Here is a 56,104-nt window from a genome sequence, read left to right as displayed (position 1 = left end):
ACCAGCGTACCGAGCATGATCAATCCGGCGCCGAGCAGCACATCAGGGTTATCCCAGGTCAGGGATAGCGGGTTGAGTATGACCATCAGCCCGGCCATACCCAGGCCCACGCCGATGGCTCGGGGCAAGGTAAAGCGCTCGCCCAGAAACAGCGCCGCTGCCGGTACTACCCAGATGGGTGTTGTGTAAGCCAGAATCGCAGCGCGGCCTGCCGGCAGATACTGCAATCCCATGGTCACCAGCGAGATAAATGCCATGTTCTGCAGCACGCCGACCGAGAACAGCACCGGCCAATCGCCCCGCGCTGGCCAGCGCAATATGCCCATGGCCGCGGCGACAATAAACATCGTCAGCGTGCCCAGTGCCATGCGCAGACTGGTGAACAGCAGCGGCGGGCTGTTTTCCAGACCCAGCTTGAGGATCGGAAAGTTCAGCCCCCAGCCCAGCGCAGTAGCTGCCAGCAGCAGATAGCCAAGACCCCAGGCGTACTGCGAGTTAGCTGGCCCAGGACCGGCCTTGCGCATGCTCAATGCTCCACTTTCAGTGCGCTTTCGTGCCAGTTGCGTAGGGCCCGGTCTGATAGCCAGACCATCAGCGCGAACAGCGCGATGCCGGTCAGGGTGATCAGTGCCAGTGCGGCAAACATGCGTGGAATCTGCAGGTTATAGCCCGACTGCAGGATCATGTAGGCCAGCCCGGCCTTGGCCCCGCCGGTACCGGCGACAAACTCCGCGACCACCGCGCCAATCAGCGCCAGGCCGCTGCTGATGCGCAGCCCGCCGAAGAAATACGGCAGTGCGCCGGGGATGCGCAGGCGAATCAGCTCCTGCCAGCGGCTGCTGCGGTACATGCGAAACATGCTCAGCAGATTCGGATCCACGCTGCGCAGGCCCAGAGTGGTGTTGGAGATGATCGGGAAGATGGCGATGATCACCGCGCACACGGTCAGCGCCCAGGTGGTGTCGTCAATCCAGATAATGATCAGCGGCGCGATGGCCACCACCGGTGTTACCTGCATCAGTACTGCGTACGGGAACAGGCTCAACTCGATCCATTTGCTCTGCACGAACAGCAGCGATGCGGCCACGCCGAGTATCACGGAGATGGCAAAGGCCATGAAGGTGACTTTCAGCGTGATCATCAGTGCCGCCAGCAGTACACGCCAATCGGTAACCAGCGAATCGAAGATGGCCGAAGGGCCTGGGAGAATATAGCGCGGCACTTCCATGGCGACCACGGCCGCTTCCCAGAGCAGCAGAAAGAGCAGGCCCACGGCCAGAGGCGCGGCGATCTTGACGAAGTTCTCGTTCTGAATCAGTGGCGTGCTCATCAGTGAGCCTCCTGTGACGCTGAAGCGCCCATGGCGCTAGCACGCTCGAGTGCCTTGGAAACCTGGCGGCAATAGCCGGCGAATTCGGACGACACGCGAAAATCAGCACTGCGCGGATAGGGTTCGTCGATACGGATATCCTCGACAATGCGCCCGGGTCGAGCTGCCATCACTACTACGCGGCTGGACAGGTACACGGCCTCGTACACGCTGTGGGTGACAAAGACGATGGTCCAGCCGTTCTTTTGCCAGAGCTTGAGAACGTCGTCGTTGAGCTTGTTGCGGGTCATCTCGTCGAGTGCGCCGAAGGGCTCGTCCATCAGCAGCAGGTTGGGCTCGGTGATCATCGCGCGGGCGATGGAGGCACGCATCTGCATGCCGCCAGACAGCTCGCGCGGGAAGGCATTGTCAAAACCGGTGAGGCCGACCATTTCGAGAGCGCGGTCGATGCGGCCTTCAATGTCGGTACTGGCGTCACCCTCCAGGTCCAGTGGCAGGCGCACATTCTTGCGCACCCGTGCCCAGGGCATCAGCGTGGCGTTCTGGAACACGAATGCCAGCTTGCGACCCTTGTCGCCGATCACGTTGTAGTCATGCTCCCACCAGTTCACCGTGCCGCTGGTTACATCGCCGAGCCCGGCCATGATCCGCAGCAAAGTGCTTTTGCCGCAGCCAGAAGGCCCAAGCAGGCTGACAAACTCGCCCTGCCGCACGGTCAGGTCAGCGCCCTTGAGCGCCACGGTGCCGTTGGCGTAAATCTTGTTGACGTCGCTGACCTGCAGTACCGGGCGGCTCGTCTGGGTAGCATCGGCTGGCGTGCTGGAGGCCGGGTCCGGCGTCGTAGCGGAGTTACCCGGTGTGATGGGTGAAACATTCATGCTGTGGCTCCTGGGGTGACCTGCTGGCGCAGGCTCACCCACTCGATAGATAGACTCAGGCTGAAGACAGGAAGGATTGAGCGTGGCCGTTACTGGAGCACCGGCTCTTCAGGCAGGAATTCCAGGGTGTAAGCATCATGGATATCCAGGTCGGAAGAGATCAGCTCAGCTTTGAGCATGAAATCGTGCAGAGCCTTCCAGCGTTCATCAGTCATCACGCCAATACCGCCGGTCTCGGCATCACCACCGGTGACCAGGCCGTGCTCCTTCATCTTCTCGATGCCGTAGGCGATCTGCTCATCGGTCATCTGCGGATTTTCTTTCTTGATCAGTTCATTACCCGGTGCCGGATCAGCAAGGTAGCTGGCCCAGCCTTCCATGCTCGCCTGCACAAAGCGGCGCACCAGATCGGGGTTTTCCTCGATCATCTTGTCAGTGGTTTCGATCGTGGTGGCGTAGGCCGGATAGCCGTAATCAGCCAGCAGGAACACCGAGGGCTCGATACCGCCCTGCTTGATGGCGTAGGGCTCGGATGACAGGTAACCCTGCTGGACGATCTTGGGGTCGGCCATGAACGGCGCAACACTGAAGGTGTACGGGCGGGTCATATCGTCAGTAAAGCCGTATTCGGCCTTCAGCCAGGGCCAGAAAGTGGTATGGGCAAAGGACGCAATATAAACCGGCAGGTTCTCTTCCTTGATCTGCTCGATGGAGGTGACGTTCGGGTGAGCGATCAGCGCTTGCGGGTCGCCCTGAAACGAAGCAGCGACGGTCTTGACCGGCAGGCCTTCTTCGCGCGCCTTGATGTTGCCGATGGGGTAGCCCATGGAGAAATCACGACGCCCGGCCACCAGCAACTGCATGCCGTTAACCTGCGGGCCGCCCATCTGGATGGATACGTTCAGACCGTACTTTTCATAAATCCCGGTGGCCTGAGCCTGGTAAAAACCGCCATGTTCGGCCTGGGCATACCAGTTGGTGCCAAAGGTGACGCGATCAAGTTCCTGGGCACTTGCCGAAGGGGCGGCAGCGATGCCGGCCAGCAGCAGGCCAGCGACGGCCGAGAGGGTACTCTTGTTGGCGGCAGCCGCCGGCTTTTTTCTATAACGCATGAGGCTTACTCCAGATGGTTGTAATTTTCTGACCAGTTAATCAATATTTCGTATAGAGCAAGCACCGTGCCATATGGCCAAGAGCGCCTGTTTTCTATTTCCTGATCATTTGGTCAGTAAATTCCTGCACCGGATTGCAGCGGTTTGTTGCCGTCATGCACTTTGATTGAACATGGGAAGCCCATCTTGAGTCGGGGCCTGAGCGACATTCACTTCAGGCGCTCATCTCCCGGTGTATTGCGTAAGGCCCCCAGGCCTGGCATACCGGCACCACTTCCATGCGATTGATATTCATGTGTGCAGGCAATGCAGCGATATACGCGACCTGCTCGGCGACGTCGTCAGCAGTGAGCGGGGTGGTATTGCGGTAGACCGCCTCCGCCGCGCCCTCGTTGCCGGCGTTGCGTACCAGGCTGAACTCGGTTTCAGCAATGCCGGGAGACAGGTCGGTCACCCGCACACCGGTGCCCTGCAGATCACAGCGCAGATTGAAGGAAAACTGCTGGACGAAAGCCTTGCTGGCGCCGTAGACGTGACTGCCAGGATAGGGATTGCCAGACGCGGTCGAGCCAATGTTGATGATGCTCGCCCCCGCTCCCCAGGCTATCAAACGCGGTAGCAGCGCGTGGGTGACGTTGACCAGCCCAGTGATATTGGTATCGATCATGGTATGCCAGTCACTCAGCGCCACCGTTTGTGCGGGACCTGGGGCCAGTGCCAGCCCGGCGTTGTTGACCAGCAGCTGAATGCCGACAAACTGCGCGGGCAACTCGTCGATAGCGCGCTTGACCGCCGCGGCGTCGCGGACATCCAGCTCCAACGCCAGTACCGGGGTTAGGGGCGCCAGTTCGGTGGCCAGCGCGTCGAGACGTTCCCGGCGGCGGCCGCAGATAATCAAAGGCCAGCCGTGCGCGGCCAAATGGCGCGCGCTGGCGGCGCCAAAACCGGAGCTCGCTCCGGTAATCAAAGCTACACCTTGCATGCAAATATCCTGTTGTCGGTAATCAGAGCGAAGAGCACCGGTTAGCGGCGCTCCTCGCGAATGAAGGGTTCGCCCAGTGCACCCGGTTGGCTGCTATTGTCGCGGCTGACAATGGCCACCCAGATCATGACGCCGAGAGTGACGGCATAGGGCGTCATGAAAACAAAGTACTGTGGAAGGCGGATACCCGAGGCGGCCATCTGCGGAATCAACGCCTCAATGCAGCCGAACAGCAGCGCGCCGGCCAGCGCTTTCCATGGCGACCAGCGAGCGAAGATGACCAGCGCTACCGCGATCCAGCCGCGCCCACCCGCCATATCGGCAATCCACATCTTGGTGCTCAGTACCGAAATGTAGGCCCCCGCCAGACCGATCAGCGCCGAGCCTGCGGCAATAGCCATGCAGCGGTAAGCCAGGACCGGAATCCCGGCAGCATCGGCGGCTTGGGGGTTCTCGCCGACGGCGCGCAGACGCAGGCCCAGTACCGTGCGAGTGAGTATCCAGACCACCAGCAGGAAGATGATCGGCGTCAGGTACACTATCGGATTCTGGATAAAGAATTTGCCCACCACGGGCAGTTCCGACAGCGGCCACAGCGCGTACGAACTCAAGCCCGACACCGGCCTGTTGGTCCAATCCATCAGAGTACCGAGCAGCCCGGTCAGGCCTTGACAGAAAAACACCAGCGCCAGCCCCGCGATCACCTGGTTGATGCGCATGACCAGTACCATCAGCGCGAACAGTTGCGATACCAGTGCGGCAGCGCCCATGGCGATGATCAGCGCCCAGATGGTGGCGCCGCCGGTCACCAGGGATGCCCCTACGCCTGCGAGAGCGCCGACCAGAAGCAGGCCCTCTGCACCTAGCGCCAGTACGCCGCTGCGTTCCATCAGAATCAGGCCCAACGCAGCCAGCGCGAAGGGCACGGCGAAATCGGGGATATTGCCGATCCAGCTTGCGATCATGCTCATCAGCCCAGCCCTCCCTGAATGCGGCGAATACGGTGTCGAATGAAAAATTCCGAGGATGCCACGCAGATCACCAGAATCGCCTGGATCAGTTGCACCATGGAAAAGGGGATCTGGTAGAACACTTGCAGACTGCGGCCGGCGACAAACAGCGTGGCTACCAGCAACGCCACCACGCTGGCCGCAATCGGCTGATTGCGCGCCAGAAAGGCGATCAGAATGCCGGAGAAGCCGTAGCCGACGTAAAAGGAGTTGGTCAATCGACCCTCCTGGCCTGCCGTAACCATGAAACCGGCCAGGCCCGCCAGCGCTCCAGACAAGAGCACGGTCCCGAGGATCACCCGTTTCACCGGCACCCCCACCGCCCGTGCCACGCCGGGACTGTTGTCCACGAAGCGCAGGTACAGCCCGGCACGGGAAACACCGGTGAACCAGAGCACAAACAGCGCCACCAGCATGGCCAGCAATACTGCCACGCTGAAGCCGTCAAACAGCTCTGGCAGACGCTCGAATGCTCGGTATTGCGGCGAGTAGGGAAAGGAGTCGCGGGGGTCTTTCCAACTGCCATAGACCAGATGCAGCAGAAAGTTGAGGGCGATGTAGTTGAGCATCAAAGTCGAGATGATTTCGTTGACCTTCAGATGCAATTTCAGCAACGCCGGTGCCAGCGCCCAGAGCAGACCGCAAAGTACGGCGCAGAGCATCATCAGCGGCAGGCGCAGCGACGGCGGCCCGACCTCGAACAGCGAGATAGCGGTGGCACCGATGGCGCCCCAGATCATCTGTCCTTCCAGTCCCAGATTCCAGAAACGGGCGCGGAAAGCCAGGCAACCCGCGAGCCCGACCATGATCAGCGGCGCCGCCTGAAACAGCACGGCACGCAGACTCTGACTGTCAAACAGGGTCAGAATGACAAACTCGTTGAGCAGCTCGCCCGCCGGCACGCCGGCGGCGACCAGAATGGCTGCGGAAATCAGCAGACCGACCAGCAGCGCCAGGGCGATGGTCAGCGCCTGCCAGTACCAGGCCATCTGCTGACGTACTTCGAGGGTGTACCTGCGTGCCAGCAGGGGTTGAAAATTCGTCGCGTCAAACATGGTTCACCATGGCCTGGCCTATTGCCTGGCGGTCTGCCGGTTGGGCAAACTCACCGATAATACGTCCCGCTGACATCACGCCTATGCGATCTGCCAGCGCCATCACTTCATCCAGATCTTCACTGATCAGCAGCACTGCTGCACCAGCATCGCGAGCACTGCGCAGCCGTTCGTGCACCGCCAAAGTGGCACGCACGTCCAGGCCGCGGCTGGGGCTATGGACGATGACCAGTTGTGGCTGGCGATTGAATTCGCGCGCGATGACCAGCTTCTGTGCGTTGCCGCCGGACAGCAGCGCCGCCTTCTGCTGCAACGAGCGCACGCCCTGCACGTCAAATTCGCGAACCGCAGCAGCGGTGTCGGCGTCGATACGGCCGCGGCGCAAAAACCAGAAAGGCCCGTAGCGGCCACTGTGAATTTCGCCGAGGGCAAAGTTGTCACTGATCGACAGGGGTGCAGCCAGGGCTGCGGAGTAGCGATCTGCCGGAATGCAGGCAATTCCCAGCTGGCGGCGGCGGGCGGGTGACAGCATGCGAATATCGCCTTCGCCGGTCAGCCGTATTTCGCCGGTGACCGGCTCTGGCAGACTCATGAGCGCGTTGGCCAGCTCACTTTGACCGTTGCCGCCAACCCCGGCGATACCATAGATTTCTCCCGCCCGCAGACTCAGGTTCACGCCCCGCAAAGCCGTTGAGCTCGAGCCGCTGGAGTGCAGGTCCTGGACCTGCAGCTTGACCTCGCCAGCGGCGCGGCTGGCGGGAACTTGCGGTGGTGTTGGCGCATCACCCACCGTGAGTTTGACCAGCTCGCCAACCGTGACCGATTGAGGCTTGAGGCTGGCTACTGTGCGCCCACCGCGCATGACCGTTACCTGGTCGGCGTAGCGCATTACATCATTCATCTTGTGCGTCACCAGGATGACGGCTGCGCCTTCCTGATGAGCGAAATTCTTTACCGTGGTCAGCAGCTTTTCCGCTTCCGCATCGGTGAGTACTGCTGTTGGTTCGTCCAGAATAAGAATGCGTGCGCCGGCGAGCAGGACCTTGAGAATCTCGACGCGTTGCTGTTCGGCTACCGACAACTGATCGACCCGCGCAAATGGATCGATACTGAAGCCCAGCTTGGCCGCGGTGGCCTTGATCTGCTCGGCGGTTTGCTGCAGACGTTTGCGGTAACTGAGGGCCTGGTCGGTGCGCAGGCCCAGCAGTATGTTTTCCGCAACCCTGAAGGGTTTAACCAGTTTGAAGTGCTGATGCACCATGCCAATCCCTTGGCTCGATGCGTCCAGTGGCCCCTTCAAACGTACCAGATTGTCATTGATGAGCAGCGATCCGGTCTCCGGTGCATACAGCCCTGCGGCAATGTTCATCAATGATGACTTGCCAGCGCCATTCTCACCCAGCAGGGCATGCACCTCACCCCAGCAGGCAACAAAGGATGCCTCGGAAAGCGCTTTGAAGCCGTCAAACGACTTGCTGACGGCGTCAAGTTGGATCGCATTGGTATGGCTCATTGCTGGGTAATCACTCCCTTGATGAACCAGTCCATTGACCACAGATCGGCGTCAGAGAGAGTCTCTCCGGCCGCGGCTTTTTCTTCGCCGTTGCGGTCAGAGAGCGGGCCGGCGTATATCAGCTTCTCTCCTTTGAGCAATTCCTCGCGGGCGGCCATGATCTTGCTTTCATCCTCTTCGCTTACGGCGTCGCCACAGCAGGCTACATCAGTGCCGCCCTGCTCCATGGACAGCAGCGCGCCGTTCTCAGCGGGCTTCCAGTTGCCAGCCATTACGCGCTTCAGTTCGTCGGCGAGAAAGCGATCCCAGACCCAGACCGAGGAACACACGCTGGCTTCGGAGGCGAACTCGCTCATGTCGCGGTGGTGCCCTGTGCCATACACGCCGCGCTCCTGCGCAACAATCTGCGGTGTGGGGCTGTCAACGTGCTGGCCGATGACGTCAGCGCCCTGGTCAATCAATGCAGTAGCGGCGGCGCGCTCTTTCATCGGATCATTCCAGGCGCCGGTGTAGATCACGGTGACGGTGGCGTCCGGATTGATTTCCTGGGCGCCCATGGCGAAGGCGTTGACGGTCCAGTTGACCTGGCCGAAGGGGTTGGCCGCGACAAAACCCAACTTGCCGGTTTTGGAGGCCGCACCGGCTGCCATGCCGCACAGATACTGGCTTTCGTAGGTGCGACCGTAGAAGGACTGAAGATTGTCGGAATTGGTGGTGCCCGATCCGTTCATGAACGCGACGTCGGGGTACTTGTCGGCCAGTTCCTTGAAGGTGTCGGAATAGCCAAAGGCGGTGCCGATAATGATGTTGGCTCCGCGCTGAATCAGCCGCTCGACCGTGGGACGAATAGCCGAAGCGGTTTCCGGTACGCTCTCCACATACTGGATTTTCTGGTCCAGTTCGGATTCCAGACGAATACGCGCTTCATCAAAAGCCTGAGTCCAGCCGCCATCATTGCGCGGACTGATGTAGAGCATGGCGATTTTTGCCGGGTCCTTGAGCGTGAAACCCGCGTCTTCTTGCGCAGATGCTGAGGCCATCAGGCCGCACGCGGCCATGGCACACAAGGTGCCGGTGAGCAGTTTCTTCATTGCCAAAATCCTTCTTGCGGTAGGTCGTAGGGGAATAGCGATGGTTAAAGCATGTGATTGATCCGAAACACGTTGCCTTCCGGATCCAGCAGAACCGCCTGATACCAGTTGTAGTAAGTGGTATAGGGCGCCTTGATCAGGCTCGCGCCAGCCTCACAGGCAATTGGCACCATGCGGTCGACCTCCTGCGGGCTGTCTACATCAATATTCAGTAGAAACTTGCAGCCGCTGGTCTCTGCATGCTCTGAAAGATACAGCAGTTCATAGGCATCCGGCGCGTTAAAGCCGATGCAACAGGTACCCGCATCCAGACCGCGAAAAATTGGCGAGCGAATGGCTTCCACTTCCGGGAAGCCGAATACCCGCTGGTAGAATCCGCTCAAGGCTTCGATGTCCGCGGCGAAAATGTTTACGTAGGAAAGTTTGCTCATCTCATGCCACCTTGCTGCCGCCGAAGGTGGTCTGGCGGACGAACTTCGATTTCAGATGATCGCCCGACGTGACTGGTGCATAACGTGGTGTCTGGTCGTCTCCCAGGCAACTTGGCAAGCACTCGACCATGACGTCGTAATTGGGCTGGTGAAAGAACACCAGTGATTGGCGCTGATGGTCGCCGGCAATATCTTCCGGTGGATTGATCACGCGGTGCAGTGTCGAGATCCACTGGTCGTTGGTCCACTGCATCATTAGATCGCCGATGTTGACCACGAAACCGTCTTCGACGTAGGGCACGTCGACCCACTCTCCGCTACGGTTGCGTACCTGCAAGCCGCCCAGCGCTCCGTCGGGTTTGACGATGGTCAGACTGCCGTAATCGGTGTGCGCGCCAGCGCGCAGCTGGCCGTCTTCAATGCCGTCCTTGAGGTGTGGGTAACGCAGGCTGCGGAACATGCTGATGTGCTTGTCGATCTTGTCGTCAAAGAACTGCTCGGGCAGATCCAGCGCCAGCGCAAAGATGCGCATCAGGCTGCGTGACAGATCGCCCATGGCGTCGAAATACTCGGCGTAGGCCGCCTCGAAGCCGGGCAGTGCCGTGGGCCATACATTGGGGGCGAAATGCGGCCCGGCCATGGCTTCGCTATAGTAGTCTTCATCAGGCACGTCATGCGGGCCGATGGAAAAGGATTCCTTCAGATCACCCGGCGCGGCCTCTTCCATGGAATAGGAAAGGCTTTCCTCCGCGACGGCGCTGTAACCGCGCACCATGTCCGGGCGCGGCCTGTTGGCCTTGCGCTTTTCTTCCATCGGCAGATCAAAAAACTGGCTGGTCAGCTGGCTGACGCGCTCGACCAGCTCGGCCGGGATCTGATGTTGAGTGATGACCAGGAAGCCGATATCGCGGCATGCCTGGTTGACTGCCTTGGCCACAGCGGCCTTGCCCTCGGCGGTGCCGCCGAAATAGGGACCAAGATCGATGATGGGAACATATTGAAGCGTCATACGATTGTATCCTCCGACTGAATCCTGGGAGTCGACTCAGCGGCTCACCTTGATTGAAGAATGAGTGGGCGACTTGTGATCGCCCACGCCTTCTCGAACGGAGAAAACAATTGCAGCAACTATGCCAATAACACTTTTTTATTGAATTACAGCGGGTTGAGGATTTGCGATCGCTTAAATTTGATCAAATGGTCTGATTCAGAGCACCTGGTTTGTGCGTGCGGCCCAAAAACAGGGCGTACTCGGAGCCGCTGTCAGGAGCGCGGACAGATACCCTGCAATACCAATAGCTTGAGATTGGCCAGGGTTTCGGCGAAGAATTCCGGATCATCCAGCGTGCGCCCGGATACCGCCTCTACCTGCACACGGAAATCAGCATAATGCTGGGTGGTAGCCCAGAGCGAAAAGATCAGGTGGTGCGGCTCAATGGGAGCCAGCTTGCCTTCCGCGACCCAGGCATTGATCACCGATACCTTGGACTCAACGATGTCGCGCAGCGATGAGCGCAACTCATTGAGCAGCAATGGGGCGCCCTGGATGACTTCGAGACAGAACAGCCGCGACTCGGCTGGGTGGTCGCGCGATAACTCCAGTTTGACCTGGAGATAGTCGCCGATGGCTTCGACCGGATCCTGCTCGACGCTGAACGCCTGGAGAGGTCGCAGCCACACCTCCATTAACTGTCGCAGTACATTGATGTACAGCTCCTCTTTGGAGGTGAAGTAATAGAGCAGGTTGGTTTTGGATACATCCGCCTGGCTGGCGACCTGATCCAGGCTTGTGCCATGCAAACCATAACGCGAGAAAATATCCAGGGCGGCTTCCATGATCGCGCTGCGTTTGGTTTCCATCTGCCGCTGGCGCCGTTTCAACGTCGCTTCGCTGGGCACCCGGCTGAGGGCCTTGGGCTTCTTGGCGGGTACGCCGGGACGCTGTATCTGTTTGCTCACTGGGTTGTCGGCCTCATTCCTTGGTGTGCGCATTCTACCCCCTGACCTGCCCTGCAACTCAATAATTGAAATATGCCCTGATTCGGACCAGCGTGCACAAACCAAGTGCTCTAATTCGGACTATTTGGTCTGATCTAAAGCATAAAAATATAGCAAGTCATTGATTAAAAACAATAAAGAAAACATGGCCTGCTTTGTGCTTTTGCTCCTGTAGCGGGCGGCCAGGTCGACGCCGCCGATCTTTTCCGACTATGAGGGCAAGGCAATGAACGTAGGTATCTTTATTCCCATAGGCAACAACGGCTGGCTGATCTCCAAGAACGCGCCGCAGTACATGCCGACTTTCGATCTGAACAAGACCATCGTCCAGCGGGCCGAGCATTATGGTTTCGAATTCGCCCTGTCGATGATCAAGTTGCGAGGCTTCGGCGGTGAGACGGAATTCTGGGAGCACAATCTTGAGTCCTTCACGCTCATGGCTGGCCTGGCTGCCGTTACCGAGCGTATTCAGTTGTTCGCTACTGCCGCCACGTTGACCATCCCGCCGGCCATCGTCGCGCGCATGGCGTCGACCATAGACTCCATTTCCCATGGTCGCTTTGGCGTCAACCTGGTCACCGGCTGGCAGAAGCCGGAGTACTCGCAGATGGGACTCTGGCCGGGCGACGAATTCTTCGCCAACCGTTACGACTACCTCAGCGAATACGCCACCGTGTTGCGCGACCTGTGGAACACCGGCACCAGTGATTTCAAGGGCGAGCACTTCCAGATGGAGGATTGCCGCGTAAGCCCCAAACCGCAGGCAGACATGAAGATCATCTGCGCCGGGCAGAGTGAAGCGGGCATGGCCTTTACCGCTAAATTTGCCGATTACAACTTCTGCTTCGGCAAGGGTGTGAATACCCCGAAAGCCTTCGCGCCAACCGTGGAGCGTCTGGAAAAAGCCACCGCCGATAGCGGCCGTGATGTGTCCTCGGTGGCGCTTTTCATGATCATTGCCGATGACACCGATGAGGCTGCGCGGGCCCGTTGGGAATCCTATAAAGACGGCGTGGACGAAGAGGCCGTTGCCTGGCTGGGCCAGCAAGGCGCAGCCGATACCAAGTCCAAGGGCGACACCAACATTCGTCAGATGGCTGATCCTACGTCTGCGGTCAATATCAATATGGGCACTCTGGTCGGCTCCTACGAGTCGGTCGCCAGCATGCTCGACGAAATCGCTGAAGTGCCGGCCACCAGTGGTGTGATGCTGACGTTTGACGACTTTGTGCAAGGGATCGAAGACTTTGGTCAGAAAATCCAACCCTTGATGAAGAGCCGCAAACACGTGGTAGACATGCTGGAGAGTGCGTGATGAACAGCCTCGCTACCGCAGTTGTAGGCTACGCACCCGACCGGCAGGATGATTACGGTTTGGTTCTGCCGGCGCGCCCGGAGTCGCTAGCGATCAACGTCAAGGATACTGCGCTGATCGTGGTCGACATGCAGAACGCCTATTCGACCAAGGGCGGGTATCTCGACCTGGCGGGCTTCGATATTTCCAGTACCGGCCCGGTGATCGAATCCATCGCCAAAGCCATCAAGGCGGCTCGCGCGGCGGGTGTGCAAGTGATCTTTTTCCAGAACGGCTGGGATCCGGAGTACGCCGAAGCGGGCGGCCCCGGTTCACCCAATTGGCACAAGTCCAATGCGCTCAAGACCATGCGCAAGAACCCCGAGTTAATGGGCACACTGCTGGCCAAGGGCACCTGGGATTACGCTCTGGTCGATGAGCTCAAGCCGCAGGCCGGCGACCTGGTAGTGCCTAAACCGCGTTACAGCGGGTTCTTCAACACCGCCTTTGACAGCCTGTTGCGCAGCCGCGGCATCCGTAATCTGGTGTTTACCGGCATTGCCACCAACGTCTGTGTTGAATCCACCCTGCGCGACGGATTTTTCCTCGAATACTTTGGCGTGGTGCTGGCTGATGCGACCCACCAAGCCGGGCCGGAGTATGTGCAGCAAGCCTCGCTTTACAACATTGAAACCTTTTTCGGCTGGGTCAGTAGCGTAGATGACTTCTGCACCACCCTGGCCGCCGCGACCAAGACCCAAGGAGCAAACTCATGAGCAAAAAGACCATTCTTCCCGCCGGCACCGGCAAGCCCCTTGCCCCCTACGTTCCTGGCTCCATGGCTGACGGGATTGTTTACGTATCCGGTACTTTGCCATTCGACAAGGACAACAACGTCGTTCATGTCGGTGATGCTAGCGCCCAAACTCGCCACGTACTGGAGACGATCAAGGGTGTGGTTGAAGAGGCAGGCGGCAGTATGGACGACGTCACTTTCAACATGATCATGCTGCGCGATTGGAGCGATTACGCCGCCATCAACACCGTGTATGCCGAGTATTTTCCGGGTGAGAAGCCTGCCCGCTACTGCATTCAGTGCGGTCTGGTAAAGCCGGACGCGCTGATCGAAATCGCCAGCATTGCGCATGTTGGTTGATGGGGTGAGCACGCCCATTCACATTGAATTTCATGGCAGGCAGGATGCGACTGCGCCAACGCTGGTTTTCAGCTCGGGGTTGGGTGGTGCCGCGCATTTCTGGAGCCCGCAGTTGGCGACGCTGGGCGACCACTATCGGCTGGTGCTGTATGACCAGTCGGGTACCGGCAGAAGTCCAGCGACATTGCCTGAAGGCTATGGCATCGATTGCATGGCCGACGAACTCTGTGAGCTACTGGCGGAGCATGGCGTCGATGATTATCACTTTGTCGGCCATGCCCTGGGTGGGCTGGTGGGTCTGGCTATGGCCATGCGCCGCGCTCCGGGGCTGCGCAGCCTGACGCTGATGAATGCCTGGGCCAGTGCCAGCCCGCACACCGCTCGTTGCTTTTCGGTGCGCAAGCAACTGCTGGCCGGTGCCGGTCCAGCCGCCTATGTGGAGGCCCAGGCGCTGTTTCTCTATCCGCCGACCTGGATTGCCGACCACATACAGCAACTGCAGGCAGAAGACCTCAAGCATGTGGCAGGTTTTCCGCCAGTCGAAAACCTGCTGCGGCGCATCAATGCGCTACTGACGTTCGACCCTGGCGAGGCGCTACGCGGTATAGCACAACCGACCCTGCTGATTGCCAACCGCGATGACATGCTGGTGCCCTGGACGTGTTCCGAGGAGCTGAAGCAACTGCTGCCAGATGCCCGACTGAAAACCTTCGATTATGGGGGGCACGCCTCTAGCGTGACCTGTGCCGAGATCATTAACCAGACGGTGTGCGATTTTATCGCCGACGTTACGCAAACTGCTCAGGCGAAAGCCTGAGAGGGGGCCCTATGCATCAACCACTCGACCAAGGCGCCATGGCGCAATTGTTTCTCGACGCCCGCAGCCACAATGGCTGGCAGGATTTACCTGTGCCGGATCGCTTGCTGGAACAGCTGTACGATCTCACCAAAATGGGTCCAACTTCTGCGAATTGCAGTCCTGCGCGTTTCGTATTTGTGCGCACGCGGCAGGGTAAGGAATTGCTCAAGCCTTGCCTCTCCTCCGGCAATCTGGAGAAAACCATGAGTGCGCCGGTTACGGTCATTGTCGCTTACGACAGCCGCTTCTATGACCGCTTGCCTGAACTCTTCCCGCATGCCGATGCCCGCAGCTGGTTTACCGGCAGCCCGGAGATCAGCCATGAAACCGCTTTTCGCAACAGTTCCATGCAGGCGGCTTACATGCTCATGGCGGCGCGCAGTCTGGGTCTGGATACCGGCCCGATGTCGGGATTTGACGCCAAGGCAGTGGATCTGGCTTTTTTCAGTGACACCCATTGGCGCTCGAACATGCTGATCAATCTGGGCTATGGCGACAGCAGCAAGCTGTTCGACCGATTGCCTCGTTTGAGTTATTCCAAAACTTGCATTCTTACCTGAAGGAGCCAGCCATGTTGGCCGTCAAAACCCTTGATTCAATCCCGGTTGAAGTAAGCCGCGAGGCTTTTCGCAATGCCATGTCGGTCCTCGCTGCGGCAGTCAACGTGGTCACTACCGATGGGCCTGCTGGCCGCGCAGGCTTCACTGCGACTGCCGTATGCAGTGTCTCGGACGAGCCGCCAAGTCTGCTGGTGTGCCTTAACCGCAGTGCATCGGTATACGATACCTTCTGCACCAACGGGCACCTCTGCGTGAATACCCTGACCTCCGACCAGCACGCGCTATCGAATCTGTTTGGCGGCAAGACCTCGATGGCGGAGCGCTTTGCCACCGCCGACTGGAGTACCGAGTTTACTGGAGCGCCCTTGCTGAATGATGCTCTGATCAACTTCGACTGCCGGATTGGCAACCGGGTATCGGTTGGCAGTCACGACATCCTTATTTGCGAGATTGTCGGCATTCGTCAGCGTGAAAGCGGTGATAGCCTGATCTATTTCCAACGCAATTATTGCAACGCTCAACAGCTCATGTGATTGCTGAGGATGGTTAAAGATCACCTGAGTCAGATGCAATTGTAGTGCGGACAGAATATTGGATTCAGAAAATGCTGACTCAATGATCAGCATTTTAGATGCTGCTTATGCGCATAAATTTGGCACCATTTGACAGGATAATGAAGGCACAAACATTTTTCCTGAACAAATAGTCAGTAAATTTATGCACTGCCTTGCAGCGTTTTTGCAACTGGTGCACTGCAAAGGCACAGACGCGGAGCATTTCGAACTGGCGGCTTGCTAGGGAGCATCGGTCTAGCGAACCTGCGCTGCTGCCAACTCTACCGACGCCGGCTCGGGAATTACCTGGGCAGCTATGCGTGCGACCCGAGCACCCAGGGCATAACCTATCGCCAGTTCTCCTGCATCCACCCCCAGACGCCCATCAAAGCCGGTGACCACTGAAGCGCCATAGGGCGAACCGCCGCTGCGGGTGTGCACCAGTTCCGGCACGCTGTGCGGCACTCCAACTAGGATCATGCCGTGCTGCATGAACGGCATCAGCAGCGACATCAGGGTCATTTCATTGCCTGAGTGCATGCCGCCGGTGGAGGTGAAAGCGGCGCCGACCTTGCTGATCAGCGCGCCCTGGCGCCAGAGTGGCGCTATCTCGTCGATAAAGGCGCGCAATGGCGTGCTCATCAAGCCATAGCGGGTTGGCGAGCCCCAGATGATGCCGGTAGCCCATTCCAGATCTTCCATGCTGGCTTGCGGCAGGGCCCGGAATTCTGCCTGGGCAGCTATAAAGTCGACGCGTGACGGGTCCACGCTGAACTCCGGCTCGCTCAACGCCACGCGGCACAGGCGTACTTCGGCGCCTTCACCCATAGCGCCTTCGGCAATGGTTTTTGCCAGGCTCAGCGTGCTGCCGTAGCGTGAATCGACTATCACTGTTATGCGTGAGGTCATCAGCTGCTCCAATTGATCAGGTCAATGTGTTCGACAAGGTTTTGCAACCCGCATGCCATGAACTGGCATACATCGTGAATAGCTGACCGTTCGGACATGAATTTATTGGAGGCACGAAATCATGCTGGTAACTGATGCGCCCTCGGCGCTGCCGGTGATTGATCTGTCAGCGCTGCGCGGCGACGTGCAGGCAGACAAGCTGGAGACCGGGCGGCAACTGCGCGAGGCTTGTCTGCACACCGGGTTTTTCTATATTGCCGGGCACGGCATTCCTGAGGCGCTTGTCGACCAGGTGTTTGCTGAGTCGCGGGCGTTTTTTGATAAGCCCGTGGCGGAAAAGCAGAAGATCGACAAGGCCACCTCGGTGGCTAACCGCGGCTATGAAATGCTGGGTGGGCAAACCCTGGAACCTGGCGCGCCGCCGGACCTGAAGGAAGGTTTCTATATTGGCGAAGAGTTGCCGGAAGACGATCCTCGGGTGCTGGCCGGCGGCTTCAATCTGGGGCCCAATCAGTGGCCACCCGCGTTGCCCGGCTTTCGCCCGGTGATGGATAGCTACTTCGAGGCCATGCTGGCGCTGAGCGAGCGGATCATGGCGGGTCTTGCCCTGTCACTGGATCTGTCGGAGGACTTTTTCGCCGATTTCTGCGAACAGCCGCTGGCCACCCTGCGGCTACTGCACTATCCGCCGCAGCCGGCCAAACCGCTGCCCGGTGAAAAGGGCTGTGGCGCGCATACCGATTTTGGCGGCATCACCATCCTGCTGCTGGATGACAAGCCCGGGCTGCAGGTCTGGGACGCGGCAGGTGATCGCTGGCTGGACGCCGCGCCGATTCCCGGCACCTTCGTGGTCAATCTGGGCGACATGATCGCGCGCTGGACCAATGACCGCTACCGCTCCACCCTGCATCGGGTGGTCAATACGTCGGGTACCGAGCGCTATTCGGTGCCGTTCTTCTACAGTGGCGCGCTGAATCATGAGGTGCGCTGCCTCCCGGTCTGTCTGGCCCCTGGCGAATGGGCAAAATATCCGCCGACCACAGTGGGCGAGCATCTGAAAGAGATGTACCGGAGGACCTATGTCTGAAGGCAGACTGACGCTGGTATTGATCCACGGGGCCTGGGCAGGCAGCTGGGTGTGGGCGCAACTGACGCCGTTGCTGCAGGCACAAGGGTATGCGGTGCTGACGCCAGATATGCCGGGCTCGCCTCAGCACCCAACGGAACCAGAAAAGGTGTCGCTTCAGGGTTGCGTTGAGCATGTGGCGGACTGCTGCGCCGGGATCGACGGGCCAATCATGCTGGTCGGGCATTCCGGTGGTGGCGCCATCGTTACCCAGGCGGCGGAACTGATGGCGGAGCGGCTGGCTGGGGTGATCTATATTGCCGGCATGATGCTGCCCTCCGGCAGCGGCTTTGCCGAACTGATCACTGATCTGGTCAAGATTGAACCGGCCGCTTCCGGCATAGGGCCTTATCTGCAATGGTCCGCTGACCGCAGCTACTCCTGGGTGCCGGTTGAGGCGATACGCGAGATATTTCTGCAGGATTTGCCGGATGATCCGGCCCTGGCGGCGGCCGAGCGCTTTTCCTTGCAGCCCGAAGGAACGCGCACGCTGGTGCCGGTGTGGACGCTGGAGCGTTTCGGGCGCTTGCCGCGCTTGTATGTTGAAGCCTTGCAGGATCGCTCGGTGGTCCTGGCGGCGCAGCGCCGCATGCAGGCGTTGGTGCCGGGTGCCGAAGTGGTGAGTCTGGATACCGGCCACGTACCTCAGGCGTCAGCGCCCGATGTGCTGGCCGAGGTGATAGCGGCGTTCGCCTCGCGGCATGCCCTGGTAGATTGAACAACAACCACCGCGCCTGGCGGCGCGGTGGGTTGCCCATCTGACAGCCGTTATTCCTCTGTGTACAGCGCGTCAACAAAGCGCAGATCAAAGGCTTTTTCCCAGTCCAGATCTTCCGGCAAGGTGCCAGCCTTTACCATGTCCTTGAAGAACTGCTCCCAGCGCTCAGCGGTCATGATGCCGTACTGACCATCGGCGGCGTCACCCGAGAGCAGCATGCCTTCTTCCTGCATCTTGTCCTTGCTGTAGGCCAGCAGATCATCTGCCATCTCCGGGTTGTCCTCCTTGATCAGCGCGTTGGCCGGTGCCGGATCCTCAAAGTAGGCGGCCCAACCCTTGGCCGTGGCGGCGACCATGTTTTGTACCAGTTCGGGATCCTCGTCAATCAGCTTTTGCGTGGTGTCCAGCGTAGCTGAATAGGCATTCCAGCCATAGTCGGCCAGCAGCAGGCTTTGGGCTTCAACACCTTCCTTGGCGAGGAAGTAGCCATCATTGGTGACATAGCCCTGTTGCACGGCTTGTTCGTCGGCGATGAAGGGGCCAAAGCTGTAGTCGTAGGGGCGCAGTTGATCGTCGGTAAAGCCGTACTCGGCTTTCAGCCACGGCCAATAGGCGACGCGGCCAGCAGTTGGAATACGCAGGCCCTTGCCCTTCAGATCTTCCAGCGAATCGTTGCCGACGCCGCTATGCGCGACCAAGGATTGTGGATCCTTCTGGAAGAACGCGGCAACGGTGACCAACGGAATATTCTGCTGGACCGCATTCAGCGATTGCAGCGCGTAACCCATGCTGAAATCACTCTTGCCGCCCATCAGCAACTGCACGTTATTGACCTGCGGGCCGCCCATGCGAATGGTTACGTCCAGGCCGTGTTCTTCGTAGATGCCCATGGCCTTGGCGGCATAGAGTCCGCCGTGTTCAGCCTGGGCGTACCAGGTGGTGATAACGGTCACGGGGGTCAGTTCGTCGGCACTGGCGGTCAGGCTGGTAAGGCCCAATCCGAGTGCCAGGGCAAGGGCGAGTCGGCTCTTGTTGTGCATGGTTGAAACTCCTGGGTTGATGTTTTCAGTAGGTGGCATTCAGGCGTTGCAGCAGGTGTTCGCCTGCGGAAATCGGTGGGTAGCGCACCGGGTTGCTGGCGTCGGTGCAGCTGTCGATACATTCGATATTGGCGTTCTTGTTCGGGTGGCAGAAAAACGCGATCGAGTAGCGGTGGCGGTGCATCGCGGCCTTGGGGACGTTGACCCGATGCGGTGTTGAACAGAACACGTGGTTGGTCCAGCGGTGCATCAGGTCACCGGTGTTGATCACCACAGTGCCCGGAATCGGCGTGGCCTGAACCCATTCACCCTGCCGGGTGCAGACCTCGAGGCCGCCGGCGTCGTCCTGGAACAGCAAGGTGATGCTGCCGTAATCGGTATGCGCACCGGCGCGACTTTCCCCCTGCTCGGCGACAAAGCCTTCTGGCAATGGTGGGTAGTGCAGAAGCCGCAGAGTGTGATGGTGCAGATCATGTGCGTTGACGAAAAAATTGTCCGGTTGGTCAAGCGCAACGGCAAAGGTCTCCAGAATGCGGTCTGCCGTGGTAATGCAATCTGTCAGAAACGTCTCGACGTGCTCGCGGAATTCGGGCTGATCCGCAGGCCAGAGATTCCTCGCCGCGCTGGCGTCGCGATCTTCCGGGGCGGCGTTGAAGGCCTCTTTCAGATCACCCGGCTTGCTCGGGTCCAGGCGCTCGCGGCGCACACCTACATAGCCTCTGTTGCTCTGGGCGTTTTGCCAAGCAACCGATTGTTTGATCTCATCCGGCAGGGCAAAGAAGTCCTTTGATGCCTGAAAAGCCTCACTGACACTGCCTTGCGGCATACCGCAGTTGGCCAGATAGAAAAACCCCCACTGGCTGCTGGCTTCGCGCATCTGCGCAGCGACCTGTTGCCTGGCAGTCGGGTCGCCCTGGATAAAGGGGCCAAAGTCGATAATCGGAATGGATAGTGCTTGCTCGCTCATGGGTGTATCTCCGGGATGCTGTGATGGGTCATGTGCCCTCGCGAATATTGCTGCGAAAACGGTCCCTGGTTTAGCCCCGGTTGTGCTACAAAAGCGGGTGGCTCATAACCTGACCAGATAATCAGGAATTTAAAAGCAAGGGGTGTGCCATGCCCGAAAGCAGGCTGTTTATGGGCATTTTTGCGTCATGCACAGGCGCATCTGCACCGACCTGGACCGCTAATCCATCAACGGCACCAAATAATGGCTGTTTCTGCTGGCCGGAGGGCGGCCCCGGTCTTGCATTCGGAGTGGCGCAGAACGAATTCTGCAAAGTGATTGAATACGTTGAATTGGCCAAGGAAATACACAATGAGCAAGACCCTGTTACTCAAGAATGCCCGCCTGATCGCCACCATGGATGATCAACAGCGCGAGATTGCCGAAGGCTCCATACTGATCCGCGGCAATCGTATCAAGGCGGTGGGCCCGGCCGCGGAACTGCCCGACACGGCTGATCAGGTGATCGATATGCGTGGGCATATTCTGTTGCCTGGCCTGATCAACACCCATCATCACATGTTCCAGTCACTGACCCGCGCCCTGCCGGCCGCACAGGATGCCGAGCTGTTTGACTGGCTGACAGCGCTGTTTCCGGTCTGGCAAAACATCACCCCGGCGATGCAGCGCGCCGCCACGCGCACTGCCATGGCCGAACTGATGCTGTCTGGCTGCACCACGGCGGCCGACCATGCCTACCTTTACGTCAATGGCACGCGGCTGGATGACAGTGTTCAGGCGGCGCAGGAAATGGGCATGCGCTTTCATGCAGCCCGCGGAGCGATGAGCCTGGGTCAGAGCCAAGGCGGATTGCCGCCGGACGCACTGGTAGAGCAGGATGAGCAGGCGATCCTGCGCGAGATGCAGCGGGTGATCGAAGAGCTGCATGACGCCAGCCCGGATGCGATGATCCGCGTCGCGCTGGCGCCCTGCTCGCCCTTTACCGTGACCACCGATCTGATGCGCGAAGCGGCGAGCCTGGCGCGCTCTTATGGCGTGGGTCTGCATACGCACACCGCCGAGAACAGCAAGGACCTGGCGTTCAGCAAGGAGCGCTACGGCATGACACCAACCGAGTACACCGAGTCGGTGGGCTGGGTCGGCCCGGATGTCTGGCATGCCCACTGCGTGCATCTGGATGAACCGGGTATAGCGCTGTTCGCGCGAACCGGTACCGGGGTCGCCCACTGCCCATGCTCGAATATGCGCCTGGCCTCGGGCATAGCGCCGATCCGCAAGATGCGTGACGCCGGGGTCAAGGTTGGACTGGGTGTGGACGGCAGCGCGTCGAATGACAGTAATCACCTGCTGGATGAAGCGCGCCTGGCGATGCTCTCGGCGCGGGTAAGAGATCAGAATCCTGGTGCCATGACCGCGCGCGAAGCGCTGTACATCGCGACCCGTGGCGGTGCCGAGGTGCTCGGGCGGGATGATGTGATTGGCCGCATTGCACCGGGCTATTGCGCCGACATCATCGCCTTTCGTACCGATGACATCAGCATGGCCGGTGCCCAGAGTGATCCGCTGGCGGCACTGGTGTTCTGCACGCCGCCACGGGTAGCGCACAGCTTTATCAACGGCCGGCAGGTGATTGAAGACGGTCAACTGCTGACCCGTGAAGTGCCCTTGATTATCGAAGAGCATAACCGCCTGGCGATGGAGCTGTTGCAAGGGCGCTGAAGCAACGACGGTGCGCGGTTAGCGCACCGTTGAATGCGTGAAAGGTCGAACCGTTTATTGCTTTTGCGTTCGGTACTCGTAAGTGGCGTTAAGCCGGTAAGCCAGGTAGTCCGAACAGATGATGGGTGGGTACTTGGGTTGCTCGGCAGGCAGAATATCGCGCGGGTCGACTATCGAATCCGGGTTCACTTCGAGAAAGAACGCAATGGAATAACGCTCCTGTTCCGGCGGACGCACGCGGTGCGGTGTCGAGACATAGGTATCGTTACTCCAACGCATCAGGCAGTCGCCGATATTGCAGACAAATGCACCGGGTACGTGTGGCGCTTCGATCCATTCTCCCTGGCGGTTGGCAACTTGCAGCCCCGCCACCTTGTCGGTCGCCAGCAGGGTCAGATTGCCGTAATCAGTGTGTGCCCCGGCGGCGCCATCCTCGCGGTCTGATTGGCCGGCGCTGGCCGGATAGCGCAGCATGCGCAGCGTTGCGATGGGCGCTGTCAGATGCGGGTCGAAGAAGTCTTCCGCCAGCCCCAGGTCAATGCTGAACCCGCGGTGAATCAGCCGGCCCAGGTTCAGGCAGGCGTCAAAATAACCAAGCATATCTTCACGCCAGCCAGGCACCTCAGGCCAGAAATTCACGCCCCGGAACGGCTTGCCGGCGACCACGTCGGGGTGGTCCGCCGGAAAATCAGTGCCAATATTGAAGGCTTCTTTCATATCGGCGCCGGAAGCGGGGTTGAGCTTTTCATCGGCCATGGCGACGTAGCCACGGTTATGCGGTGACAGCTTAATCGAAAGCGGCTGCTTGTCAGCCAATGGCAGCGCGAAAAAGCGTTGGGCATTGTCAAACGCCGCCCGGATACTTTCGGCGTCAATGCCGTGATCGATTACATAGAAAAAGCCCACTTCGCGGCAGGCAATACCCAGTTGGCGTGCCACCTGGGCACGCTCCTCGGGATTCTGGCTGCGCAGGCCGGCGACGGAAATGATGGGTAGGGTCTTCATGCTGAACTCCTCTGCCTAGAGCATGCGGGTACGTAAGTGGGCGATATCGCGGCATTGCTGAAACAACTGCAGACCTTGCGCCTGTGCCTGGCTCAGCACCTCGGCTTCACTGACCTGGGTAGCACGGCCATTGGCGATCAGTTGCCGGCCATCGACCCAGACACTGGCGACATTCTGGCTACCGGCAGCGAACACCAGGTTCCATAACACGTTGCCGCCCTGGGGATTGATCTCGGCCGGGGTCATGTTCGGCATCTTCAGATCCAGTAACAACAGGTCGGCGCGCTTGCCCACTTCCAGCGAGCCGATGTCGCGGTCCAGACCCAATGCGCGGGCGCCGTTGATGGTTGCCATGCGCAGCATCTGCTCGGCCGGCAGCACGGTGGCGTCCAGGCGGGTGGCTTTCTGAATCAACGAGGAGAATTTCATCTCCTCGAACAGGCTCAGGCTGTTGTTGCACACCGGGCCATCGGTGCCCAGCCCGACAGTCAGGCCGGCCGCGAGCATCTCCGGTACCCGTGCTACGCCGCTGGCCAGTTTGGCGTTGCTGATCGGACAGTGGGCAATGGCAGTGCCAGCGTCGGCCAGGCGTTTGATTTCATCGTCATTCAACCAGACGCAATGCGCCAGCAGGGTGCGCTCACCGAGAATGCCGTAGTGGTCCAGTTGGGCGATCGAGCGTCGGCCAAAATGCTGTTCGACGGCCTGGTCTTCCTCGCGCTGCTCGCAGGCGTGGGTATGGATGCCCACGCCGTAATCGCGCTGGCACTGCAAGGCTTCGGCGTAGGCATCGGCGGTGCAGTAAAACAGGTGCTCCAGGCCCATCCAGACCTGAATGCGTCCGTTCTGGCTGCCGTGATGGCTATGAATCAGCGCGCGATTCTCGGCACGGGTGGCGAAGAAGTCCTTGCCCGGCGCATCGGCCACATAAGGCGCGAGATTCACGCGCAGGCCGATCTCGCCGGCGGCGTCGGCGCAACGATGCATGAAGCGATACATGTCCATGACGCAGGTGGTGCCGCTTTTCAGTGCTTCCAGGTAACACAGCCGTGCGGAGTGGTAAGCATATTCTTCGGTGAGTGCGCGGTGCTCAAGCTGGTAGTACGGCAGCCAGTCCATCAGCTGCATATTTTCGGTGACGCCACGCATCAGGCTGGAGTGCGAGTGGCAGTCAATCAGGCCGGGCAGCAAAGCGTGCCCCTCGGCATCGATAATCGGGTAACCGTCCGGTATGGTTATTTCACCGGCCTCGCCCAATGCACTGATGCGCCCGTCTTCGACGATAAGGGTGCCATTGGCGATGACCCGGTTATGCGGGTCCACGGTAAAGAGTGCGGCATTGCGAATGGCGAAGCTGTTCAACAGGCTTACCTCTGGGCCATGACCGCGCCGATGAGTGCAAGTCTTTCGCGGCTCAGCGGTTCGATGATCAGGCGTGTGTTGTCATGTGGGAACGTCCAGACCGCAACCACGCAGAATCACCCCGGTAAGAAACTCGGCCGCATGATCGAAGTCCTGCTTTTCATATTCGGCCTTGTTTTCCACCATCAGAATCTGCACCTGGAAGTCGGCGTAATGCTGGGTTGATGACCAGATCAGAAAGATCAACTGCACCGGATCCACCTTGGCCATGCGCCCCTCGTCTATCCATTGCTGGATGACCATCGCTCGGCCCCTGACCCAGTCACGCATGGTGCCGCGCAAATGGTCCATCAGAAAGGGCGCGCCCTGGATGATCTCCATGGCGAACAGCCGTGAAGCCAGCGGGTGAGTCCGGGACAGCTCGACCTTGGTGCGAATGAATGCCGTCAGTGCCGTGGCCGGATCATCCTCCGGCGAGACGGTGGTAAACACCGCATTCCAGCGCGACAGAATGTCGTCAAACATCGCACCGTAGATTTCCTTCTTGTTGCTGAAGTAATACAGCACATTGGATTTCGGCAGCTCTGCGCGTTCGGCAATATCCTGGATCGTGGCGCCGCGAAAACCGTGCTGAGCGAATTCCTGCTCCGCCGCAGCCAGAATGATTTCCCGGTTGCGCTCGCGAATGCGACCGGGACGGTAGGTCTTTGCTCGGGTGTTGGTGGTCATGCGGTTGTCGTCACTTCTACGCGGTAGGGAGTTCGACATTAGCCGAACTCCCTGACTTGATCAAAAGTGAAATTTAACCAGGGCGCTTACAGCGCTCTCGGTGTCCATGACGGTATCGTTCAGGCCGTACTTGTTGTTCCAGTAGGAGTACTCGATACCGGCATACAACACGCTCGGGCTGCCGAAGTAGTTACCGATATCCAGTTTCAACTGTGGGTTGAAGTGGAAGTCGGACTTGTGGTCGTCAGCGGCGGAAGACCAGTCGATGTAACCGTCGAACAGAACACGGTTAGGACCGAATTCCATAGGCGCGCCCCAGACCACAGTCAGCTGGTAGTCGTTGTCGGTTTCGCTGTTGTTGACGTGGTAAACGCGGGTGCCAAAGTATTGCAGGCCGGGGATATTCCAATCCAGACCCATACCCAGCATCAGGTTGTTGACGTTAGTGCCGCCGCCCATTTCGTACTGGCCGGACAGGGTGACGTCCTTGATCAGGCCGTAGCTCAGGTCATTGCCGGTCAGCCAGCCGAGGCTGACATTCGGCGCAAACTCACCGTACAGGTCGTCGGAGTCAGCATCTTTACCGTGGCCCTGGTTACGGTCGAAGAAGAAGAAGGTGCTGCCCCAGTTGTGTCCAGTGGCGTTCTCGAAGGTAAAGAATGTATCAGTGCGCTTCTGTGGGCCGAAAGCCTGGTAATCATCGCTGTAGAGCACAGAGATGCTTGAATCAGAGAAGAACTTCTCGGCATGGGCTGCAGGAGCGAAGGAGGCTGCAATGCAGACTGCCATAAGGGTTTTGCGCATAGTTGTCATGGTCATTTTCCTAGATGTGATTTAGTTTTCGGTTGGCATATGGGTGTTCAAGTCACTTGCTCGGCCTATAAGGTTGGCCGATTGATAAAGGGGTATTCAGTTGCGTCCGGGTGGGATTCCAGGACAGCAACACCAGCACGACGATGGTCACCAGGTAAGGCAGCATCGCCAGCAACTCGGTCGAGCTGCGCCAGCCAAGACCCTGGAGAACCAGATGCAGGATGCTCGCGGCACCGAACAGATAGGCGCCGAGCAGCACGCGCTCGGGTTTCCAGGTAGCAAAGACCACCAGCGCCAGGGCAATCCAGCCGCGCCCGGAGGTCATGTTTTCGGTCCACATGGGCGTATACACCAGTGACAGGTAGGCACCGGCAAGGCCGGCCATGCCGCCGCCGAAGGCCACCGCCATGTAGCGCACTGCCAGCACCCGCATGCCATTGGCATTGGCTGCCTCTGGCGATTCGCCTACGGCCCGTACGATCAGCCCTCCCCGGCTGTAGCGCAGGAAGACGAACACCAGGACGAACAGCAGCAGCGACAGGTAGACCAGCAAGTCCTGGCGGAACAGCACGGTGCCGATCACCGGAATGTCGGACAGGTAGGGAATGGCAATTTTGGGGAAGCCGGAGATTGAGCTGCCGACATGACCGCTACCGATAAAGGCGCTCAAACCGGTACCGAAGATGGTCAGTGCCAGACCGGCCGCGTATTGATTGGCCGCCAGGGTGACGGCCATCAGTGCGAACAGCATCGACATCAGGATGCCGGCAGTAATGGCCGCGAGTACTCCGACGGCGAGGCTGCCGCTGGTCACCGCGGCGATAAAGCCCATGACCGCGCCCATCAGCATCATGCCTTCCTGACCCAGGTTGAGCACGCCGGAGCGCTCGCAGACCAGTTCACCCAGCGCCACCAGCAGTAGCGGTGTGCCGGCGATAACGGTGGCGGCGAGTATGTTGGTGATCAGCAACGTATCCATATCAGGCCTCCTGCCCGGTCGTAACAGCAGTCAGCGGCCGACGCAGCCGCAGGCGGTAATGGATAAAGGCGTCACAGGTGAGCAGGTAGAACAGCAGCAGGCCCTGGAACAAACCGGTGATGGCCCTGGGCAGGTTCATCGCAATCTGCAGCATCTCGCCGCCCATGAAGGTCAGCGCCAGCAGCGCACTGGCCAGCACAATACCCAGCGCCTGCATGCGCCCGAGGAACACGACGATGATTGCGGTGTAGCCATAGCCGGGAGAGACCTGGGGTACCAACTGGCCGATTGGCCCGCTGACTTCCGAGGCGCCGGCCAGGCCGGCCATCGCCCCGGCCAGCAAAAAGGCCAGCCAGGTCAGGCGCCGCGCACCGAAGCCGGCAAAGGCGGCCGCGCGGTTATCCTGGCCCAACACCTTGAGTTGAAAGCCGACGAAGGTGCGGGTGAAGAGCACGCCGACGGCTACGGCCGCCAGCAGCGCGAACAGCAGACCGATATGCAAGCGCGTGTCGGGAATCAGTTTGGGCAGCAGGGCTGCGGCGGCGAACATTTCCGACTGCGGAAAGCCGAAGCCCATCGGATCCTTTAGGGGGCCATGCACGGTGTAGAGCAGCAGATTCAGCGCGATGTAGTTGAGCATGATGGTGGTGAGAATTTCATTGCAGTGAAAATGCGTTTTCAGCACCGCCGCAATCCACGCCCATAGTGCTCCGGCCAGTGCCCCGGCCAGCAGCACCGCAGGCAATACCCAGAAGCCGCTGTGTTCGGTCAGTTGCAGCGCCACTACCGAGGCCCAGAGCGCGCCCATGAGAAAGTGGCCTTCAGCACCGATATTCCACAGCTTTGCGCGATAGCAGATGGTCAGGCCTGCGGCGCAGAGCAGCAGCGGCGCCATTTTCAGGCCCAGCTCGGCCCAGCCATGGGCATCGCTCAGGGGGATCAGAAAGAAAAACGTCAGGCCTTCAATGGGGTCTTTGCCCAGCGCGATAAACAGACCCAGCGCGGTAATCACGGTCAGCACCAGGGCCAGCAGTGGTGAAGTCCACTGCATCAGCCGCGAGTCGGTAGCTCGGCGTTCAAGCGACAGCATGGGTTGGCCCTTTGTCATCAAACTGGGCTGCGCCCGCTGGAAAGTCACCGGCCATCCACTGGCCGAGTTTTTCGATACTCAGTTCTGCGGTCGGCACCAAAGGCGACAGGCGGCCGCTGCAGATCGCACCCATGCGGCTGCATAGTTGGTAGAGCTCATCGAGGTCTTCGGAGATCAACAAGATGGCGGCGCCCTGGTCACGCAGGGCCACCAGCGCCTCGTGAATCGCCACGGCCGAGCCCACATCCACACCCCAGGTCGGATGCGAGGCGACCAGCAGGCGTGGTTGCTGCAAGGCTTCGCGGCCGATGATGAATTTCTGCAGGTTACCCCCGGAGAGGCTGGACGCCGGGCTGTCGATGCTGCTGCAGCGCACTCCGAACTGCTCGCGTATGCGGGTGGCGTACTCGCGGATCTTGCCGCCCTTGAGCAAGCCGCCCTTGACCAACCCGCGGTCATAGGCGGTCAGCAGAGTATTTTCGGTCAGCGACATCGCCGGCACCGCGCCACGCCCCAGGCGCTCCTCGGGCACCACGGCGACGCCCAGGCGGCGGCGCTGGGCCGCACCCCGGCGGCCTATCGACATGCCGTCGAGTTGCAAGCTGTCGGCGGCGACCAGCACTTCACCGGAGAGCGCGCGCAGCAGTTCGTCCTGACCGTTCCCCGCCACCCCGGCAATGCCGACAATTTCGCCGGCGCGCAGCTGCAGGTTGATGTTGCCCAGGCTGGTGCCAAAGGGGTCGCGGCTGGCGTAGCTGAGATCTTTCAGCGTCAGCAGAGTCTCACCCGGTTCTGCCGGAGCAACCTGAGTGGACAGTGGCGTATCATTGCCCACCATCATGCGCGCGATATCGTCGGTAGAGACCTCGGCGGGCCGGCACTCGCCGGTGACCCGGCCCTGGCGCAAGACCGTGGCGCGGTGGCACAGATCGCGTACTTCCTGCAATTTATGGCTGATAAACAGAATGCTGCAGCCCTCGCTGGACAGCTGCCGCAGTGTGCGGAACAGCACTTCGACTTCCTGCGGGGTAAGCACGGAAGTGGGTTCATCAAGAATCAGCAGCGAGCTTTCCTGAATCAGGCAGCGCACGATCTCGACCCGCTGGCGCTCGCCAATGGACAGGGTATTGACGTAGCGGCGCGGGTCGAGGCTCATGCCGTAATGGGCCGAGACTTCGCGAATGCGGGTATCCAGACGGCTGCGGTTGCGCGCTTCGGCGGCGGGCAGGCTAAGCGCGATGTTCTCGGCTACAGTCAGGGTTTCAAATAGCGAAAAATGCTGGAATACCATGCCGATACCCAGCTCACGCGCATGCGCCGGACCCTGCAATAGCAGTGGCTGTCCGTTCCAGGTAAGAGAGCCCTCGTCCGGCTGGATCACGCCATAGATGATCTTCATCAGAGTGCTTTTGCCAGCGCCATTTTCACCCAGCAACGCATGTATTTCGCCGGCGTTGACCGTCAGTTGGACACCGTCATTCGCCCGGCAGCCGGGGTATTGCTTGACGATGTTCTGCAGTTTCAGGCGTTCAGCCGCTAGCATTGCGATCCCCGGCGTGTAATAACGTAGGTGTAATAAACTGACCAAATAATCAACATTTAACCAATGAGCAATTTGCTTGCCACATAAGCTGAAACGTTAAATATTTTTTAAATGGACTAAGTGGTCAGCTTTTTGCAGTTGTTTGCATTCACTACCTCGAACCCCGCGCCAGCGCTTGCTGGGCCTGAATCGGCCAACGCCGGGGAATACGGTTAACAGTAGAGAGCGCGGAGAACACTGTGATTGAGTTTCATCTAAACGGTCAGCCCCAGACGCTGGAAAGTGCTGACCCAAACCTGAGCATTCTCGAATGGCTGCGCACCAAAATGCGGCTTACCGGCACCAAGGAAGGCTGTGCGTCTGGCGACTGCGGCGCTTGTACCGTCATGCTGGGTACGCCGTCGGAACAGGATGGCTTGAGCTATCAGAGCGTTAATAGCTGTATAGCCCTGATCGGCAGCCTGCACGGCAAGCATCTGGTGACTATTGACGCATTGCAGAACGAGCCGGCGCATCCGGTGCAGACGGCCATGGTCGAGTGCCATGGCTCGCAATGCGGCTTCTGTACGCCAGGCATCATTATGTCGCTGGTGGCGCTGCATCATGAGGCAGCCAAGCAACCGGACTGTGATCGCCATCGCGTGCTTGAAGCGTTGTCGGGCAATCTGTGCCGCTGCACCGGTTACCGGCCGATCATGGATGCGGCGACGCGATCCATCGTCAACGGCGTGCAGGAATGGGATGGCGGCGGCTTGCTGGAGACGGCCGTTCCCTCAGTCAAGGACACCCCCGCAGCCAGCCTGCAGGATGCCCAGGGCAAACGCTTCGACGCCCCGGTTACCCTGGAGCAACTGCGTGATCTGCTTGCCGGGTCGCCTGACGCACGGCTGGTGGCTGGCAGTACCGATCTGGCCCTGGAAATCACCCAGCAACTGAAAACATTGCCGCATCTGGTGTCCACCGAGCAGGTGCCGGAACTGCAGCGCATCGACGTCACGGACGAAGGGGTGTGTATTGGCGCCGCCGTCAGCTATCGCCGCGCCGGTAGTGTGCTGAACGACCGATGGCCTGCCTTCGGCCCCATGCTCGAGCGCCTGGGCTCGCTGCAGATTCGCAATCGCGGCACCCTGGGGGGCAATATTGGCAACGCCTCCCCGATCGCCGACATCCCACCGCCGCTGATTGCGCTGGGCGCGCAGATTCAGCTCGACAGCGTTGAAGGGACGCGCTGGTTGCCGCTGGAGGACTTCTTCCTGGATTACCGCAAGACCGCCCTGCGCGCGGGTGAATTCATTCGTACCGTGCGGGTGCCGGAGCCGCGGTTAGACGCCTCGACATCAGCCGAGCGGCTGTTTATCTACAAGGTCTCCAAGCGGCTGGATGACGATATTTCTGCGGTGCTGGGCGCTTTCTGGTTTCAGTTTGACGGCGAGCAGATCCTCGATTGCCGTCTGGCTTATGGCGGCATGGCTGCCACGCCCAAGCGTGCCCGCGCGGCGGAAGCCACTCTGCGCGGAGCGACCTTTGATGATGCCAGTATCGCCAAGGCCATCGCTGCCCTGGCCAGCGATTTTTCCCCGATGTCGGACGTGCGTGCCTCCGCCGCGTACCGCGCACAGGTAGCCGGCAATCTGCTGCGCCGCGCCCTGCTGGAATACAGTGCCGGCGCCGACAGCGATAACAGACTGATGGTGACCGATTATGCGTAAGCTTCCCGAAGCCCTGACCAATCACCCCGGGCAGCCCGTCGGGCTCGCCGGACATAACGCCCATCACGACAGTGCCTGGAAGCACGTACGCGGGCAGGCGCGTTATATTGATGATCTGCCCGAGCCGGAAGGCCTGCTGCATGCCGCCGTTGGGCACAGCGAGCAGGCGCATGCGCGGGTGCTGAGCATGGACCTGAGCGCGGTGCGCAGCTACCCCGGTGTGATAGCCGTGGTCACCGTGGCCGATGTACCCGGGCATACGGATATCGGCCCGGTATTTCCGGGTGACCCGGTGCTGGCTGGGGAAATCGTTGAACATATCGGCCAGCCGATCTTCGCCGTCGCGGCCACCAGTCACGAGGCCGCGCGCAAGGCGGCGCGTCTGGCCAAGGTCGAGTACCAACCGCTGCCACCGGTGTTGACCACCGCCGAAGCGCTGGAAAAGGCCTTTTATGTACGGCCCAGTCATACCCAGCAGCGCGGCGAGCCGGACCAGGCGCTGGCCAATGCACCGCATCGCTTGCGCGGCCAGCAGAATGTCGGCGGGCAGGAGCATTTCTATCTGGAGGGCCAGGCCTGTCTGGTCGAGCCGACAGAGGATGGCGGCATGTTCGTGCACACCTCCAGTCAGCATCCCTCTGAAGTGCAGAAGCTGGTGGCCGAGGTGCTTGGCGTGCCGATTCATGAAGTCCAGGCGGAAGTCCGGCGCATGGGCGGTGGCTTTGGCGGCAAGGAAACCCAGGCTGCGGCACTGGCCTGTGTCGCAGCCTTGCTCGCTCATGTTACCGGCAAGCCGGTGAAATACCGGTTGTCACGCGCCGATGACATGGTGCAGACCGGCAAACGCCATGACTTTTTCAATACCTATGATGTCGGCTTTGATCAGGACGGCATGCTGCATGGCGCAGATCTGATGGTCGCCGGGCGCTGCGGCTTTTCACCGGATCTGTCCGATGCGATTGTCGATCGCGCGATGTTCCATGCTGACAACGCCTATTTTCTCGATCAGGCGCGGGTAACCGGGCACCGCTGCAAAACCCACACGGTGTCCAATACCGCCTTCCGCGGTTTTGGCGGCCCGCAGGGCATGATGATCATCGAGCAGGCCATGGACGACATCGCCCGTCACCTGCAGCTTGATCCGCTGACTGTGCGCAAGCGCAATCTATACCGTGAAGGGCGAGATACTACCCATTACGGCCAGACCATCGAGCAGCATCTGCTGCCGCGACTGGTCGATGAGCTGGAGGTCAGCTCCGACTATCAGGCACGACGTGAGCAGATCACTGCGTTCAACCGCAAGAGCCCGATACTCAAACGCGGCCTGGCGCTGACGCCGATCAAGTTCGGCATCTCCTTTACTGCCAAGCACCTGAACCAGGCTGGCGCATTGGTGTTGATCTACACCGACGGCAGTATTCACCTGAACCATGGCGGCACCGAGATGGGACAGGGGCTCTACGTGAAAATTGCCCAAGTCGTGGCTTCGGCCTTTCAGGTCGATCTGGCGCGAGTCAAGGTCTCGGCCACACGGACTGACAAGGTACCCAACACCTCGCCTACGGCGGCGTCCTCGGGATCAGATCTGAACGGTATGGCGGCGCTGGATGCCTGCGAAAAGATCAAGGCCGGGCTGGTGGCGTTTGCTGCCGAGCACTTTGCTTGCGAGCCGGGCGAGGTACGCTTCGAGAACAACCAGGTCGTCGCCGGCGACCAGCGGGTCGATTGGGTTAAGTTCGTACAGACCGCCTATATGCACCGGGTGTCGCTGTCTTCCACCGGCTTCTACGCCACGCCTAAGATCTATTACGACCACGAGAAAGGTCAGGGCCACCCGTTCCTGTACTACGCCAATGGCGCGGCCTGTTCCGAAGTGGTGGTGGATACGCTGACCGGCGAGTACCGCGTGCTGCGCACCGATATTCTGCATGATGCCGGGCAGTCGCTGAATCCGGAGATCGATATCGGTCAGATCGAAGGTGGCTTTATTCAGGGCATGGGTTGGCTGACCACCGAGGAACTGGTCTACAGCGATACCGGCCAGTTGCTGACCACTGGCCCGGCGACCTACAAGATCCCTGCGGTGTCGGATACGCCGCCGGACATGCGCGTGACGCTGCTGGCCTCCAGCCCGAATCCAGAAGCCACGGTATTCCGCTCCAAGGCGGTCGGTGAGCCGCCGTTGATTCTGGGTATTTCGGTCTGGAGCGCACTGCGCGATGCGGTCGCCAGCCTGGTGGATTATCGCTACAGCCCACCCCTGGATACGCCAGCCACACCCGAGCGCATGCTCACCGCGATGAACGTCACGCGCGCCTGGGCCGCACAACAGCGGGAGGAACAGCCATGCAGCATCGCATGACCTGGTACCAGGCGGTCGCCGAGTGCGAGCGTCAGGGCGAACCCTATGTTTTGGTCACCATTCTTGGCGTAGCAGGCTCGGTACCGCGTGAGCCGTCGAGCAAGATGGTCGTCACCGGCGAGCACAGTTACGACACCATCGGGGGCGGGCATCTTGAGTACCAAGTGATCGCCTGCGCCCGCGAGCAGCTGGCTGCCGGGCGCTTCGAGTCGCATATGGAGCACTTTCCGCTTGGCGCCAGTCTCGGGCAGTGTTGCGGCGGCAGCGTCAGCGTGCTGCTGGAAGGTCAGCGTGGCAGTGATGCCCGGCTGGTGGTGTTCGGCGCCGGGCATGTCGCCCGGGCGTTGATGACCATCATGGGCCAGCTGCCCTGGCGGGTAACCTGGGTCGACTCGCGCGAAGACGGCTTCCCGCAGGAGATACCGGATAACGTCAATGTGCATTTCAGCGAAGACCCGGCGGGCGATGCCGCGAGCCTTTGTGCGAATGCCCACGCGCTGATTCTGACGCATAACCATCAGCTTGATTACGAGCTGTGCCGGGCACTGCTGAATGCCGGCAGTGCTTTGAGCATTGGCTTGATCGGCTCGCAGACCAAAGCCGAACGGTTCCGCAAGCGCCTGGAGCACCGTGGCCACAGTGCGCAGCAGATTGACTGCATTCGCTGCCCCGTTGGCCGCCAGGACGTGCCCGGCAAGCGTCCCATGGAGGTCGCGGTATCCATCATGGCCGAGTTGCTGGCGCTGGCCGGCAGTCAGGCGCCCGTGCCAGCAACGCGCCGGGGCGTGAGCTGGCCACAAATACGCGGCCTGATGCAGGCAGACAGTGATAACAAGACAACGGAGAATTCATGACCCTGGAACAACTCAATCAGCTGCCCGAGGCCGAGGCGGAGACACTGATGCGCGACTGCTGCGCCGCCGAAGCCTGGGTGCGCGGCATGGTCGGTGCACGGCCTTTTTCCTCGCCTGAGGCGCTGCATGGGACCGCTCGGGCTTTATGGCCAAGCCTGATGGAAAGTGACTGGCTGGCGGCCTTTGAAGCCCACCCGAAGATTGGTGACATCAAGAGCCTGAAGGCGCGTTACGCGAGTACCGAGGCTATGGCCAGCGGCGAACAGGCGGGCGCGAGTGTCGCGCCCGAAGCCGTGCTGCACCGGCTGAAAGAGGGCAATGATGCCTATTACGCCAGGTTCGGTTTCATCTTTATTGTTTGCGCCACCGGCAAGTCCGCTGAGCAGATGCTCGAACTGCTGGAGGCGCGCCTGCCCAATGAGCGCGCTGAAGAGATCCGCGTTGCCGCCGCCGAGCAGGCGAAGATCACCCATATTCGACTGGATAAATTGTTATGAGCACCCGCAGTCAGATCACCACCCATATTCTTGATCTCGGCTCTGGCCGGCCCGCGGCCGGCGTCAGCGTCAGCCTGGAACAACAGACCGACACCGGCTGGCGTGAGCTGGCCAGCGCCACCACCGATGCCGATGGCCGTATTCTTGATGCTTTCCCGCTCAAGGTCGATGCCAGCACTTACCGTCTGACCTTCGACACTCAGGGTTATTTCCAGCAGCAGGAAAAGCGCTGTTTCTATCCCTCGGTGACCATCGCCTTCTGCCTCGACGAGGCCGACGCCCACTATCACGTGCCACTGCTGTTGAATCAGTGGGGCTATTCGACGTATCGGGGGAGCTGATGACTGATTCCAAACCCACCGTCTTTCCCGCGGGCTGCAACGCTTTTCGCGGTCCATTGCTGCATTTTCTCGCTGATCCGGGCCTGTGCAAGCCTGACCCTGCCAGCTATGAATACCTGCAGGATGGTCTGCTGGTGGTTGCCGATGGTCGCGTGTTGGCGACCGGCGCGGCCGAGCAGTTGCTGCCGGCACTCCCCGCCACGACCAGCGTCGAGCATTGGCCGAACAGTCTGATCGTACCGGGCTTTATCGACACCCATGTGCATATGCCGCAGTTGCGGGTCATGGCCAGTTACGGCACGCAGTTACTGGAATGGCTGGAAACCTACACCTTTCCGACCGAATCGCGGTTCGCCGATGCGGAATTTTCCGCCAGCCAGTCACAGTTGTTTCTCGATCTGCTGCTGGCGCACGGCACCACCTCCGGGCTGGTATTTGCCACCTCGCATCAGGTGTCTGCCGACGCCCTGTTTGCTGCGTCTGATCGCTACAACATGGCGCTGACCACCGGCAAGGTGATGATGGACACCAACGCGCCCGACGGCCTGCGCGATACTGCGGAAGCCAGCTACCGGGAAAGCCGCGAACTGATTGACCGCTGGCACGGCAAAGGGCGCCAGCGCTATGCGATCACGCCACGCTTTGCCGCCACTTCGTCGGCGGAACAGCTTAGCTACGCCGGCCAGTTGCTGGCCGACTGCCCAGGTGTGTTGATGCAGACCCACTGGGCGGAAAATCACGCCGAGATTGCCTGGATCAAGGAACTGTTCCCTGACCGCAAGGATTACCTGGACGTTTACGATCATTTTGGTCTGCTTGGTGACCACAGTGTGCTCGCCCATGGCATCCACATCAGCGACGAGAATCGCCAGCGTCTGGCGCAAACCGGCACGCGCATCGCCTTTTGCCCAACCTCCAATACCTTTCTGGGCAGCGGCCTGTTTGATCTGCGCAGCGCCGTCGACGCCGGCGTGCAGGTGGGACTGGCCTCGGATGTCGGCGGCGGCACCAGTCTGTCGATGCTGGTGACCATGGCCGAGGCCTACAAGGTCTGCCAGTTGCGTGGCCAATCGCTGAATCCGCTGAAGGCGTTCTACATGGCTACGCTGGGCAATGCCGAGGTGCTGCATCAGGCCGATCAGACCGGCAATCTGCAGGCTGGAAAGTATGCCGATTTTCTGGTGCTCGACCGCGCCGCCGGGCCGATCCTCAAGCTCAAGAGCACGCCTGATTCGGATCTGTCCGGGATGCTCTTCGATCTGATGATTCTCGGCGACGACCGAGCCATACGCCGCACCTATATTGCCGGGCAATGCCGGTACGATCGCGATACCGTAGAAGGAGCTGCGCTCAATGCATGCGTATCTGGCTGATTGGCTGAGTCTGATTATTCGTTGGTTTCATGTGATTGCCGGGGTGGCCTGGATTGGCGCCTCGTTCTATTTCGTCTGGCTGGACAACCACCTGCGCGAACCGCCGGACTGGAAAAAACAGAAAGGCATCAAGGGCGATCTGTGGGCGATCCATGGTGGCGGGATTTATGAGGTGGCCAAGTACCGGCTGGGGCCGGAACAGATGCCGCGCAAGCTGCACTGGTTCAAGTGGGAAGCCTACAGCACGCTGATGAGCGGCCTGGCGCTGCTGTTCGCGGTGTACTACTTCGGCAACCCCGGCTATCTGATCGACAGCAGCAAGCTGGCGCTGAGTACCGGCGGCGCCATTGCCATCGGCATGGGTACGCTGGTGGGCGTGATGCTGGTTTACGAGGCGCTGATTCGCAGTCCGCTGTCGCGCAACGGTCTGGCCTTCGGCGCGGTGCTGTTCGCTATTCTGGTGACTGTTTCGTGGAGCATGTTCCAGGTATTTGCCGGGCGCGGTGCCTTTATCCATGTGGGTGCGGTAATCGGCACCATCATGGTCGCCAACGTGTTTCTCGGCATTGTGCCGGCCCAGCGCGCGCTGGTTGGTGCGATTGAGCGCGGCGAGGAGCCGGATGCCCATGTAGCGCTGCTGGCGGAGCGGGCCAAGCTGCGTTCCACACATAACAACTACCTGACGCTGCCGGTCATTTTTATCATGATCAGCAACCACTACCCGATGTTCTATGGGCACGCCCATGGCTGGGCGGTGTTGGCGGCCATCGGTTTCATAACCGCATTCGCCCGGCACTTTTTCAATCTGCGCCACCAGGGCATTACCCGGCCGTCAATTCTGGTCATCAGCGCGGTGCTGACGCTGGGATTGATCTGGGCGATGGCGCCGAGCCGCCCGGATGCCAGCCAGACTGCCGATGCTGAGCAGGTCAGTGACAGCGCCATTAGCACGCTGGTAGAAACTCATTGCCAGGGTTGCCACGCGGACAAACCGACGCATCCTGCGTTCCAGGCGCCGCCAGCCGGCATTTCGCTGGGCACGCTGGAGCAACTGAGGGAACACACCGATCAGGTCTATCAGGCGACAGTAGCTACCGAATATATGCCGTTGGGTAATACCACGGGGATTACGCGCGAAGAGCGCGATATGTTGGGGGCCTGGTTGAGGCAGGCGGAGTAATTGTTCCAGGTTCCTGCGAGCCCGGCTGGGCTCGCAGGAAACATAGGGCCTAGTTCGCTTTTTTCTCGGCAAAGTTGGCCTGGATGCGCTGCAACAGATAGTCTGCGGCAGAGATGGGTGGATACTTGCCTGCGGGCCCCTGGATCATCACTTCCTTGTTGGCCTGGCAAAAGAACGCCAGACTGTAGCGTGGACCGCGATATTCGCCGGGCTTGGGCATGCGCACGCGGTGCAGTGTGGACTTGAGCTGATCATCACTCCAGCGCATCAGCATGTCGCCGATGTTGCAGGTGATGATGTCATCACGCGGGATCACGCTGCTCCATTCGCGATTGTCACCCGCGCCTTCGGCATCCTTGCCGGGGCTGACCTGCAGGCCGCCCTGGCCTTCCTGTTGAAAGACCATGGTCAGACAGTCGAAATCGGTATGCGCACCGGCGCGCCACAGGCTTTCATCCTGGGATTCCTCGGGCATGGCAAGATAGTGCAACAGGCGCAGGGTGCTCTGATAATCCGGCTTGCGGCGATCATGTGCCTGGGTGAAAAAATCGCGCTCAAAGCCCAGACGTTCGGCGAAGCAGGACAACACCTGCATGCCCAGTTGCCATGCGCGGTATTCAAAATCCAGCATCACCCGGTGAAATTCCGGCACCACTGTCTGGTTGGGCCAGAGGTCATCCATATGTGGCAGGGTGATCTGGAAGGACTCCTTCTGATCGGCAGTGCGTGTCGAAGGACGTACCTGGGACATGAATTCCCAACCGGCATTCAGGCCCTTTTTCAGCGGGAAGGCTTGTTTCTGCTCGGCGGGCAGGGAAAAGAAGGCTTCCGAGAGTTTGAACGCGTCGCGCACAGAATCCAGCTTCAGCCCGTGATTGACCAACTGGAAAAACCCAACGTCGGTCGCGGCTTGCCACAGCTGCTCGGTAATTTCCTGGCGGCGATTGTCGAAGTCGCTGAGGTCGATCAGCGGAATGTCCTTGCTGGTCTCGCGGCCCATGCCGCCGAAGGTGGTTTCAAGTTGCAGCTCTTTCAGGCCGTATTCGGGCGTAGCGGTATTGTCAGTCATGATGATGCTCCAAGTTTTGCCCGTGCTGAGCACAAGGCAGACAAAGGATCGGAACGCATCGGAGGGCACTAGAAGGCGGAAGGCGAGTCAGCGGGGCTGGCAGGTCAGTCCGATCCGTCGTTGTGCCTGGCACAGCGTCCGACCATGAACTGAGCAATGACCTGGGGTTTGGCCCCCTGACAGCTTCTACTCAAGGTACAGAGCATAATAACCCTGCAATAAATATCAAGCAGGAAGCGCGCCAAGATGCTTTTTCCCGACGAATGCCCGGCGCTGTCGGGTGCGCCGCCAGGCAGCATTCTTATATAGCCTTTCTAACGTGCACTGCGGACGTGCAAAAACTGACCATTTGCACCACTTTTGTTCAGAAGGTTGTTGTGCGTACCTGCGCTAGCCGCGTGTTTGGTAGTTTTGGTCAGCACCGCGGTTGGTGAGAAAATTGCAGAGAAACTTGCAGAGTAGAACTGGCTGAATCAGCCGGATATCAACGTACCAGAGTAGAAGCGGTCAGGGGCCAGCCCCGGGACATTGCTCTTTGACTAACAAAGGAGCACCGCAGTGGCTTATCTGATCAAACACGCCGAAGCCGTATTTTCTCCCAGCCAGCCCGATGCAACGGATATCCGTATCCGTGACGGGCGAATCACCGAAATGGGCCGCGATCTACGCCCCGCCACCGATTGCGTCGAAACGCAGATCGACGCCCGCGGCTGCGTAGTCTGGCCGGGGCTGGTCAATACCCACCATCATCTGGCCCAGTCGGTCATGAAGGGTGTGCCCGCCGCACTCAACCAGGGCCTGGGCGACTGGCTGAGTTCGGTGCCCTACCGTTTCTGGCCGAAGGTCACACCGCAGCTGATGTATCACGCCGCGCGCCTGGGGCTGTATGAGTTGCTGCGCTCAGGAGCCACCACCTGCGCCGACCATCATTACCTGTACCACGACACCACCAGCCCGGAGCTGGAAGATGCGGTATGGCAGGCGGCCGATGAACTGGGCATGCGCCTGGTGCTGTGCCGCGGCACGGCCACCGAGCAGGGTAGCCATCAGGGCATGATCGACAATGGCATTCGCCCGGAGACGCTGGATCAGGTGCTGGAACGCCTGGAGCAGACCCGCGGCCGCTACCACCAGAATGCCGGGGATGCGATGCGCAAGCTGGTGGTGGCACCCACCAGTCTGATTCACTCCAGCTCACCCGACGGGCTGCGCGTGCAGGCCGCTTACGCCCGGGAAATGGGTCTGGGCATGCATTCGCATCTGCTTGAGGTGGGGTTTGACGAGCAGCAGGCGCAGGCCAAGTACGGCAAGAGTGCGATTGATCATGCCGAAAGCTGTGATTGGCTCGGCCAGGAGGTCTGGTTTGCGCACCTGGTGCATAGTGATGCCCATGCGATCGAACGACTGGCGGCGACCGGCACACGCATTTCCCATTGCCCTACGTCCAACGGCCGTCTGGGCAGCGGTGTGGCTCCGGTAATCGCCATGCAGGAAGCCGGCATCAGCATCAGCATGGGAGTCGACGGCTCCGCCTCGGCCGAATCCGGCTCCATGCTACAGGAGCTGAACATGGCCTGGTTGCTGCACCGCGCTTTGCATGGCCCTTCGGCTACGACCCTGGAACAGGTGCTGACCTGGGGTAGCCGCAATGGCGCCCAGTTGCTCGGATTGCATGATGTTGGCGAGCTGAGCGTCGGCATGGCTGCAGACCTGGTGCTTTACGATATTTATCAGCCGCGCTTTGCCGGTGTGCATACGCCGCTCCTGGCGCCGTTGATGTGCGGTGAGCCGGTGTCGATCAAGTACAGCTTTGTTCAGGGCAAGCCGGCGATCAGTGACGGCAATATCCAGGGTCTGGATGAGGCGGAGTTGACTGCGCGCGTACAGGAGTCAGTACAGCAGTTGCTGCGCGCTTGAGCGCCTGAAACACAGGCAAAAAAAGACCCGGACGTGTCCGGGTCGTTTGCCAACACAGTTTGCTTATTGGGGAATGGTCGCGTCGATGCCCTCCACATACCAGTTCATGCCAGCGAGCTCTTCGCGGGTCATGGTCGTGCCTTCCGGCACCTTGAGTTCACCTGCCTGATTTTTCAGCGGGCCGGTGAACGGATGCAGTTCGCCACTGCCAATCGCGGTGGTGAGTTCATCAATCTTGCTGCGCTGCTCGTCGGTCAGACTCTCATTAACCGCAACGATCTTGATCACGTCATCGCCGATGCCGCCCCAGTAATCACCGGATTCCCAGGTGCCAGCCATGACCTTGTCCACGGTATCGATGTAATAGGGAGCCCAGTCGTTGACTACCGACAACAGGTGCGCCTTGGGACCGAAGTGACTCATGTCCGATGCCTGGCCTACGCCCCAGTGGCCACGCTTTTCTGCGGCCAGCAGCGGTGCCGGGCTGTCAGTATGCTGCACGATCACGTCCGCGCCCTGGTCCATCAGGGTATTGGCGGCATCGGCTTCCTTGGCCGGATCGAACCAGGTGTTGGCCCAGATCACCTTGATCTTGATATCGGGATTAACCGAGCGCGCACCCAGATACACGGCGTTGATGTCGCGGATCACTTCCGGGATCGGGAAGGAGGCGATATAGCCGATGGTGTCGGATTCGGTGACCATGCCGGCGGCTGCGCCGGTGACATAACGACCTTCGTAGGTGACGGACAGATAGGTGCCCAGATTCTCGGACTGCTTGTAGCCGGTGGCGTGCAGGAAAGTCTTGTCCGGATAGTCAGCTGCCACCCGCGCAGTGGGGTTCATGAAGCCGAACGAGGTGGTGAAAATCAGATCGTTGCCAGCCTGGGCCAGGCGGCGGATGGTGCGTTCGGCGTCGGCGCCTTCGTTGACGTTTTCCACATAGGTAGTCTGCACCTTGTCACCAAAGTGTTTTTCCATGGCCAGGCGACCCTGGTCGTGCTGGTAGCTCCAGCCGTGATCGCCAATGGGCCCGACATACACAAAGCCGACTTTCAGTGGATCATCTGCCATGGCCTGTGCCGACAGGGTGAGGGTTGCCGCCAGGGCCAGACTGCGTTTAAAACTCATGGATACTTCTCCTGGGATAGGTGTTTGAGAGCCGCCCGCTTCCGCTGTCGAGCGCGCCTGTCTATTCACAGCAAAAAGCTGGCCATTTGTTCAGGAAATTTGCAAAGCGGTTAGATAGGCGAGTTTTGGCGGCTTGGCTTGAGCATGAAACCCCAGGCTTTGTTGATCCGTGCACGATGGCGGAGCATCAAATCTCGCGCTGCACCAGCAAGGTGGTCTGGATAGCGTGGTGCAGAGCGAGTTGCTGACGGCGTGCCCTGGCAAGAGTGATAGGTTTCAGCGTCAGTTGTTGGCCCGGCGCACATTGCCCCAGCCGCGCCACGCTGGCTGGCGTCAGTGCGCCGAGGCGCGGATAGCCACCGATGGTCTGGCGGTCGTTGAGCAGAATGATCGGCTGGCCGTCGGCGGGTACCTGAATGGCGCCCAGCGGGATACCTTCGGAGATAATGGGCGGGCCTTGATAGCGCAGCGTCTTGCCAAGCAAGCGCAAGCCCATGCGGTCGGCGCGTTGATCGACCTGCCAGGACTGGTTGAACAGATCGAACAAGCTCTGACCACTGAACAGCGCGATCTGGGCGCCAAGGATCACGTCCAGGCAAGCGGGGGCCAGGTAGTCGGGTACATGTTGCTGTGGCACCGCGGCAGGCACGGGTTTGGCACATCCACATTGCAGCAGATCGTCGGGCCTTAGCGGGCTGCCATCGCCATGCAAGCCGCCGAGCTGTTCGCGGCGGACTTCGCTGCGTGAATTCAATACCCGTGGGGCTTCGAAACCGCCGGGCGCTGCGAGGTAACCGCGTGCACCGCTGCGGGGCGGACCGAAGGTGAGCGTCTGCCCGGCAGCCACCTTGAAACTCTGCCAGGCAGCCACCGGCTGACCATCCAAAGACGCTTGCAAATCCGCACCGGTCAGCGCCAGAGTAGTGTGCTGCTGACACAGCAGGGTCACGCCGCCAAAGGGTATTTCCAGCAACGCACAGTCAGGATCATTGCTCAGCAGCCGGTTGGCCCAGCCCGCGGCTACCCAGTCCAGTGCGCCGCCCTGGGTGACGCCCAGATGCCGTACGCCGAATCTTCCCTGGTCTTGCAGTTGCGCCAGGCCCAGGGTCTTTTCGATTTTTAGTCCGCTCATTGCTCGGCCGCCATTGGCGTGACATCGCCACCCTGGCCGATAAAGGTCTCGCGATCAATGGCGACGAAACGGACTCGATCACCGGGTTTGAGCAGGCTGTAGCCTTCGCGTTGCGGATCGAATAGCCGGCTAGCTGTGCGCCCCAGGAGATTCCAGCCGCCAGGTGATACCAGCGGATAGACCGCAGTTTGACGTTCGGCGATGCCCACACTGCCGGCCGGGACCTTTTTGCGAGGTGTACTCAGGCGTGGCGCGGCCAGCTCGGGCTCGACCAGGCCCATATAGGCAAAGCCGGGCACAAAGCCCAGGGCAAATACGCTGTAATCGCGGGCGCAATGACTTTCGATTACCCCGTCGATGCTCAGGCCACTGAACTGTGCCAGACGCGGCAAGTCCGGACCCACGCTAGGGTCATACCAGACTCCGATTTGATGCAGCTGGCCCTGGGCTGCCGTGCTGGCAGGCTGCAAGTTATCCAGCGCGGTGTGCACGCGGCGCAAGGCTTCGGCTTCAGTGAGTTGCTGGCCGTTGTAGTGCAGCATCAGCGTGGTGTAGGACGGCACCAGATCGATCAGCGCTCCGGCAAAATGCTCATGCAGGCGCTCGCCAGCAGCAATCAGCCAGGGCATGTTGGCTTCGTCTATGTCATCGAAAAGACGCAGGGTGAGTACGTCCAGGGCGGCGGTTTCTATACGCAGTTTCATGCCCGGCCAAGCGCAGCTCGAATCTGTTTCACCGCTTCTACAGCGGCGGGATTGTCGCCGTGTACGCACAGGGTATCGGCATCCAGTCGCAGTTCGCTGCCATCGTTCGCGGTCAGCGCCTGGCCATTGGCGAGCTTCAAGGCCTGCTCGACTACCTGCTCGGTATCGTGCAGCACCGCGCCGGGTTGCGAGCGCGGCACCAGATAGCCTTCGCGGTCATAGGCGCGATCGGCAAAGGCTTCAAACAGCAGCTCGATACCACATTCGCTGGCCAGATCGCCCGCTGGCTGGTTGTCGCGGCGAGCCAGCAGCATCAGCGGCAGTGCCGGATCATAAGCGGCGATGGCCTGCATCACGGTGCGCAGCAGATCGGGGCTCTGCATCATGTCGTTATACAGCGCGCCATGCGGTTTGACGTAGCTCACCCGGCCGCCCTTGGCGCGGCAGATGCCGTCCAGGGCGCCAATCTGGTAATGCAGCATGTCAGTCACTTCCTGTGGACTACACTGCATGGAACGTCGACCGAAGCCGGCCAGATCAGGGTAGGCTGGATGCGCGCCGATGCGCACGCCATGGGTCAGTGCCAGACCTACCGTTTTGCGCATCACGCCGGGATCCGAGGCATGGAAGCCACAGGCGATATTGGCGCAGTCGACATGTGGCATGACCTGATCATCCAGGCCCATGGTCCAGGCGCCAAAGCTTTCGCCCATGTCGCAGTTAAGCAGTAATCTTTTCACACATCCGCTCCTCGCTGATGCTGAACAAATTAACGCAGTTCCAGTCCAACGGCCACATGCCGCAGTAACATACGAGGTACGCAATGAAGATTCTGATGGTACTCACCTCCCACGATGAACTGGGCGATACCGGCAACAAGACCGGCTTCTGGCTGGAAGAGTTCGCCGCCCCCTATTACGTGCTCAAGGATGCCGGAGCTCAAGTGGTGCTGGCCTCGCCCAAAGGCGGGCAGCCGCCGCTGGATCCGAAGAGCGATGAGCCGGACGCGCAGACAGAAGCGACCAAGCGCTTCAAGTCAGATGAGCTGGCGCAGAAGCAGCTGGCCTCTACGCTGCCGCTGGCGGACGTATCGGCAAGCTTTTTTGATGCGGTGTTCTATCCCGGCGGCCATGGCCCGCTGTGGGATCTGACCCACGACAGTCATTCCATCGCGCTGATCGAAGCCTTTGTACTGGCGGATAAGCCGGTCGGTGCGGTGTGCCACGCCCCTGCCGTATTGCTCAATGCCCGCGGTACTGATGGCGAAGCCTTGGTCAAAGGCCGTCAGGTGACCGGTTTTACCAACTCTGAAGAAGAGGCAGTGGGCCTGACCGATGTGGTGCCTTTCCTGCTCGAAGACAGCCTCAAGGAACAGGGCGGCAATTACAGCAAGGGTGATGACTGGGCGTCTTACGTGCGCGTGGATGGCAAGCTGGTTACCGGGCAGAACCCTGGCTCCTCGGAAGAGGCGGCCAAGGCGCTGCTGAAACTGCTGCAGTAAACCGCAGCACCGCGATCAGCTGATAATCATGCAGGTCGCGGTGCCGTAGGCATACAGCGAGCCGGTTTCATCGCGGATGTAGCCTTCGGTGATCACCAGGCGCCGCGTCTTGTTGATGACCTTGCCTTCGGCGATCAGCGGTTTGTTGAACGGGATGGGTTTGCACATCTTCACGTTCAGCTCGATGGTGCCGTAGCTTTCGCCGACACCCAGGGTGGTGTGGGTCGCGCAACCGGTGATCGAGTCCAGCACGGTGGCGGCAAAGCCGCCGTGCACGCCACCCAAAGGGTTGGTATGGGTTTCATTGGCGGTGGCTTCGAACACCACCCGATTGAGTTCTACTTCTTTTACTTCCATCGGAATGGTTCTGGAAATAGGCGCGCGCGGAATCAAGCCTGCGGCCGCGGCCTGCATGATTTGCAGGCCGGTCATTTCTTTCGGGTTCATCTAGCTTTCCTGTGTGGGCATTCGGTAGGTGATTTCAGGCTGCCTGACGGGACTGGCCCAACTGATCGAACCAGTTCAGGGCGTTCTGCCAAAGCGGTTGTGCGCTGGGGCGAAAATAGCCCATGTGGCCAATGGGCGGAAGCCCAGCCTCGGCGGGTATCAAGGTCAACCCTTGATAGTCTGCCTGGCGATAGGCCGACATGAAAGCATCCCGCGAGGCCGGGGAAGCCCATAGATCGTCCGTCGCGTTCAGCGCAATAATCGGCGTGGTGATCTGCGCGAACTGTTCTTCCAATCCGGGCATGCTCGGGTCTTCAAAGAAGTAGCGCGGGTAGCGACACCAGCGCTTCCACTGGCGATACACGCCCAGTGGCAGGTCTTCACCCATACCCAGTTTGCTCCAGGCCAGATAGCCTTTGCTACGGGTCACCAGGGGGCCGATTATGCGCCACATGGTCAGCACCTTGAGCCGTTCTGCCACGGGCATCCAGCCATGCCAGCCGGCACCGGTGCCGAAGGTGTAAAGGCCGCTGACGTGCTGATGGTTGGGCAACAGGCCGAAGGCGTGGCCACCGAAGGAATGGCCGACCATAAAGGTGGGCAGTTCGGGTTGATGCAGATGCTCCAGCGCGGCGGCAAGGTCCAGCCTTGCCCAGTCGAGATAATCCATCTCGAAACCCTTCAACGTCGCCGGACGCGACTCGCCGACACCGCGGTAATCCAGCGTCAGAGTGGTGTAGCCACGCGCGGCAGCGTACTCGGCGAAGCGCCGGTAAAAGCCCCGTGGCACGCCTGTGGCACTGCCAACAAGGATCTTCCCCAGCGGCTGTTCGGCTGGAAACAAAGTGGCGCCGAGGGCATAGCCATCTGCAGCGGTAAGGGTCAAACGCCTGGAAAGGTCGCCATGGGAATGAGACATGCGGTCACCTGAAATTCTCGGATGCGATACCAATAAGTATATAGACCGGTCGGTCTAAAACGCAAAAGTATTCTTCGAGACTTTGCCTCAGGGTTGCAGGCGGGTCCACAGACGAAAGGCTGGTTCAGCCAGAAACATCACCAGAAACAGCCGTAATACCTGCAGGGCAGTGACCAGCGCCACAGAGAGGTGCAAGGCTTCGGCGGTCAGGCACAGCTCGGTAATGCCGCCGGGCATCATGCCCAGCATCAGGCTGATGTCATCGACCGCGGCAAACCAGCTGAGCACCTCGGCGCAGAGCGCGGCCACCAGCATCGCCAGCAGAGTGAACAGCACTACTCTGAGCATGAAGGCTGGGGCACTGCGAAAGAATTTACGATCGAAATGGCAGCCCAGCGCGCAACCAATCAGCCACTGGCCGAGTTCGCCGCCACCGGCCGGCAGTGCTATGTCCAGATCAAACCAGACGCTGGCCACAGCGCAGACGGTCAGCGGGCCGAGCATCCAGGGGTTGGGTTGCCCGAGCCGGCGCCAGAGCATCGCCAGGCCCGCTCCCAGCGGCATCAGCAGTGCCAGCCAGCCCCAGTGAGTGCTGTCCGGCTCGGGGGCGGGGGTTTCGGGCAAGGTCAAGGTGAACAGCGCGGGAACGATCAGCACCACCATCAACAAGCGCAGGCTATGTGCCGCAGCAACCTTGGCTGGCTCGGCCTGGTGTCGCAGGGCGAGCACAACCATTTCGCTGGCGCCTCCGGGCATGCTGGCGAAATAGGCGGTCGCGCGATCCACCCCGCTGCGCCTGAGTACGCCAATGCCGATCAGGCAAAGCATCACGGTAATGCAGGAACCGAGAATGATGACCCACCAGTAGCCGAGGATCTGCTCGAATACCGGGGCGGTGAAATGCAGACCGATGGCGCTGGCGACGATCCATTGCCCGGTCTGGCGACCGCCGGGCAGTTCGACCAGCATCCAGCCGCTGCAACGCACCAGGATGACCGCAAGTAATGAACCGACCATCCAGGGTAGCGGCCAGTCAGCCAGGCTGGCCAGCCAGCCACCCACCAGCCCAACCAGTGGCGTGGACCAGAGCTTGGCTCGGCCCAGCCACATTGCCCTGTCAGGCATCGGTCAGTGGCACCGCGCGGCGAGCGCGATAGGCGCGCCAGAAAGGCAGCGCGACCATAAAGGCCACCACTACCCAGAGACCCAACGTAATCGGGCTGCTCCAGAGGATGCCCAGATTGCCGTCGGAAATGGACAGCGCGCGGCGCAGGTTGCTTTCCATCATGCCGCCGAGGATAAAGCCCAGCAGCAGCGCGGAGAGCGGGAAGTCCAGCTTGCGCAGGATATAGCCGAACACGCCGATGGCGATCATCAGGAACAGATCGAAGGTGGTCGCGTGCACTGCGTAAACGCCGATCGAGGTGATGATCGCGATGGCTGGCACCAGCGTCCAGTTCGGTACCGAGAGAATACGGGTGAACAGGTTGATCATCGGGATGTTCATGATGATCAGGATCACGTTGGCGACGAACAGCGAGGCGATCAGACCCCAGACAATCTCCGGCTGGTTCTGGAACAGCAGCGGGCCGGGAGTGATGTTGTACAAGGTCAAGGCGCCGAGCATCACAGCGGTGGTGCCGGAGCCGGGAATACCCAGGGTCAGCATCGGCACCATGGAGCCACAGGCGGAGGCGCTGTTGGCGGTCTCCGGTGCGGCGAGACCCCGCAGGTCTCCCTCGCCAAAGCGGCCGCTGGCACCGGCAATGCGTTTCTCGGACATATAGGCGACGGCACTGGCAAGGGTCGCGCCGGCGCCGGGCAGGATGCCGAAAATAAACCCCAGCAAGCCACTGCGAATATTGGTGGCAAAGACCGAGGTGCCTTCCTTGAGGTTGAACAGCATGCGTCCGCTGGCCTTGACCGCGGTCTGGCCATGATGAGTGCGTTCCAGCAGCATGAGGATTTCGCTGATGCTGAACAGACCGAGCACCAGCACTACAAACTGGATGCCGTCGGATAAGCCGAGCGTGCCGAAGGTAAAGCGATACACGCCGCTGTTGGCATCAATACCCACGCACGACAGCATCAGCCCGATGAGCACCGCCACGGCGGTCTTCACCGGTTTGTCTCCGGCCATGCCGGCCAGGCAGACAATCGCAAAGACCATCAGCATGAAATACTCGGCCGGCCCGAAGGAGACTGCCCAGCCAGCCAGCAAGGGCGCGAACAGCACCACCCCGACGGTCGCGATCATGCCGCCGATAAAGGAACTCCAGGCCGAGATCGACAGCGCGATACCGCCTTTGCCCTGACGCGCCAGCGGGTAACCGTCGAGCGTGGTCATTACTGCAGAAGCTTCGCCGGGGATATTCAGCAGAATCGAGGAAATTCGTCCGCCGTATTCGCAACCCAGGTACACCGCCGCGAGCAGGATCAGTGCTGTCTCGGGTGGCAGGCCCAGAGCAAAGGCCACCGGGATCAGTAGCGCCACGCCGTTGATTGGCCCCAGCCCCGGGAGCAGGCCAACGATGGTGCCGATGGTGGTACCCGCCAGGGCGGTAATCAGGTTATTGGGGCTCAGCGCAACGCCAAAACCCTGTCCGAGATATTGCAACGTATCCATGATCAGTTCTCCAGTACGGCCAGCACGCCCATGGGCAGCGGCACGTCAAGAATGCGGTCAAACAGGAAGTACAGGCCGATGCCCAGTACCACGGCGAGGATTGCGCTGGGCAGCCAGCGGCCGCCGAATAGCCGGGCCATGCCCAGGCCAAACAAGGTCGCGGTGACGATAAACCCGACTCGCTCGAACAGCGCCGCCAGAGCCAGCAACAACGCCAGGCAAATCAGGGTTTTGCGCAGCATCGTCGGGACTATCCTTGGCTCAGGTTCATCGCCGGTTTCCAGCCCCGGCTTGAACACCAGCAGCAGCGCGCCGGCGCCGAGCAGGATCAGCAGCATCAGCGGGTAGGCGCGTGGGCCGACCGGCTCATAGGAGTAGGGCGCGTGATAGCCCCAGGCGGTCAGGCCAAGGCCAACGCAGGCCAATAGCAGGCACGCCGCAAACAGGCGGTGGTACAACATGGTGGAGTCCTCGCGGGTACAGGCCGGGGCATTGCGCCACCGGCCATCGGGGTCGGATTACGGGGTTGAGCTAGCGGGTTGCACTAGCGGTTGGGATTACTGCGTCAGGCCGAATTCGGACGCCAACTGCTTGTAATCGGCGACCTGCTTCTTGACGTAGGTGTCGAGCTTTTCCCCGGTCATGGAGAACGGGAAGAGTTCGCGCTGCTCACGCAGTGTGGCGTAGTCCTCGGAAGCCAGAACCTCCTCGAAGGTGCCCTTCCACCAGCTGTAGTCTTCCTCGCTGACGTCCGGTCCCATGTAGAAACCGCGGATGACTGGCCAGCTGACATCGTAGCCCTGCTCCTTGGCCGTCGGAATATCGACTACGGCATCGCCTGGCAGGCGCTCGTCAGCAAGCACCGCCAGAATGCGGATACCGCCGCTTTCGATATGCGGCACAGAGTCGGAAATATCGGTGCTGGCTACATCAATGTGCCCGCCGAGCAGCGAGGTAGCGAGTTCGCCGCCCCCTTCCATCGCCACATAGCGCAGTTCGCGGGGATCGATACCGGCGGTGCGAGCGACCAGCGCAGTTTGCATCCAATCCTGACTGCCGACGGTGCCGCCGGAGCCAATCACTACCTTGGACGGATCTTTTTTCAGCGCAGCAATCAGGTCATCCAGCGTCTTGAACTCGGAGTCGGCGCGTACGGCAATGGCGCCATAGCTGGAGCCTACAGCGGCCAGCCATTTCACCGCGTTCTCATCGAAACGGCCAAATTTGCCCTGCGCCAGGTTCAGCAATGATCCACTGGAGAACGCAGTAATGGTGCCGCCTTCCGAGGCGCGTTGGGCGACCACCGCATTGTAAGCCACAGCGCCGATGCCGCCGGGCATGTAGGTCACCCGCATTGGGCGGCTGAGCTTCTTGCTGTCTAGCAGCGCGCTCTGCGCCAATTTGCAGGTAAGGTCAAATCCGCCGCCGGGCGAAGCCGGGGCGATACATTCTGGACGGCTGGGCTCTTCGGCCAGTGTATAGGTGGCAATGCCAAGGCAGGCAATGGCCAGCAGGGATGAACACAGAACTGATTTCATGGGTGGTTCCTCTTGTTTCTTATTCTAGGCGATATCGCCACAGGGCTTTCTGAAACAACGCTTACCAGATCGGCAGGCTGTAGCTGACGATCAGACGGTTCTCGTCCACATCACGGGCATAGCTGGAACGGTAGGACGCATTGCGCCAGCGCAGACCCAGATTTTCCAGGGGACCTTCCTGGATCACGTACTGCAGCTCGGTATTGCGTTCCCAGTCCTTGCCTTCGCCGCCTGCGACCAGCTCTGCCTGGTCGCCCTTGGTGTAGCGGCTCATGAAGCTCAGGCCGGGCAGGCCCTGGTCGGCAAAATTGTAGTCATAACGCACCTGGGCTGAACGCTGACCGGCTTCGGCGAAATCGTTGATCTGCACGAAGTTGGCCAGTACCGGGTTGCTGCCGTCGATATACGGAAAGGCGTTGTCGCCGCGCATTTTCTGCAGGTTGAAGCCGAATTTATGCCCGCCCAGCGCATAGCTGAACAAACCCTGCCAGGCCTGGTTATCAATATCGCCAGCCTGAGCGGCGCCCTGCTCCTCGGAAACGGACACGCGCAGCTCCGACTTCAGGCTGCCCTCGCCCAGTGCCAACTGGTGGGTCAGGCCCACAAAATGTTGGCGGTAGATATCATCCAGTTGTGCCAGGTGATACCTGCCCGCCAGGCTGGGTATGAACTGGTAGTCCAACCCGACCCAATCGAAATGGTCTGCCTCGAACGAGCCGCCGAAGCGCTGGTTTTTGTTGTTCGAGGTAATGTCCTCAGCATCAGTGGAGTTGCGGTCCTTGGCCTTGGTCAGGCGGCCAAGGCTGATGCTCAGGTTGTCGAATTCATTGATGGTTGCCATGCCGCCTTCGAAGGTCTGCGGCAGAATGCGGCTGGTGTTCGGGTTCAGCGTTGGCAACTTGGGTAGCAGGCTGCCCACCAGCAGGGTGGATTCGGACATGCGCGCCTTGGCAGTCAGATTCAGCTTGCTGTATTCGTTCGCAGCGCGGCCGTCGTCATGAGTGGGCAGCAGGCCGGTGCCGGTGCGGTCAGGGCTGGAATCCAGTTTCAGGCCGAGCATCGCCTGCGCATCCAGACCAAAACCGATGGTCCCGGGGGTAAATCCGGATTTGACGTTGAGGATAAAACCCTGAGCCCACTCCTCGCGTTTGGACTGGCCATCGCCTTCGCGGAAGTCACGGTTGAAATAGATATTGCTGGTGCTGAGTGTCGCGCTGCTGTCTTCGACAAAACCCTGGGCCATAACGCCTTGCGCCAGAAGGGACGATGAGCCGAGTAACAGAATGGCGGGAATACCACGCGTTAGGTGCGCCTTCGTATGCATCAGATAAACTCCATTGTTGTTTTTGTACTGGGCGATCTTTGCGCCCTGAGTCGTACTGCACCCCGGGTGTTTGGGTGAGCCTGGGCGAATCCTAAAGTGCTAACCTTTCGCCAACCTTTCATGCTGGCGACCCCTGTTTGGCGGTGTACACTCTGACAAAAGCAGCCACACGAGAGACTCGGCATTGCGCATTTTGCTGGTGGAAGATGACCCGGAGTTGGCGGAAAGCCTGACCCGCATGCTCAAGGCCGGGGGCTGGACGGTGGATACCCTGCACGACGGGGTGGTCGCCGATCAGGCGCTGCGCAGCGAAGATTATGCGCTGGCAATCCTCGATGTCGGGCTGCCGCGCATGGACGGTTTCGACGTTTTGCGCCTACTGCGCGAACGCGGCCAGACCCTGGCGGTACTGATGCTCACCGCGCGCGGCGAGGTGGCTGATCGGGTGCGCGGGCTGAACCTGGGGGCTGACGACTACCTGGCCAAACCCTTCGAACTCAGTGAGCTGGAGGCACGCGTTAACGCCCTGCTGCGCCGCAGTTTGATGGGCGGCGAGCGCCAGCAGCAGTGTGGCGAATTGGTCTACGATCTGAATGACCGGCGCTTCACGCTGTGTGGCCAGCCGCTGCAACTGCCCTCGCGCGAACATGCCGTGCTGGAAAATCTGATCGCCCGTCCGGGGCGGCTGATGAGCAAGGAGCAACTGGCTGGCAAGGTATTCGGGCTGGATCAGGATGCCAATCCGGAGGCGATCGAGATCTATATCTCGCGGCTGCGGCGCAAGCTGGAAGCCAGTCCGGTGCGCATTGTCACCTTTCGCGGCCTGGGCTATCTGCTGGAAGTCCAGGCATGAGCGATTCCGGCAGCTTGCGCGGCCGCCTGTTACGGCGCCTGGCGCTGATGTTGGCGATTCTGCTGGTGTTGGGCAGTACTGCGGCTTACTGGAACGCCCGCCGGGCTGCGGATGTGGCCTATGATCGCTCGTTGCTGTCCTCGGCGCGGGCGATCGCCGAACGATTGTATGACGATGACGGCAAGCTGGTGGTGGAAGTGCCTTATATCGCGCTGGACAATTTCGCCTACGACATTACCGGCCGGCTGTATTACGAGGTGCTGAACCTGGAGGGAGAGCCGGTCTCCGGTTACGAGGATCTCCCCGGCCCCGATGCCAGCGTTGAGATGACCCGTAACTACCCTGCCCTGGCCCGCTTTTACGATGCCGATTATCGCGGCGCTGGCGTACGGCTGGTCAGCCTGTTGCAGCCGATCAGCGGCGGCGCCAATCCGGGTATGGCCGAGATTCGCGTCGCCGAAACCCTCGAAGCCCGGGACCGCATGGCGCACACGCTATTACGTCAGTCGTTGATCAATCTTGGGTTGCTGGCCGTCAGCGCACTGCTACTCGCCTGGCTGGCGGTCACCGCTGCATTACGGCCGCTCAAGCGATTGCGCGAAGAAGTCGCCGGGCGCGCCAGTGATGATCTGCGTCCCATCAGCACCGATGGCTTGCAGCGTGAGGTTGCCCCGCTGGTGGATTCTATCAACCACTTTACCGGACGCCTGCGTGAGAACTTCGAGCGCCAGCGCGACTTTATTGCCGAGGCTTCCCACGAGCTGCGCACGCCGTTGGCGGCGCTCAAGGCACGGATTGAACTGGGCTTGCGTGCCCCCGAGCCCGAGGCCTGGAAACAGGCGCTGCATGAAGCGCAGCAAAGTACTGACCGGACCATTCAGCTGGCGAATCGGCTACTGTCGATGGCGCGCATTGAGCGGGGCGCGCGGGCGGTGGCTGAAGGCAGTGCGGAGCGGGTGGCGATGCAGCCGCTGGTCCAGGAGTTGGCCATTAGTATGGTGCCGCTGGCCCACTCGCGGGGGATAGAGTTGGCCCTGGAGGCGGAGCGGCAGTTCGAGGTGTGGGGCGAGCCGACCTTGCTGCAAGAGCTGATCAGTAACCTGATATCCAATGCCCTGCAGCACACGCCGAAGGGTGGCCAGGTCATTCTGCGTTTGCGTGCGCCGCGCTCGCTGGAGATCGAAGACACCGGCACCGGCATCCCAGAGAGCGAACGGCAAAAGGTTTTTCAGCGCTTTTATCACCAGGGCGAAGGCACCGGGTTGGGGCTGTCGATCGTCGGCGAAATATGCCGTGCCCACCGCGCCGAAATTACCTTGCATCAAGGTCCACTCGGCGGCTTGCTGGTCAGGGTCGGATTCCCCGCCTGAGCTCAGCTATCACCCGGTTGGCGAATGCTCCAGGTGTTACTGGAGCGAATGCTCAGGCAGGCACGCTCATACGCGTTTCACCGCGCAATTTGATCACATCGGCCCGCGGTGGCGCGCCGAACATGCGGCTGTACTCACGGCTGAAGTGCGAGGGGCTTTCGTAGCCGACCCGGTAGCTGGCAGTGGCCGCTTCCAGACCCTCGCTGAGCATTAACCGACGCGCTTCGTGTAACCGCAGCTTCTTCTGGAACTGCACCGGGGACATGCGCGTGACCTGCTTGAAGCTGTGATACAGCGTCGACTCACTCATGTTCACGTCTTCCGCCAGTTCTCGCACCCGCAACGGCTCGGCAAATCGGTCCTTGAGTACCGAAATTACCCTGGAAATGCGGTGCGACTGGCTGTCGGCAGATACAAACTCGCGCATGCGCGAGCCCATTTCACCCACCAACGCGCGGTAGACTATCTCGCGCTGGATCAGCGGTGCCAGAAAGCGCGCGTCGGTAGGCGAATCGAGCAGCCTTACCAGGCGGGTCATGGCATCGAGGATACCCAGATCGACCTGGGCCACGCAGAGGCCGCAGGCCGAATAGGGGCAATCGACCGGCTCTGATGGTGCAGCGTCGCCCAGCTGCAGTACCAGTTCGGCGACCTCGGCCGGGTCGATATTGATCTTCACTGCCAGAAACGGATTTTCCGGTGATGCATCGACTACATAGCCATTTACCGGCAGATCAACGCTGGAGACCATATAGCTGAGCGCCCCGTAGACGATCTCCCGATCACCGAGCTGGACGATCTTGCGACCCTGGGCAATAACGCACAGCGAGGGTTCGTAGACGGTAGACATGCAACTGGTGGGCGCGTCCACGCGAAACAGATCCAGACCCGGAATGTCGGTTTCATAGACACCTTCTTCGGTCATTCTGGCGGCGACCAGGTCGGCCAGCTCGCGGCACATGGGCTCGACCGGCAGGGGTGTGGAATTGAGGGCGGAGTCGAGAACAATACTTGAGTGGGCGACGGTATTCATGATTGACCTCCAAAGGCTTGCAAGTAGTATATACAGGATCAGGTAAGGCAGATGAAGCTTGTATTACTTTTGCAGGAATAGGCAATAAACCCGCAGGATCGCGCAAACATGCGTGAAACAGGCCCTATGACGGTGCAATCGTTTGGCTCGATGACCTGTTTTGGGCACGGCGCCGTTACTGCTTATTTCTGGATAAATAGAATTAGGCAATCATATGGCAGTAATGCGCTACCCGCTGTTAGCGCACTGATCGTATCGTTTAGCTCTACCAAGGCGCTCTCGGCGTCTTTCTGTAAACGATCAAGATCAGTGACCCCGATGGGAAGTGAGAACCACATGCAAGCAATCACCTTCAAGGACGCCAAAGTGACGCTGCTTGGCGCCCTGCTGCTGGCCGTTAT

Annotated in this window: 56 protein-coding genes (2 of these 56 only partly in view); 21 read left to right on the top strand and 35 right to left on the bottom strand. The window is 60.2% G+C overall.

The window, feature by feature from the left end; genetic code table 11:
• The 12 genes from EAO82_RS01595 to rutR form a co-directional block, all read right to left on the bottom strand.
• On the bottom strand, nt 1-524 hold the 5' portion of the coding sequence (locus tag EAO82_RS01595; RefSeq protein WP_096345434.1) for a DMT family transporter. 439 nt of this gene lie to the left of the window's left edge; the window shows 524 of its 963 coding nt (coding positions 1-524); the start codon lies at nt 522-524; the stop codon falls past the left edge of the window.
• Nucleotides 525-526: 2 nt separating this feature from the next.
• Nucleotides 527-1,330 carry an ABC transporter permease gene (locus EAO82_RS01590; protein WP_096345433.1) on the bottom strand — a complete coding sequence of 268 codons (804 nt, stop codon included), beginning with the start codon at nt 1,328-1,330 and terminating at the stop codon, nt 527-529.
• Entirely contained in the window at nt 1,330-2,208 is an 879-nt protein-coding gene (locus EAO82_RS01585; RefSeq protein WP_096345432.1) for an ABC transporter ATP-binding protein, read from the bottom strand. The genes EAO82_RS01590 and EAO82_RS01585 overlap by 1 nt, the downstream gene beginning before the upstream one ends.
• Nucleotides 2,209-2,297: 89 nt before the next feature.
• A complete protein-coding gene (locus EAO82_RS01580; RefSeq protein ID WP_096345431.1) occupies nt 2,298-3,320 on the bottom strand; it encodes an ABC transporter substrate-binding protein in 1,023 nt (340 codons plus the stop codon).
• 214 nt (nt 3,321-3,534) lie between these two features.
• Nucleotides 3,535-4,302, bottom strand: coding sequence for an SDR family NAD(P)-dependent oxidoreductase (locus EAO82_RS01575; protein ID WP_096345430.1), 768 nt, complete (start codon nt 4,300-4,302; stop codon nt 3,535-3,537).
• 41 nt (nt 4,303-4,343) lie between these two features.
• Nucleotides 4,344-5,273 (bottom strand): ABC transporter permease, encoded by a 930-nt coding sequence (locus EAO82_RS01570; protein ID WP_096345429.1) that lies wholly within the window; start codon nt 5,271-5,273, stop codon nt 4,344-4,346.
• On the bottom strand, nt 5,273-6,367 hold the full coding sequence (locus EAO82_RS01565) for an ABC transporter permease (RefSeq protein WP_096345428.1): 1,095 nt from the start codon (nt 6,365-6,367) through the stop codon (nt 5,273-5,275). Before EAO82_RS01565 ends, EAO82_RS01570 begins: the two co-directional genes overlap by 1 nt.
• The gene (locus EAO82_RS01560) at nt 6,360-7,880 is read right to left on the bottom strand and encodes an ABC transporter ATP-binding protein (protein WP_096345427.1); all 1,521 of its coding nucleotides are present in this window, start codon (nt 7,878-7,880) and stop codon (nt 6,360-6,362) included. The genes EAO82_RS01565 and EAO82_RS01560 overlap by 8 nt, the downstream gene beginning before the upstream one ends.
• The gene (locus EAO82_RS01555) at nt 7,877-8,971 is read right to left on the bottom strand and encodes a BMP family ABC transporter substrate-binding protein (RefSeq protein ID WP_096345426.1); all 1,095 of its coding nucleotides are present in this window, start codon (nt 8,969-8,971) and stop codon (nt 7,877-7,879) included. The genes EAO82_RS01560 and EAO82_RS01555 overlap by 4 nt, the downstream gene beginning before the upstream one ends.
• Nucleotides 8,972-9,015: 44 nt before the next feature.
• The gene (locus EAO82_RS01550) at nt 9,016-9,402 is read right to left on the bottom strand and encodes a VOC family protein (RefSeq protein WP_096345425.1); all 387 of its coding nucleotides are present in this window, start codon (nt 9,400-9,402) and stop codon (nt 9,016-9,018) included.
• 1 nt (nt 9,403) lies between these two features.
• Entirely contained in the window at nt 9,404-10,411 is a 1,008-nt protein-coding gene (locus EAO82_RS01545; protein WP_096345424.1) for an isopenicillin N synthase family dioxygenase, read from the bottom strand.
• 254 nt (nt 10,412-10,665) lie between these two features.
• The gene (rutR, locus tag EAO82_RS01540) at nt 10,666-11,394 is read right to left on the bottom strand and encodes an HTH-type transcriptional regulator RutR (protein ID WP_096345423.1); all 729 of its coding nucleotides are present in this window, start codon (nt 11,392-11,394) and stop codon (nt 10,666-10,668) included.
• A 232-nt stretch (nt 11,395-11,626) separates the two neighbouring features.
• Here rutR and rutA point away from each other — a divergent pair, with 232 nt between their 5' ends.
• The 6 genes from rutA to rutF are packed head-to-tail and all read left to right on the top strand — an operon-like array spanning nt 11,627 to nt 15,802.
• Nucleotides 11,627-12,715, top strand: coding sequence for a pyrimidine utilization protein A (gene rutA / locus EAO82_RS01535; RefSeq protein WP_096345422.1), 1,089 nt, complete (start codon nt 11,627-11,629; stop codon nt 12,713-12,715).
• Nucleotides 12,715-13,470, top strand: a complete 756-nt coding sequence (gene rutB, locus EAO82_RS01530; RefSeq protein ID WP_096345421.1) for a pyrimidine utilization protein B — start codon at nt 12,715-12,717, stop codon at nt 13,468-13,470. The genes rutA and rutB overlap by 1 nt, the downstream gene beginning before the upstream one ends.
• Complete coding sequence (gene rutC, locus EAO82_RS01525; protein ID WP_096345420.1) at nt 13,467-13,850, top strand: pyrimidine utilization protein C; 384 nt, start codon at nt 13,467-13,469, stop codon at nt 13,848-13,850. The genes rutB and rutC overlap by 4 nt, the downstream gene beginning before the upstream one ends.
• Nucleotides 13,851-13,866: 16 nt before the next feature.
• The gene (gene rutD / locus EAO82_RS01520; RefSeq protein ID WP_096345632.1) at nt 13,867-14,667 is read left to right on the top strand and encodes a pyrimidine utilization protein D; all 801 of its coding nucleotides are present in this window, start codon (nt 13,867-13,869) and stop codon (nt 14,665-14,667) included.
• 11 nt (nt 14,668-14,678) lie between these two features.
• Entirely contained in the window at nt 14,679-15,269 is a 591-nt protein-coding gene (locus EAO82_RS01515) for a malonic semialdehyde reductase (protein WP_096345419.1), read from the top strand.
• An 11-nt stretch (nt 15,270-15,280) separates the two neighbouring features.
• The gene (gene rutF / locus EAO82_RS01510) at nt 15,281-15,802 is read left to right on the top strand and encodes an NADH-dependent FMN reductase RutF (RefSeq protein ID WP_096345418.1); all 522 of its coding nucleotides are present in this window, start codon (nt 15,281-15,283) and stop codon (nt 15,800-15,802) included.
• Between the two features lie 276 nt (nt 15,803-16,078).
• Here the strand turns inward: rutF and wrbA are convergent, their stop codons facing one another.
• On the bottom strand, nt 16,079-16,732 hold the full coding sequence (wrbA, locus tag EAO82_RS01505) for an NAD(P)H:quinone oxidoreductase (RefSeq protein WP_096345417.1): 654 nt from the start codon (nt 16,730-16,732) through the stop codon (nt 16,079-16,081).
• A gap of 121 nt (nt 16,733-16,853) precedes the next feature.
• On the opposite strand from wrbA, the gene EAO82_RS01500 reads away from it, so the two are divergent.
• Nucleotides 16,854-17,819: an isopenicillin N synthase family dioxygenase gene (locus EAO82_RS01500; RefSeq protein ID WP_096345416.1), complete on the top strand. Its 966-nt coding sequence runs from the start codon at nt 16,854-16,856 to the stop codon at nt 17,817-17,819.
• Nucleotides 17,812-18,576, top strand: coding sequence for an alpha/beta fold hydrolase (locus EAO82_RS01495; RefSeq protein ID WP_096345415.1), 765 nt, complete (start codon nt 17,812-17,814; stop codon nt 18,574-18,576). The genes EAO82_RS01500 and EAO82_RS01495 overlap by 8 nt, the downstream gene beginning before the upstream one ends.
• A gap of 50 nt (nt 18,577-18,626) precedes the next feature.
• Here the strand turns inward: EAO82_RS01495 and EAO82_RS01490 are convergent, their stop codons facing one another.
• Both EAO82_RS01490 and EAO82_RS01485 read right to left on the bottom strand, forming a co-directional pair.
• The gene (locus EAO82_RS01490) at nt 18,627-19,616 is read right to left on the bottom strand and encodes an ABC transporter substrate-binding protein (protein ID WP_218838562.1); all 990 of its coding nucleotides are present in this window, start codon (nt 19,614-19,616) and stop codon (nt 18,627-18,629) included.
• A gap of 25 nt (nt 19,617-19,641) precedes the next feature.
• A complete protein-coding gene (locus tag EAO82_RS01485) occupies nt 19,642-20,583 on the bottom strand; it encodes an isopenicillin N synthase family dioxygenase (RefSeq protein WP_096345413.1) in 942 nt (313 codons plus the stop codon).
• 351 nt (nt 20,584-20,934) lie between these two features.
• On the opposite strand from EAO82_RS01485, the gene EAO82_RS01480 reads away from it, so the two are divergent.
• A complete protein-coding gene (locus tag EAO82_RS01480) occupies nt 20,935-22,302 on the top strand; it encodes an 8-oxoguanine deaminase (RefSeq protein ID WP_096345412.1) in 1,368 nt (455 codons plus the stop codon).
• 54 nt (nt 22,303-22,356) lie between these two features.
• Here EAO82_RS01480 and EAO82_RS01475 read toward each other — a convergent pair whose 3' ends face one another.
• From EAO82_RS01475 to EAO82_RS01445, 7 genes are all read right to left on the bottom strand, one after another.
• On the bottom strand, nt 22,357-23,307 hold the full coding sequence (locus tag EAO82_RS01475; RefSeq protein ID WP_096345411.1) for an isopenicillin N synthase family dioxygenase: 951 nt from the start codon (nt 23,305-23,307) through the stop codon (nt 22,357-22,359).
• A 15-nt stretch (nt 23,308-23,322) separates the two neighbouring features.
• Complete coding sequence (locus EAO82_RS01470) at nt 23,323-24,669, bottom strand: amidohydrolase family protein (RefSeq protein WP_096345410.1); 1,347 nt, start codon at nt 24,667-24,669, stop codon at nt 23,323-23,325.
• Between the two features lie 81 nt (nt 24,670-24,750).
• A complete protein-coding gene (locus EAO82_RS01465; RefSeq protein ID WP_218838567.1) occupies nt 24,751-25,398 on the bottom strand; it encodes a TetR/AcrR family transcriptional regulator in 648 nt (215 codons plus the stop codon).
• 60 nt (nt 25,399-25,458) lie between these two features.
• A complete protein-coding gene (locus EAO82_RS01460) occupies nt 25,459-26,211 on the bottom strand; it encodes an outer membrane protein OmpK (RefSeq protein ID WP_096345408.1) in 753 nt (250 codons plus the stop codon).
• 52 nt (nt 26,212-26,263) lie between these two features.
• Complete coding sequence (locus tag EAO82_RS01455; protein ID WP_096345407.1) at nt 26,264-27,190, bottom strand: ABC transporter permease; 927 nt, start codon at nt 27,188-27,190, stop codon at nt 26,264-26,266.
• A 1-nt stretch (nt 27,191) separates the two neighbouring features.
• Nucleotides 27,192-28,280 carry an ABC transporter permease gene (locus EAO82_RS01450; protein ID WP_096345406.1) on the bottom strand — a complete coding sequence of 363 codons (1,089 nt, stop codon included), beginning with the start codon at nt 28,278-28,280 and terminating at the stop codon, nt 27,192-27,194.
• Nucleotides 28,267-29,823, bottom strand: a complete 1,557-nt coding sequence (locus EAO82_RS01445) for an ABC transporter ATP-binding protein (RefSeq protein ID WP_096345405.1) — start codon at nt 29,821-29,823, stop codon at nt 28,267-28,269. Before EAO82_RS01445 ends, EAO82_RS01450 begins: the two co-directional genes overlap by 14 nt.
• A 239-nt stretch (nt 29,824-30,062) precedes the next feature.
• Here EAO82_RS01445 and xdhA point away from each other — a divergent pair, with 239 nt between their 5' ends.
• Genes xdhA through EAO82_RS01410 form a run of 7 tightly spaced genes read left to right on the top strand, consistent with a single transcriptional unit; the run spans nt 30,063 to nt 38,139 of the window.
• Nucleotides 30,063-31,532, top strand: coding sequence for a xanthine dehydrogenase small subunit (gene xdhA / locus EAO82_RS01440; RefSeq protein ID WP_096345404.1), 1,470 nt, complete (start codon nt 30,063-30,065; stop codon nt 31,530-31,532).
• Nucleotides 31,525-33,894: a xanthine dehydrogenase molybdopterin binding subunit gene (gene xdhB / locus EAO82_RS01435; RefSeq protein WP_096345403.1), complete on the top strand. Its 2,370-nt coding sequence runs from the start codon at nt 31,525-31,527 to the stop codon at nt 33,892-33,894. The genes xdhA and xdhB overlap by 8 nt, the downstream gene beginning before the upstream one ends.
• Nucleotides 33,879-34,748 carry a xanthine dehydrogenase accessory protein XdhC gene (xdhC, locus tag EAO82_RS01430; protein WP_096345402.1) on the top strand — a complete coding sequence of 290 codons (870 nt, stop codon included), beginning with the start codon at nt 33,879-33,881 and terminating at the stop codon, nt 34,746-34,748. The genes xdhB and xdhC overlap by 16 nt, the downstream gene beginning before the upstream one ends.
• A complete protein-coding gene (gene uraD / locus EAO82_RS01425) occupies nt 34,745-35,245 on the top strand; it encodes a 2-oxo-4-hydroxy-4-carboxy-5-ureidoimidazoline decarboxylase (RefSeq protein WP_096345401.1) in 501 nt (166 codons plus the stop codon). The genes xdhC and uraD overlap by 4 nt, the downstream gene beginning before the upstream one ends.
• Nucleotides 35,242-35,586: a hydroxyisourate hydrolase gene (gene uraH / locus EAO82_RS01420; protein ID WP_096345400.1), complete on the top strand. Its 345-nt coding sequence runs from the start codon at nt 35,242-35,244 to the stop codon at nt 35,584-35,586. Before uraD ends, uraH begins: the two co-directional genes overlap by 4 nt.
• Complete coding sequence (guaD, locus tag EAO82_RS01415; RefSeq protein WP_096345399.1) at nt 35,586-36,959, top strand: guanine deaminase; 1,374 nt, start codon at nt 35,586-35,588, stop codon at nt 36,957-36,959. The genes uraH and guaD overlap by 1 nt, the downstream gene beginning before the upstream one ends.
• Nucleotides 36,940-38,139 (top strand): urate hydroxylase PuuD, encoded by a 1,200-nt coding sequence (locus EAO82_RS01410; RefSeq protein WP_096345398.1) that lies wholly within the window; start codon nt 36,940-36,942, stop codon nt 38,137-38,139. The genes guaD and EAO82_RS01410 overlap by 20 nt, the downstream gene beginning before the upstream one ends.
• Before the next feature lie 49 nt (nt 38,140-38,188).
• On the opposite strand, the gene EAO82_RS01405 is transcribed toward EAO82_RS01410, so the two are convergent.
• On the bottom strand, nt 38,189-39,208 hold the full coding sequence (locus EAO82_RS01405) for an isopenicillin N synthase family dioxygenase (RefSeq protein WP_096345397.1): 1,020 nt from the start codon (nt 39,206-39,208) through the stop codon (nt 38,189-38,191).
• Between the two features lie 558 nt (nt 39,209-39,766).
• On the opposite strand from EAO82_RS01405, the gene EAO82_RS01400 reads away from it, so the two are divergent.
• Nucleotides 39,767-41,125: an amidohydrolase family protein gene (locus EAO82_RS01400; protein ID WP_096345396.1), complete on the top strand. Its 1,359-nt coding sequence runs from the start codon at nt 39,767-39,769 to the stop codon at nt 41,123-41,125.
• A 63-nt stretch (nt 41,126-41,188) separates the two neighbouring features.
• On the opposite strand, the gene EAO82_RS01395 is transcribed toward EAO82_RS01400, so the two are convergent.
• The 4 genes from EAO82_RS01395 to EAO82_RS01380 all read right to left on the bottom strand — a co-directional run bounded on the left by EAO82_RS01395 (nt 41,189) and on the right by EAO82_RS01380 (nt 44,832).
• The gene (locus EAO82_RS01395; RefSeq protein ID WP_096345395.1) at nt 41,189-42,256 is read right to left on the bottom strand and encodes a BMP family ABC transporter substrate-binding protein; all 1,068 of its coding nucleotides are present in this window, start codon (nt 42,254-42,256) and stop codon (nt 41,189-41,191) included.
• Nucleotides 42,257-42,443: 187 nt separating this feature from the next.
• Nucleotides 42,444-43,388, bottom strand: a complete 945-nt coding sequence (locus EAO82_RS01390; protein ID WP_096345394.1) for a biotin-dependent carboxyltransferase family protein — start codon at nt 43,386-43,388, stop codon at nt 42,444-42,446.
• Nucleotides 43,385-44,092 (bottom strand): 5-oxoprolinase subunit PxpB, encoded by a 708-nt coding sequence (pxpB, locus tag EAO82_RS01385; RefSeq protein ID WP_096345393.1) that lies wholly within the window; start codon nt 44,090-44,092, stop codon nt 43,385-43,387. The genes EAO82_RS01390 and pxpB overlap by 4 nt, the downstream gene beginning before the upstream one ends.
• Nucleotides 44,089-44,832: a 5-oxoprolinase subunit PxpA gene (locus tag EAO82_RS01380; RefSeq protein WP_096345392.1), complete on the bottom strand. Its 744-nt coding sequence runs from the start codon at nt 44,830-44,832 to the stop codon at nt 44,089-44,091. Before EAO82_RS01380 ends, pxpB begins: the two co-directional genes overlap by 4 nt.
• A gap of 83 nt (nt 44,833-44,915) precedes the next feature.
• On the opposite strand from EAO82_RS01380, the gene EAO82_RS01375 reads away from it, so the two are divergent.
• Entirely contained in the window at nt 44,916-45,593 is a 678-nt protein-coding gene (locus EAO82_RS01375; protein WP_096345391.1) for a type 1 glutamine amidotransferase domain-containing protein, read from the top strand.
• A gap of 15 nt (nt 45,594-45,608) precedes the next feature.
• Here EAO82_RS01375 and EAO82_RS01370 read toward each other — a convergent pair whose 3' ends face one another.
• The 7 genes from EAO82_RS01370 to EAO82_RS01340 form a co-directional block, all read right to left on the bottom strand.
• Nucleotides 45,609-46,040, bottom strand: a complete 432-nt coding sequence (locus EAO82_RS01370; RefSeq protein ID WP_096345390.1) for a PaaI family thioesterase — start codon at nt 46,038-46,040, stop codon at nt 45,609-45,611.
• A 34-nt stretch (nt 46,041-46,074) separates the two neighbouring features.
• Entirely contained in the window at nt 46,075-46,959 is an 885-nt protein-coding gene (locus EAO82_RS01365) for an alpha/beta fold hydrolase (protein ID WP_096345389.1), read from the bottom strand.
• Between the two features lie 87 nt (nt 46,960-47,046).
• Nucleotides 47,047-48,084 (bottom strand): AbrB family transcriptional regulator, encoded by a 1,038-nt coding sequence (locus EAO82_RS01360; RefSeq protein WP_231703265.1) that lies wholly within the window; start codon nt 48,082-48,084, stop codon nt 47,047-47,049.
• Nucleotides 48,077-49,585 carry a tripartite tricarboxylate transporter permease gene (locus EAO82_RS01355; RefSeq protein ID WP_096345387.1) on the bottom strand — a complete coding sequence of 503 codons (1,509 nt, stop codon included), beginning with the start codon at nt 49,583-49,585 and terminating at the stop codon, nt 48,077-48,079. Before EAO82_RS01355 ends, EAO82_RS01360 begins: the two co-directional genes overlap by 8 nt.
• Nucleotides 49,586-49,587: 2 nt before the next feature.
• Nucleotides 49,588-50,046, bottom strand: a complete 459-nt coding sequence (locus tag EAO82_RS01350; protein WP_096345386.1) for a tripartite tricarboxylate transporter TctB family protein — start codon at nt 50,044-50,046, stop codon at nt 49,588-49,590.
• Between the two features lie 96 nt (nt 50,047-50,142).
• The gene (locus EAO82_RS01345) at nt 50,143-51,123 is read right to left on the bottom strand and encodes a Bug family tripartite tricarboxylate transporter substrate binding protein (RefSeq protein ID WP_096345385.1); all 981 of its coding nucleotides are present in this window, start codon (nt 51,121-51,123) and stop codon (nt 50,143-50,145) included.
• Between the two features lie 61 nt (nt 51,124-51,184).
• Nucleotides 51,185-52,447: an OprD family porin gene (locus EAO82_RS01340; protein ID WP_096345384.1), complete on the bottom strand. Its 1,263-nt coding sequence runs from the start codon at nt 52,445-52,447 to the stop codon at nt 51,185-51,187.
• A gap of 184 nt (nt 52,448-52,631) precedes the next feature.
• Between EAO82_RS01340 and EAO82_RS01335 the strand changes: the two genes are divergently transcribed.
• The gene (locus EAO82_RS01335) at nt 52,632-53,300 is read left to right on the top strand and encodes a response regulator (RefSeq protein WP_096345383.1); all 669 of its coding nucleotides are present in this window, start codon (nt 52,632-52,634) and stop codon (nt 53,298-53,300) included.
• On the top strand, nt 53,297-54,670 hold the full coding sequence (locus EAO82_RS01330) for a sensor histidine kinase (protein WP_096345382.1): 1,374 nt from the start codon (nt 53,297-53,299) through the stop codon (nt 54,668-54,670). The genes EAO82_RS01335 and EAO82_RS01330 overlap by 4 nt, the downstream gene beginning before the upstream one ends.
• Before the next feature lie 52 nt (nt 54,671-54,722).
• Here the strand turns inward: EAO82_RS01330 and EAO82_RS01325 are convergent, their stop codons facing one another.
• Nucleotides 54,723-55,631 (bottom strand): AraC family transcriptional regulator, encoded by a 909-nt coding sequence (locus EAO82_RS01325; protein ID WP_410402923.1) that lies wholly within the window; start codon nt 55,629-55,631, stop codon nt 54,723-54,725.
• 408 nt (nt 55,632-56,039) lie between these two features.
• Between EAO82_RS01325 and EAO82_RS01320 the strand changes: the two genes are divergently transcribed.
• Nucleotides 56,040-56,104 carry the start of an efflux RND transporter periplasmic adaptor subunit gene (locus tag EAO82_RS01320; RefSeq protein WP_096345380.1) on the top strand. The gene runs 1,087 nt beyond the window's last position, so 65 of the gene's 1,152 nt are visible here — the first part of the coding sequence; it begins with the start codon at nt 56,040-56,042; the stop codon falls past the right edge of the window.

The organism is Halopseudomonas pelagia (assembly GCF_009497895.1).
Lineage (GTDB): Bacteria > Pseudomonadota > Gammaproteobacteria > Pseudomonadales > Pseudomonadaceae > Halopseudomonas > Halopseudomonas pelagia_A.
The sequence above is the reverse complement of the archived record's forward strand: the minus strand, read 5'-3'. Positions and strand labels throughout refer to the sequence as shown.

Excerpts from the sequence above, each read along its gene's own strand:
- EAO82_RS01590 (WP_096345433.1), bottom strand. The coding sequence starts at position 1,330 with ATGAGCACGCCACTGATTCAGAACGAGAACTTCGTCAAGATCGCCGCG.
- EAO82_RS01585 (WP_096345432.1), bottom strand. The coding sequence starts at position 2,208 with ATGAATGTTTCACCCATCACACCGGGTAACTCCGCTACGACGCCGGAC.
- EAO82_RS01580 (WP_096345431.1), bottom strand. The coding sequence starts at position 3,320 with ATGCGTTATAGAAAAAAGCCGGCGGCTGCCGCCAACAAGAGTACCCTC.
- EAO82_RS01575 (WP_096345430.1), bottom strand. The coding sequence starts at position 4,302 with ATGCAAGGTGTAGCTTTGATTACCGGAGCGAGCTCCGGTTTTGGCGCC.
- EAO82_RS01570 (WP_096345429.1), bottom strand. The coding sequence starts at position 5,273 with ATGAGCATGATCGCAAGCTGGATCGGCAATATCCCCGATTTCGCCGTG.
- EAO82_RS01565 (WP_096345428.1), bottom strand. The coding sequence starts at position 6,367 with ATGTTTGACGCGACGAATTTTCAACCCCTGCTGGCACGCAGGTACACC.
- EAO82_RS01560 (WP_096345427.1), bottom strand. The coding sequence starts at position 7,880 with ATGAGCCATACCAATGCGATCCAACTTGACGCCGTCAGCAAGTCGTTT.
- EAO82_RS01555 (WP_096345426.1), bottom strand. The coding sequence starts at position 8,971 with ATGAAGAAACTGCTCACCGGCACCTTGTGTGCCATGGCCGCGTGCGGC.
- EAO82_RS01550 (WP_096345425.1), bottom strand. The coding sequence starts at position 9,402 with ATGAGCAAACTTTCCTACGTAAACATTTTCGCCGCGGACATCGAAGCC.
- EAO82_RS01545 (WP_096345424.1), bottom strand. The coding sequence starts at position 10,411 with ATGACGCTTCAATATGTTCCCATCATCGATCTTGGTCCCTATTTCGGC.
- rutR (WP_096345423.1), bottom strand. The coding sequence starts at position 11,394 with ATGCGCACACCAAGGAATGAGGCCGACAACCCAGTGAGCAAACAGATA.
- rutA (WP_096345422.1), top strand. The coding sequence starts at position 11,627 with ATGAACGTAGGTATCTTTATTCCCATAGGCAACAACGGCTGGCTGATC.
- rutB (WP_096345421.1), top strand. The coding sequence starts at position 12,715 with ATGAACAGCCTCGCTACCGCAGTTGTAGGCTACGCACCCGACCGGCAG.
- rutC (WP_096345420.1), top strand. The coding sequence starts at position 13,467 with ATGAGCAAAAAGACCATTCTTCCCGCCGGCACCGGCAAGCCCCTTGCC.
- EAO82_RS01515 (WP_096345419.1), top strand. The coding sequence starts at position 14,679 with ATGCATCAACCACTCGACCAAGGCGCCATGGCGCAATTGTTTCTCGAC.
- rutF (WP_096345418.1), top strand. The coding sequence starts at position 15,281 with ATGTTGGCCGTCAAAACCCTTGATTCAATCCCGGTTGAAGTAAGCCGC.
- wrbA (WP_096345417.1), bottom strand. The coding sequence starts at position 16,732 with ATGACCTCACGCATAACAGTGATAGTCGATTCACGCTACGGCAGCACG.
- EAO82_RS01500 (WP_096345416.1), top strand. The coding sequence starts at position 16,854 with ATGCTGGTAACTGATGCGCCCTCGGCGCTGCCGGTGATTGATCTGTCA.
- EAO82_RS01495 (WP_096345415.1), top strand. The coding sequence starts at position 17,812 with ATGTCTGAAGGCAGACTGACGCTGGTATTGATCCACGGGGCCTGGGCA.
- EAO82_RS01490 (WP_218838562.1), bottom strand. The coding sequence starts at position 19,616 with ATGCACAACAAGAGCCGACTCGCCCTTGCCCTGGCACTCGGATTGGGC.
- EAO82_RS01485 (WP_096345413.1), bottom strand. The coding sequence starts at position 20,583 with ATGAGCGAGCAAGCACTATCCATTCCGATTATCGACTTTGGCCCCTTT.
- EAO82_RS01480 (WP_096345412.1), top strand. The coding sequence starts at position 20,935 with ATGAGCAAGACCCTGTTACTCAAGAATGCCCGCCTGATCGCCACCATG.
- EAO82_RS01475 (WP_096345411.1), bottom strand. The coding sequence starts at position 23,307 with ATGAAGACCCTACCCATCATTTCCGTCGCCGGCCTGCGCAGCCAGAAT.
- EAO82_RS01465 (WP_218838567.1), bottom strand. The coding sequence starts at position 25,398 with ATGACCACCAACACCCGAGCAAAGACCTACCGTCCCGGTCGCATTCGC.
- EAO82_RS01460 (WP_096345408.1), bottom strand. The coding sequence starts at position 26,211 with ATGACAACTATGCGCAAAACCCTTATGGCAGTCTGCATTGCAGCCTCC.
- EAO82_RS01455 (WP_096345407.1), bottom strand. The coding sequence starts at position 27,190 with ATGGATACGTTGCTGATCACCAACATACTCGCCGCCACCGTTATCGCC.
- EAO82_RS01450 (WP_096345406.1), bottom strand. The coding sequence starts at position 28,280 with ATGCTGTCGCTTGAACGCCGAGCTACCGACTCGCGGCTGATGCAGTGG.
- EAO82_RS01445 (WP_096345405.1), bottom strand. The coding sequence starts at position 29,823 with ATGCTAGCGGCTGAACGCCTGAAACTGCAGAACATCGTCAAGCAATAC.
- xdhB (WP_096345403.1), top strand. The coding sequence starts at position 31,525 with ATGCGTAAGCTTCCCGAAGCCCTGACCAATCACCCCGGGCAGCCCGTC.
- xdhC (WP_096345402.1), top strand. The coding sequence starts at position 33,879 with ATGCAGCATCGCATGACCTGGTACCAGGCGGTCGCCGAGTGCGAGCGT.
- uraD (WP_096345401.1), top strand. The coding sequence starts at position 34,745 with ATGACCCTGGAACAACTCAATCAGCTGCCCGAGGCCGAGGCGGAGACA.
- uraH (WP_096345400.1), top strand. The coding sequence starts at position 35,242 with ATGAGCACCCGCAGTCAGATCACCACCCATATTCTTGATCTCGGCTCT.
- guaD (WP_096345399.1), top strand. The coding sequence starts at position 35,586 with ATGACTGATTCCAAACCCACCGTCTTTCCCGCGGGCTGCAACGCTTTT.
- EAO82_RS01410 (WP_096345398.1), top strand. The coding sequence starts at position 36,940 with ATGCATGCGTATCTGGCTGATTGGCTGAGTCTGATTATTCGTTGGTTT.
- EAO82_RS01405 (WP_096345397.1), bottom strand. The coding sequence starts at position 39,208 with ATGACTGACAATACCGCTACGCCCGAATACGGCCTGAAAGAGCTGCAA.
- EAO82_RS01395 (WP_096345395.1), bottom strand. The coding sequence starts at position 42,256 with ATGAGTTTTAAACGCAGTCTGGCCCTGGCGGCAACCCTCACCCTGTCG.
- EAO82_RS01390 (WP_096345394.1), bottom strand. The coding sequence starts at position 43,388 with ATGAGCGGACTAAAAATCGAAAAGACCCTGGGCCTGGCGCAACTGCAA.
- pxpB (WP_096345393.1), bottom strand. The coding sequence starts at position 44,092 with ATGAAACTGCGTATAGAAACCGCCGCCCTGGACGTACTCACCCTGCGT.
- EAO82_RS01375 (WP_096345391.1), top strand. The coding sequence starts at position 44,916 with ATGAAGATTCTGATGGTACTCACCTCCCACGATGAACTGGGCGATACC.
- EAO82_RS01370 (WP_096345390.1), bottom strand. The coding sequence starts at position 46,040 with ATGAACCCGAAAGAAATGACCGGCCTGCAAATCATGCAGGCCGCGGCC.
- EAO82_RS01365 (WP_096345389.1), bottom strand. The coding sequence starts at position 46,959 with ATGTCTCATTCCCATGGCGACCTTTCCAGGCGTTTGACCCTTACCGCT.
- EAO82_RS01360 (WP_231703265.1), bottom strand. The coding sequence starts at position 48,084 with ATGCCTGACAGGGCAATGTGGCTGGGCCGAGCCAAGCTCTGGTCCACG.
- EAO82_RS01355 (WP_096345387.1), bottom strand. The coding sequence starts at position 49,585 with ATGGATACGTTGCAATATCTCGGACAGGGTTTTGGCGTTGCGCTGAGC.
- EAO82_RS01350 (WP_096345386.1), bottom strand. The coding sequence starts at position 50,046 with ATGTTGTACCACCGCCTGTTTGCGGCGTGCCTGCTATTGGCCTGCGTT.
- EAO82_RS01345 (WP_096345385.1), bottom strand. The coding sequence starts at position 51,123 with ATGAAATCAGTTCTGTGTTCATCCCTGCTGGCCATTGCCTGCCTTGGC.
- EAO82_RS01340 (WP_096345384.1), bottom strand. The coding sequence starts at position 52,447 with ATGCATACGAAGGCGCACCTAACGCGTGGTATTCCCGCCATTCTGTTA.
- EAO82_RS01330 (WP_096345382.1), top strand. The coding sequence starts at position 53,297 with ATGAGCGATTCCGGCAGCTTGCGCGGCCGCCTGTTACGGCGCCTGGCG.
- EAO82_RS01325 (WP_410402923.1), bottom strand. The coding sequence starts at position 55,631 with ATGTGCCGCGAGCTGGCCGACCTGGTCGCCGCCAGAATGACCGAAGAA.